Origin of the sequence: Pseudoalteromonas sp. NZS127_1, assembly GCF_015864295.1 — a bacterium.
Lineage (GTDB): Bacteria > Pseudomonadota > Gammaproteobacteria > Enterobacterales > Alteromonadaceae > Pseudoalteromonas > Pseudoalteromonas arctica.
Map to the genome: position 1 here is coordinate 1 of NZ_JADYXO010000028.1, position 44,063 is coordinate 44,063.

Sequence of the window (44,063 nt, forward strand, 5' to 3'; positions counted from 1 at the left end):
CTCCTCTTTTGCTTCTCTTTGTGCAATAAGGTTTTAAGTAATTTATTCACAAAGAGGTTAAGAGGGCGCTGCGCTTTAGAGAAGCCATAAGTAGGTAAGCTATTAGTAATAAATATTAAAAACTGCGCTTTTCGCGTGAGCAAGCTTTACGCCTACCGGTAAAGTTTGACGCCGTGGTTAAAACGCGTAGCTTGCTGGCGTGACGAGCTAAGCTCGTAATTTATGTGCTTTAGTCTCTTCTCATTTACTCCTCTTTTGCTTCTCTTTGTGCAATAAGGTTTTAAGTAATTTATTCACAAAGAGGTTAAGAGGGCGCTTCGCTTTAGATAAGGCAAAAGTAGTTAAGCTATTAAGTATAAATATTAAAAGCTGCGCTTTTCGCGTGAGCAAGCTTCACGCCTACCGGTGAGGTTTTACATCTCACTTTTAAAGTCCTGATAAATAAAAACCCCGATGGTACATAGTACCATCGGGGTTTTTTAATCGTTTTAGTAAACCTAAACTTTAAATTCGTCTACCGACAAGCGAAGCTCTTCGGCAAGTTTTGCTACTTCTGAACTTGAGATATTAGTTTGGTTTGCGCCTTCGGCTGTTTGCTCTGCGATGGCTACAATCGACTCAAGGCGTTCGCTAATTTCTTGTGCTACTTGTTGTTGCTCAAGTGCGGCAGTCGAAATCTCTTCACTTACGTCGTGAGCTTGCGAAACCGCAAATGTAATTGAATCAAGTGCGCTACTTGCTAGGTCTGTTTGCTCAACACACGATACCGCACGTTGCTTACCTTTGCTCATTGCCGTTACTGCAGCCTCAGCACCTGTTTGTAGCGATTCAATCATTGATTGTATCTCTTGGGTCGACTCTTGAGTTTTACTCGCTAGAGAGCGTACTTCGTCTGCTACAACAGCAAAGCCTCGGCCATATTCACCAGCACGTGCAGCTTCAATTGCGGCATTTAGTGCAAGTAGGTTAGTTTGATCCGCTATGCCGCGTATTACATCTAAAATGCTGCCTATTGATGCACTATCTTGATGCAGCTTATTAATAACTTGTGAGGCGTCGTCTACTTCACGTGCTAGCTGTTCAATCGTGGCTTTATTGTTATTCGAAATACCTTTAACGCGCTCAGCTTCTTTATCAGCATTTTTAATTTCGCTAAGTGCTTGTTGAGCGCTGTTGCTAACCGTTTGCGATGTACTGCTCATTTCGGTTGTTGCGGTTGCGGCTTGTTCAACTTGTGCTTGCTGGTTACGAATTGCTTGGCTTGATTCTGCGGTAATTGCAGATGTTTGTTCTGATGCTGCAGCTAGCTGAGTAGAGCGCGAAATAATGCCTTTAATTAGGCTGCGTAAGTTATCAATTAAGGTGTTACAACTTTTAGATAGTTCGCCAAATTCGTCTTTAGCGCTGTCGTCTAAACGTTGTGTCATGTCGCCACTGGCAACAATATCTAAAATTCGGTTAACTTCAGCCAGTGGTTTAGTAATACGGCTAACAGTAATAATAGCAATCGCTATAGCTAAAAGGGTGGCTATAATCATACCAACCCAAGTCCATAAGTTTGCTGAGTCTACGTCGCTGCGTACGCCTTGCTGTAATTTAAAGGCAACGTCACTTGCTTGATTAACTAGCTCATCAATTTGGTTAAGTGCCATTTTGGTGGCTTGCTCTGACTGGGCAAGCTCTGACTCTGTTAGGGTAATCGAATCAATTAATCGTTTTTTGTTTGCGGCTAAACCACTACTACCTTTTATATTGTTTTCTAAAGTATCAACATTTTCTTTTAAGCTTGAGTATAAATCGCTGTGAGTTTGCTCAATAGCCGGTTTAATTAAGGCAATGGTACGCGTTACTTCTTCTAGGTAATAGGTTTGCTCGTTTTTAACAATATCGAGTGTATTAAGCGTTTTAACGGTTAGCATATCAGTGCTGTTACTTACCACTGACATAAAGTTATTTTCTAAATTGTTTGCAGCTTGATAAGCACGAGGGTGGTTTTGCTCAAAGCCATCAATGTCAATAATATCGAGTACAACAGAATTGGCATCTTCTGCACTTAGCTCTATATTTTCTAATTGTGCTTTTAATGTTTTGTTTAATGCTAGCTGTTTGCTTTTATCTTCTAACAAGCTTTCAACTGTGCTTAAAAAGCTTAAGTAGGTTTTTTCTACATTTTGGCTACTTTGATTAAGCGTTGCATCATTTTTAACTACGTCTTGAAGTTCGCGATGAAGGGTATTGAATAACTGCTTTTGCTCAAGAACTTGTTTTTTAATGGGGGCTAGTTCATTTGCAGAAGTAGTGTAAAAGCTCGCTTGAGCGGCTTTACTCATTAAAATAAACTCGGCTTGTAGTTCTGAGCTTTTATTTAGTGCTGGAAGTGATAGTTGGTTCACTTTTTGAGTGGAGCGGTCAATATTTGCAATTTTTATTAAGGAGTTACCACCAATTATTAATAATAATAGTGTGATAAATATAAAACCACCCCAAATACGCTGGCTTACTGTCAGGTTCATAATATTTCCACTCAAAAGTACTTCAATTAAGACTTATCGGCGTTTGTACCAATAAGTTAAGTAATTAAAATCAATTACTTTAACTAATTTTAACTATTAATTGATAAATCTAACAGATGTACTGTTTTTTTTCAGTTTATTTAGACGAAAGGTGGGATTTTTCTACAATTACTTTTTTAGTACTTAGCTCCATTAGGGTCATGGTGTTACCCCATACACAGCCTGTATCTAAGGCGTGAACCCGTGGATTACCTGTTCTACCTTCAAGCGCGGCCCAGTGGCCAAAAATAATATCGTGTTTAGTTTTAGCTATATTAGGATGGTTAAACCAAGGGGTTAGTGTTTGACTATTGGTTATTGCACCCTTTGCATTAAGCTCGAGTTTGTTATCACTTGTTAAAAAGCGCATACGGGTAAAGTAGTTAACTATGTATCTAAATTTTTCAAAGTCATCAAGATTGCTTGACCACTCAATAGGGTGAGGCTGATACATGTGTTCAAAAAATGCTTTAGCATTGTTTGATTGATAACAGCTTTGTGCAAATTGCGCGTGCTTTAGAGCATAGTCAATAGACCAGTCGGGGTTTAATCCGGCATGAGATATAAAGCAGTTATGTTTTATAAGCTCTAAGGCCAATGGTTGGGTTTGTAAAAAGGCGATGTAACGCGCTAATTTTGGGCTTTCAAATATTGGGTTTAGTTTATCTTTTGGATTGGTAGGTTTGTTAAGGAAGTAGCAGGCAACCATGTGAAGGTCGTGATTGCCTAAAGTGATGGTCATGCTATTTTGATGTTGGTAAATATAGTCTAAGCAGGCTAGGGAGTCTGGCCCGCGGGCAACTATGTCGCCAACTAAATAAAGGTGATCTTTGCTTGGGTTAAAATCAACACGTTGCAAAAGGGTGTTAAATTCACTAAAACACCCTTGTAAATCACCTATCGCATAATCTGCCATCAGTGGTTACTACTTAATGCAAAATGTTAGGACAAGCCAAACGAAACACATTAATAGGCGCCTGAAACTCAGAGCCAAACTCGTTGCGTAACGTGTAATGGCCTTGCATTGTGCCTACAGGTGTATCTAAAATTGCACCGCTGGTGTATTTATAGCTTTCGCCTGGACCAATGTCTGGCATTTCGCCAACAACGCCTTCACCTTCTACTACTACTTCTTTGCCATTTGCATCGGTAATTAACCAATAGCGGCTCAGTAATTTTGCACTACATAAACTATGGTTTTTAATCGTTACTGAGTAAGCAAATACGTATTTTTCAAGCTCAGGTTGAGATTGACCTTCTACGTAAAATGTTTCTACAGATACCTTTACAGGCGATCCAATATTACTGCTTGTTGTCATAAATCCAGTTAGCTATATCAATAAATTGTTGTAAAGATAAGCGCTCAGCACGCAGCGTTATATCAATGCCAATGCTAGTAAGCTCTTCTGCAGTTAGTAAATTACCTAAACTGTTACGCAGTGTTTTACGGCGTTGATTAAAGGCTTCTAAACACACTGTGTTTAATATTTTAACGCTTTTTGCTGTACGTTGCTCTGGCTTTTTAGGTATTAAACGTATAACCGCAGAGTCAACTTTTGGCGCTGGTTTAAAGCATTCAGGTGGTACTTCAACAACCGGCATTGCGTTACAGTAGTATTGAGTCATTACGCTTAAACGGCCAAATGTTTTACTACCTGGGCCTGCTACCATGCGTTTTACTACTTCTTTTTGAAGCATAAAGTGCATGTGCTCAATATGATCTGAAAATTCAAAAAGATGAAACAATAACGGTGTCGAAATATTGTAAGGTAGATTACCAAACACTTTTAATTTTTTGTCATCGCGAACCAAGCTTGCAAAGTCAAACGTCATTGCATCGCCTTGGTTAACGGTTAATTTAGGACCCAAAAATGGGTGTTCAATTAATCGTTGCGCTAAATCTTTATCTAATTCAACAACCGTTAAGTGGCCGCTTAATTCGGCTACTGGCTCAGTAATTGCGCCAAGGCCGGGGCCAATTTCTACTAGGTTGTCTTCTGGTTTAGGATCGATCGCAGAGACTATTTTATCGATAATAGATTCATCAAATAAAAAGTTTTGCCCAAAACGCTTACGAGCGCGGTGTCCTAAATGTACTTTATCGGTCATTGATTTTGTGCTTTTTCTTGGGCGAGCTTAATTGCTTCGCGGATCGCTAATTCAAAACTGCCAACGTCAGCTGTACCAGTCCCTGCTAAATCGAGTGCAGTACCGTGGTCAACTGATGTGCGGATAAATGGTAAGCCAAGGGTAATATTTACCGATTTACCAAATCCCTTGTATTTTAGCACAGGTAATCCCTGATCGTGATACATAGCAAGCACTGCATCTGCTTCAGATAGGTATTTATCTTGAAATAAGGTATCGGCCGGTAGTGGGCCAATTAAATTCATACCTTCGCTTCTAAGTATCTCAAGCGTTGGCGTGATTGTTTCTATTTCTTCACGACCTAAATGGCCATCTTCACCGGCATGCGGATTTAAACCACACACTAAAATACGTGGTTTTTCTATACCAAACTTAGTTTGTAAGTCGTGATTTAAAATACCCGCTACTTTAGTTAAACGCTCTGGTGTAATGGCACGCGATACATACGCCAGTGGAATATGCGTGGTTACAAGTGCAACGCGTAAGCCCTCTGTTGCAAGCATCATAACTACATCAGCAGTATTTGATTGCTGCGCAAAATACTCAGTGTGCCCACTAAACGAAATACCTGCTTTGTTAATTATGCCTTTGTGAACCGGGCCCGTAACGACTGCATCGAAGGTGCCATCCATGTTTTTTTCGCTTGCTATACGCAAGGTATCTAACACGTATTGTCCGTTACCGTCGTTTAGTACGCCAAGTTCTACATCAACCCCTAAATCAACTTGATGAATATACAAGCTGCCAGCAGGTGCTGCGATGGCGGGGGCATTATCATCAAATTTAATTAAGTTTATTGTTAAGCCTAAATGTTTTGCACGCTCTTTTAATAGTTTGCCATCGGCAATCGCTATAAGTTGAACATCCCACGCTTGCTGAGCAAGCGTGAGTAGCAAATCTGGGCCAATACCGGCGGGTTCACCCGGTGTAATAGCAATTCTTAAGGTCATATTTATTGGTCTGCTGTGAAAATTTCAACGTGAGCTTGCTCGCGCATTTCTTGCTGCCAGTTAAAACTTTCTTCCTTAAATTTACGGTTAAACAACATACCGTGAGCACGGTTACGTTTAGCTAGCTCAGTTTTATCAGCTACACGTTTACCAAGTAACTGCACAATGTGCCAACCAAACTGTGTTCTAAACGGTTCGCTTATTTCGTCTTGCTTAAGAGAAAGCAATGTATCTTTAAACGCAGGTACGTAGGTAGTTGGATCTGTCCAATCGTACTCGCCACCTTTAAGTGCAGAGCCTGGATCTTCTGAGTACTCTTTAGCTAACTTTCCAAAGTCGGCAGTTCCTGCGCGTAAGTCTTTTGCAAAGCCTGCAAGCATAGAGCGTGCTTTTTCTTCACTTAAAATAATTGAAGGTTTAATTAGTATATGGCGTGAGCGCACTTCTGTTGTTTCTACAACTTGTAGACCACGAACGTCTTGTACTTTAATGATATGAAAACCAGCACCAGAGCGAAGAGGGCCAACAATAGCGCCTTTCTTTTGGCCTTTTACTGCTTCAGCAAAAAGCGATGGCATTTCGTTAATACCCATGTAACCAAGCTGTCCACCTTCAAGTGCTTTAGAGCCGCTTGACGATGAAATAGCAATACGCTTAAATTCTTGGCCATCGTTTAATAGCTCAATAACTTTATCTGCGCGTGTTTTTGCGCCAGCAATTTCGTCAGCGTTCGCATCGTTAGGGATATCTATTAAAATATGACCAATGTCGTACTCTTCAGCACTTTGACCTTGGGTTTCCATAATTTTTAAAAGGTTATCAACTTCTTGTTCGCTAATATAAATACGGCGATCGACGCTTGCACGTGTTACTTGCTGCGTTGTAATTTCTTTACGAATTTCTTCACGGTAAGCTTGAAAGCTTTCGCCCGAACCTTCAATAGTACGACGTAAATCGGCAATTGTACCGCCTTGCTCTTGTGCCATGCTTGCAAGAGTTTGATCGAGTTGGCTGTCTGAGATTTGTAACCCCATACGTTCAGCCATTTGTATCATAAGGGCTTGATTAACTAAACGCTCAACAGCTTGTACACGAAGAGTTTCATCTTTTGGTAATTGCTGGTTTTGTTCTTCGGCTTGCTTTTTAACACGATTAATAATGGTGTCTACTTCGCTTTTTAAAATTACGCCTTGGTTTACAACGCCAATAACTTTATCTATTTCTACTGGTGCGGCCATTGCACTTTGACAAAGGCTGGCACTTAAAACTGCTGATGTTAATAATTTTTTTAAATTCATATTCTTTTTACTACTCTTGCTGATAGTACTCTAGTTACTAAGAAAATACGGTCTACGATAGCCAAAAATACCTTGTTGTAATAATTTTTGTGCATCATAACGGCTTTTACTGCCAAGTCCTTTTAATACAAAATTCAAACTAATACCTGAATCAAAAGTTGCTTGTTCTTGGCCTATTGATTGATTTAAATCTGTTTCAATTTGGCGGTGCCCAGTAATTTGGATAGCCCAACAGCATGATTCATACTGTAATCCGCTCAATACTTCGATACTTCTGTTGTTTTCAAGATCTCGATGATAGCTTGCAATAAATTGCCATTCGTCGCTAATAGGAATACTTGTAAATACACCTGCTTGCTCGATTGTATTTCCTGAGACATCATTTGCATAGCGATGGTTCAATTGTACTAGCTGATTATTATCACCTTTATAATCAAGTGTTACATTTGACTGTACCATTTGCTTGCCATCTGTATCGTATTGAATACCTCCAGCGAGGTACCAACGGCGGTGCCAATGTAACATGGTTTGAGCTGCAAATAGTGCATTATAATTAGTGTCTGAGTTCAATCCTTGCTCTGTTGGCTTGGCGTCATCACTTAAATAAAATATTTGGCCGGCACTAAAATTAAATACTTCTTCTTGTTTTTTATCAAATAGGCGCGTTGTAGCACCTAAAGTAAACTGATTCGCTGCTGCTATGCGGTCAACACCTGAAAAGCGCACGTCTCTAAATAAACCATAATAATCGTCTTGTAGCTTGGTTGTATCAAACAAGCCAATGTCTGACTGGTCTTTATTAGGTGTATATAAATATTGAATTTGCGGCTCTAGCGTTTGTATAGCATCTTCAAAAAAGTAAGATGCGTCACGCTCAAAATTAAGCTGAGAATACAAACGTACTTTAGGAATAGTACGCGATACGGTATCGCTGTATTGCGTGCCTGTTAAGTTTCCGTTTTGCTTATAATTAGTTTGCAATAAGCTCACTTCAGATAAAAATGACCACGCATGCGTTGCGTAGTTGTAGCGGGCTTTTGGCTCTACGTGTACACGAGTTGCGCTGTCTATGGCCACTTCTGATGAATCATTAGTAAAATGGCTAATCTCCCCAGACACACTAAAATCAAAATTATCAAAACGCCAAGGCGCAGTTTGCGTAAAATTAACTTGTGGTATTGCAGTGTATGACTCTAAGTGATCGCCCAGTACTTCAAAGTTTTGTACTTTAATATCGGTGCGCCATGTATCACCCAAATGAGTAAGTGAGCCAGTACGATACAGCTGTGTATCGGTTTTACTTGCGTAATTTGAGCTTAAATCGGTGATGTAGTTATCATCGCTTACATTGGTTACATCAACGTTTGCGCGCCAGTTTTCACCCAGATAACTTTGCTGTTGCCAATGAAACATGTAGCGTTCATTCAAATCTGGCTCAGAATCATCACTATCTAAATATTCAATTCCTACTAAGCCTTCGTGTTGCTCTGTTAGGTATCTAAATTCGGTTTGTAATTGCAGCCCTTTGTTAGACATATAACGAGGCGTAATAGTGGCATCAAAATTAGGTGCAATATTTAAATAGTACGGCGTAATTGTTTCAAGGCCGTATTTATCAGAGCTTGAAATAGTCGGGGTAAGTAAACCCGATTTACGGCGCTCATCCAGCGGGAATGTAAAATAAGGTAAATATAAAACCGGTGTATCGAGAATGCGTAATACGGCGTTATATGTTTCGCCCCAACCTTCTTCGCGCGAAAGGTTTATTTCGTCAGCTTCGATTTCCCATACTGGGGTGTCACTCGGGCAAGTAGTAAAGCTTGCATTCATGAGTAATAGGCCAGACTGATTAACAGTAAGCTTTTCAGCGCCGCCTTTACCTTGTTGTTCGGTTAGGCTGTAGTCGGCGCCTAACAAACTGACTTCTGAATTATTTAAATCGGCATTTAATCCGGTGCTGTTTACTTTACTTACGTAATCTTGATAAGTAATAGGCCCCGTTGCATTTAATAAACCACGCTGTTTGTCTATCAACGCAGTTTGTGCGGACAAACTCATCTTAAGGGTGTTAATATCAACATTGCCGGTAAATTCAGCGCTTTGAGTGCCAAGTAGCTCAACATCATCAGCTTGAATATCAACTTCACCAAGGTTAAGGCCTTCAAGTGGTTGCCAAGCTCTGGTTTGCATTGAAATGCCACAAAGGTTGTGTGCCAGTTCAGTTTCGGCAAGCGATGGTGCGCTAACTACGCTTAGCATCAATATGCCCCAGGTTTTGCTCATTTATCGACCTTAATACTGTGTGTTTAATATAATATACACATAATAAAGGAAAATAATGGCAATTACAGTAATTGACCTAATTAACTTAGTGAAAAATAGATATCTTATAAAATGACACGCTTTGAGAATTTACAACAATTTATAAACTCACACCTTAATGCTAAGTCGCATACTTTAAACGCGATCACGGGTGATGCGAGTTTTCGCCGTTATTACCGTTTAAATCACGATAATAAGCATTTAATAGTGATGGATTCTGATCCAAAAAAAGTGAATAACGACCCTTATATTTCGCTAAATAAGGTATTTACTGAACAAGGTTTTTTACTTCCTACTATTATTGCAAGTGATGAAAAACAAGGGTTTTTTATTCTCAGCGATTTAGGCTGTACACACCTAGCCGACATGCTCGATGATGCAAACCGCACCGAGCACTATCAAGCATTAATTAGTTTAAGTGCTCAGTGGGCAAAAACGCCGCCAGCTTTTGCTATGCAAGCGTATAACGAAGACTTTATAAAGCTAGAACTTGATATATTTAACCAGTGGTTAGTGAATGATTTTATTAATGAGTCACTCAGCGCAGAGCAAAACGTAATGTGGCAAACAAGTTCAGCGCTATTAATAAAGGCCATGCTTGAGCAACCCACTGTTACCGTTCATCGCGATTACCATAGCCGTAATATTATGAATAGTAACGGCCAGTGGGCAATTATCGATTATCAAGATGCTGTACGCGGGCCGCTTTGCTACGATTTAGTATCGCTACTACGCGATTGCTACTTTAAACTGCCTCAAAAAGAGTTAACAAGCTTGCTTGATTTTGCTTATCAAGAATTTACAGCTCAAAACTTAATGGTTAACACTTCATTTGATGAATTTAAATATTGGTTTGATTTAACAGGCTTACAGCGCCATTTAAAAGCGGCAGGAATATTTTGTCGATTATATTTACGTGATGATAAAACAGGTTATTTAGACAATATTTTACCGACGCTTGATTATATTATTGAAGTAGCGGCAAACTATCCAGAGCTTAAAGCATTAAGTGAGTGGACTAAAAATACCATAGTGCCAAAAGTGACTGAAAAGTTAGCAAAGGAGCGCTCATGAAAGCGATGATTTTAGCTGCAGGGCGCGGACAACGTATGATGCCGCTAACGCAAAATATGCCAAAGCCAATGTTAAAAGTGGCAGAAAAACCACTTATTGAGCACCATATAAATAACCTCAAAGCTGCCGGAATTACCGATATTGTAATAAACCTTGCGTGGCAAGGTGATAAAATAAAAGACTACTTTAACGATGGCAGTCAGTTTGGCGTAAACATACTTTACAGCCAAGAAGTAGAAGGTGGCCTTGAAACGGCTGGCGGTATAATTGAAGCGTTACCACTGCTAGGCGACTCGTTCATTGTTATAAATGGTGATGTATACACCGATTATGATGTAAGTGCGCTTATGCAACTTCATTTACAACCCGGTGAGGCGCACATAGTGCTGATAGAAAACCCGCCACACAATCCAGATGGCGACTTTGCATTGAGCCATTTATCGGCCGAGAGCCAAAAATATACATTTTCAGGGATTGGCCGGTATCAGGCTGATTTTTTTAAAGGATTAACGCAAGGTATTCGCCCTTTAGGGCCTATTTTACGTGAAAAGCTAAATAAACATTTAGTCTCTACTGAGCTCTATATAGGGCAGTGGGATGATATTGGTACACCAGATCGTTTAAACCAATTAAACACGCGCCTTGAGGCGTAATAACTCAATTTTTAAAAAGGCAGTATTATAGATGTGGGGAAAAATTCTCGGTTTTTGTTTTGGCTTTATGTTTGGCAAAATATTTGGTGCCATTTTAGGTTTATACCTAGGTCATTTATTTGATAAAAGCTTAAAAAATAACTTTGATAAAGCAGGCGGCTTTTCTAGCTTATTTAGTGGTGACGATGTTCACGAGCGCCAAGCTTTATTCTTTTCAAGCTGCTTTGCTGTCATGGGGCACATTGCTAAATCGAATGGTCGAGTTAGCGAAGTACATATAAAAGCGGCTAACTTGTTTATGGATGAAATGGGCTTAAAAGGCGAAGAACGCCGTGAAGCACAGCATGCATTTCAATCAGGTAAAGAGAGTGACTTTTCACTTAAAGAAACAGTACACGATTTTAAAGAACGCTTTGCTAAACGAAACGATTTAATACAGTTATTTTTAGAAATACAAATTCAGATGGCATTTTCTGATGGCGTGCTAGCCGAGCAAGAAAAGCAACTATTAGCAGAAGTAAGTAAACAGCTAGGCATTTCTAAAACACACTTTGCATTTGTATTAAAACGTTACCAAGCTGAGTTTAACTTTAGAAAGCAACAACAGCGCTTTAATCAGCAGCAACAAAACCAAGGTCAAAGTAGTAGTTACCGTGAAGGTTCTGGCCACCATGTACCGCCAAATAATAATATGAACCGTGCGCAAGCATTGGCGTTATTAGGCTTAAGTAGCGATGCAACGCAGCGTGATATAAAAGTAGCGTACCGTAAACTTATGTCGCAACATCATCCAGATAAATTAGTATCGCAAGGTTTACCAAAACACATGATGGAACTGGCTGTTAAAAAGAGCCAAGATATTCAAGCTGCTTATGAGTATTTAAAAAAGTCGGCGTAAAAAACCGTCTATTTCTTTTGTTAGGCGTGCGTGTTGATCTGGTTGATCGCGCAGGCCAAACAACTGGCGTTGGCGGTAATCAAACTTTGCATTTCGGTTAACCCAGCGCTGACGATTTTTAAGACTCATTAAGATGTCTGTGCTGTCATTTGCATAGTAAATATCAAGCAAGGCAGGTGTAACAAGTGAAGCCGTTTGGCTCAAGCTTTCGTTACGCTTTGTGTTAGGCAGGTAACTACTTAAACTTATAAACGCCTCAACTCTCTCGTCCGGAAAATCTGCATAGTACTCCAACAACACACCCGCACTCGTACCTTGTGCAATAACCACTATATTACTCGAGTCTTCCATTGCAGTTTGATACAGCGCATTAAAACGAGAAATGAGATTTATTTTGTAGTTATCGAGCACGTCATCAGTTACTTTTTCAATTGCATTAACGTAATGAGGTTCTTCTTTTATTTTTGCAGGCTGTGATTGTGCGCTTGTTGCTGTGTCGGGTGATGCAGGTTCATCGGCTTTACTAGGCGCAGCTTCGGCTTCGCTGGGCATTGCTTCGGCCATTTTACTTGCTTGCCAGTCAATGTCGGGTACTGTCATTGCGTAGGTGCTGTAACCTAAATTATTAAGCTCTTTGCGCAAGTAGCTCATACCTGAATTATTGGTAGGTGAAGAATGCCAGTCGGGTATAAGTATTACGATACCTCTAAAATTACTACTCATATACTCGCTGTAAAGGCTTAAAAATTCTGTTTCACCCGCCAATATAGGCTTTATTTCATCGCTTGGAAGTAGTCGCTCAATATCGCTATTTTCAATACTTGATAGGCTAGGTGGAGCAATATGTTCAGCTGCGCTGATGGGGTTAGCTAAAAGTAGGGCACAGCTGAGCTGTATATAAAAAGCCCCTTTTAAAAACCGTGGAAATAGCATAACGCACCTAACTAATGACAATTAGTTAGGTATCGGCAAGGTTATCTAAAAGTTTAATGTATAGAGCGAATTAGCTAGTAAATTTGAACCTGCTAAAACTCTAATTCGGCTTCAAAAGTAAGTACTTGCTCAGTTACAGGGTGCTTTAATTGCAGCATTTGTGCATGTAATTGTAAGCGAGGAGCGGCAGCAAGTGCCTCTTTGTGGGCGTAAAGTCTATCACCTAAAATAGGATGACCAAGGCTTAACATATGCACACGTAGTTGATGCGAGCGACCAGTGATTGGGGTTAGCTCTACACGGGTTGCATTTTCTTCACGCTCAAGTATTTTGAAATGCGTAAGCGAAGGTTTACCTCTGTCGTGATCAACCATTTGTTTTGGGCGATTAGGCCAATCACAAATAAGGGGTAAATCTACTGATCCTGTTTCAGCTTCAAGTTGTCCGTATACACGTGCTATGTAACGTTTAGCTGTTTCGCGCTCTTGAAACTGCATACTTAAATGTCTGTGCGCTGCTTTATTCATGGCAAGGCACAGTATGCCAGAAGTCGCCATATCTAAGCGGTGCACTATTCTTGCTGTTGGAAAAACACGATTAACACGATTAATTAAGCTGTCGGCATGTTTAGGATCTTTACCTGGGACAGTTAATAACTCACTTGGTTTATTAACTATCAGTAAGTCGTCATCCTGAAAAAGTATCGTTAAATACGGACTCATAGGGGGATTGTAATTAACTAACACGGCCGACCTTAGTAAATTTTGAAGGTCGCTATTTTAGTAGAGCAGGCCAACAGGCTCAAGTAAAAGTTTGGCTATATTGTTTTAACTAATAATCCAAGCCTTAGCTCCTTTAAAGCACTTTTATAACTTAATTTCTTGCGCTGTTAATAGTCGATATTCACCACTGGCCAAGTTTTCATCTAGGGTAATTCCCGCAATCTGCTCGCGATGCAGCTCAACTACTTTGTTATCTACCGCGTAAAGCATACGCTTAACTTGATGATACTTACCTTCACTTATTGATAAACGCAGGCCGTAATTAGCAAGTCTCTCTGCTATAGCTGGGCGGGTTAAATCTTTTTCGTTATGCAGCATGACACCTGTTCGTAATTGCTCAAGGGCTTCATCGGTAATCGGCTCTTGGGTTTCGACGAGGTAGGTTTTAAATTTATTGCTTTTAGGTGACGTAATTTTATGTGACCAATCGCCATCATTAGTAATAATAACTAACCCTGTGGTATCTATATCAAGACGACCTGCTACATGAAAGTCACTCATATTTGGCTCATCAAGTAAGTCAAAAACAGTTTTATGTAGCTCGTCGCTGTTAGCACATACATAGCCAACAGGTTTATTTAGCATGTAATAGCGCTTACCTAAAAATACCAAAGGCGCACCTTGGTGCAGTACTTCGTCTTGCTGGGCTAGCTGAAAATTATGTGAGGTAATTATTTCGCCATTAACGCTTACTTCTTTTCGCTTAATACTCGCGCGAGCTTGAGTGCGCGGTATTTCGGCTAAGTGGCTAATAAATTTATCTAAGCGGCAAGGGAATTTCATTTTGGTTCACATTTTTAGTCGGCTACAATGGGCGCGATTATAGCCGATAGTGAAATACCATGACAGTGCACAGCACACAAATTTTAAGCCTTTACCAAGCAAAAATAGACACAGGTGAACTGTGTTTTGATGATGCGCAGCAAAATGCAGTGGAGGCTTTAAATACATTAAGCGAGCAACTTCAAGCTCACACATCATGGTGGCAAAAAGCGACTTTAATAAAAGGTGTTTATTTATACGGACCCGTAGGGCGTGGTAAATCCATGTTAATGGATTTATTTTATAAAAACCTACCTATTGATCAAAAGCAGCGGCTGCATTTTCATCATTTTATAGCACAAGTGCATGCCCAACTTTCGCAGCTACAAGGTCAAAAAAATCCACTCATTTTGATTGCAAAACAGTGGGCTAAAAATATTCGAGTACTATGTTTTGACGAGTTTTTTGTAAGCGACATTGGCGATGCCATGATTATGGCCAGATTGTTCAATGCCTTGTTTGAACAAGGTGTTGTGCTGGTGGCCACATCGAACGCAAAGCCAGAGCAACTTTATTACAACGGCCTGCAACGGGCGCGATTTTTACCTACTATCGATTTAATTAATAACTATTGCCATATAATTAACGTGGCAGGGGAGGACGATCACCGTTTTAGATATGGTAAAAACAGTCGTCACTATTTTATTAATTTATCAAATCACGATTTTGAAAGTAAGTTTTTAGCTTCGTATCCGGCTGTAACATGCAGCAACACAGTTAGTGTGCATGGGCGCAATTTACCTTATTTATTAAGAGCCGATAATGCCTTGATGATTGATTTTATGGCGCTATGTTCAGGCCCACGCAGTGCTAACGACTATATGTTTTTAGCAACGCAATTTGATGTGTTATATGTATCGAACGTGCCGCAAATGGGTGCTAAAACAACGGGTAAAGTTATTGTGCATGGCATTGAAGATAGCTACCAACGCGAAAAACAAATGCTTGATGAGCATACTTTTGACGACGAAGCACGGCGCTTTATTGCCTTAGTAGATGAGTTTTACGATTGCCATAAATTGCTAGTGATAAATGCGCAAACCGACATTGAACATTTGTATAAAGGTAAAAAGTTGAGCTTTGAATATGCGCGCACGCAATCACGCATAGTCGAAATGCAAAATTGGTAACGCTTTAAAATATATTGTAAACGAGCTTGCTCACGTGAGAAGCGCTGATTGCTATTCATTGCCTTACTAAAGCGTAATGCCTCTTAAAATCCTTGCGAATAAATCACTTAAAAACTTATTGCACAAAGAGAAGTAAAAGAGGAGTAAATGAGAAGACATAAAACATAGTAATTATTTATTTTTACTTCTCTAAAGCGCAGCGCCCTCTTAGCCTCTTTGTGAATAAATCACTTAAAATCTTATTGCACAAAGAGAAGCAAAAGAGGAGTAAATGAGAAGACATTAAAACAATAGTAATTATGTATTTTTACTTTTCTAAAGCGAAGCGCCCTCTAAACCTCTTTGTGAATAAATCAGTTAAGATCTTATTTCACAAAGAGGAGTAAATGAGAAAACATTAAAGCATAGAAATTACGAGCTTTGCCCATCACGCCAGCAATCTGTGCGACTACAAGTAAATTTAACCACAGCGTTAAACTTACCCCTCTTGGCGCACTATATTCTCAAGGGCGCGAATATTAGCAATTAAGTCCTGGCGTTGTGGGTTAGCTTGTAATGCTTTTCTAAGATGCTTTAGCGCGCTCGGGTAGTCTTTAGAATCAATCGCTATTTGCGATAATCCAAGCCACGCCGATAGTTGGTAATCAGGTAGGGCTTGTGCACGAACGTACATAAGTTTTGCTTGGGTAAGTTGGCTTTTACTGCGATATATACTCGCTAAACTAAGTAGGGCATCACCTAAATTCGGGTTTATTTTAAGTGCGTTATTTAAGCTTTTAAGAGCACGTTTAGTATTACCTTGCTGCATAGCAATTTGTGCGCTGTATACAGAAAACTGGGCTTGTTCATCACGGGGTAGTTGCTTAGTTAATCTTTTTGCGCTGCCTATTAGATCTTTAGCTGAATCCCATTTTTGTTGAGATACAAGCCAGCCTAAAGTTTGCATCGTGGTATTAATAACCTCAACTTGCTGCTGTTTAGTGGCGTGTTTTAAACCTTGCTTTAATAAGCTAACAGCGCGTTCACTGCTACCTTCACTTAAGTGCAACTGAGCGGCTAAAAGCTGGTTGCTGGTATCTTTAGGGTTGAGTTTTAAGGCCACTTCAATAGCAGCAAGCGCTTGCTTTTTTTGATCAAGTTGTAACGCTATTTTTGCACGTTGCAGCCAAAGTTCAGCTTTATTAGGGGTTTTATTGAGTAACTCTTTTAATAATGCATTTGCCTGGCTTAAATCACCCGATTCAATTAACGCAAACAATAGCCCTTGTTGATATTGGCTTGTTTCTGGCGCTAGCATGAGCGCCTGGCGGTACGCCGCTACTGCGCTCCAAGGCTGGCTGTGCTGCACGTGTATATAAGCAAGTTGCGCATAACTTTGTGCGTCAGCTTGGCCAAGCTCAATACTATGAACTAAGTGTGTTTGCGCTTTATCATACTTTGCTTGTTGCATGTATAAAAGGCTCAAACCTTGGTGTGCTTTTACTAAATCAGGTGAGGCTTTTAAACACGCTAAGTAAGCTAGTTCAGCGTTATTAAAGTCTGTTGTTGAAAGCAAAACTTGTGCACGTAATAAGTTTAAAGCAGTGCTGTCTTGGCTTATATCACGGCCTTTAAATAGCGCCGCGACTTCACTGTAATTACCGGCTTGTAGGAGTGGCTGCACTTGACGAGCAAAGCCGCGCTCGGTCGGCTCAATAAGAACCTCTGTAGGGCCTAATAATTTATTATTTATAGCCAACTGCCATGTTGGATCGCTAGGCGATAACGTTACTTTTAGTGGCGCATTAGTATCACTAGCAGCGCTTGCATGTACGCTACTTGCACCTAATAAAGGTAATGAGCACATTAAAGTAGTGATAACTGCGCGAGTTAATGGTTTTAGCGTTTTAATTACATTCATGTTTTTCATTTTAATAGGCTTAAGGTTTAAATTCGATTGGCCAAATAAAGCGAGCGCGTACGGTTTCACCTTCTTTTTTAGGTGCACTAAAGCGGCTTTGTTTAATAATTTTGTCGATAGCTGGTTTAAGTTCAGGGTATGGATTTTGTACTACCTCAATTAAACTTACCTTGCCAGTTTCATCAATAAATACATCGAGTTTTACAGTAAATACATCAACACCTCGGCGGGTTAAGCTTTTTGGTAAAACGGCTTTAACAGGTGTAAGTAAAGTGGGGAGACCATCGAGTTGATTTAAGCTAAATGCATCCCAATTTACACTCATTGATTGCCATTGTGGCGCGCTTACTTTTACGTTAGGTGTATCGGGTTTTACAATACTTAAATTGCTGTTGATCTTAATTTTTACGGCTTGAATAGACGCGCCTGCACCTTCTACCGCTAAGCTTTGCATTGGCTCACTTGTTTGCTGTTGCGATATTGATGGCGGAGGAGGAGGTGGCAGTGCCACCATGGCAATCTCACGTACAACCACTTTGTCTTGTATATGGTGTTCGGCAAGTTGTCCAAGCCATAAAAGTAGTAATGCAGCACTAAGTACAATGAGGCTAAGGCCAAATGCAAAAAGTGGATGGCGATTGTTTTTCGTTTTTTGAGGCGAGTCAATCGTGTGCATATTATTGCTTCGTAGCTAAGTTAACTTGCGCCGCGCCTGCCAGCTTTGCTTCGTCAATTACTTGAACAAGTAACTCTGTAGGTACTGTTTTATCAGCTTGAATAACCACAGGGCGTTGTTGCTGTTTGAGCATTTGCTCGACACTACTACGCACGCCAGCAACACCAATTTGGCTACCATCAAAAAATACTTGTTGAGAGTCGGTTATTGCTAAAAATATAACTTGCTGCTCAAGGCGACTGGCCGATACGGCTTGTGGTTTATCAACTTCAACGCCGCTTTCGCGTACAAATACGGTTGTAACAATAAAAAATATTAGCAATATAAATACCACATCAAGTAGTGGCGACATATCGATATGTTGCCCCGCTTCTTGATCTAGTTTGTGCTTTAATCGTGATTGCATAGTGTTACCCTAACTGTTTACTTAACGTATGTAATTTAGGGTTACGCTGCGAATACGCTAAGTAAGCTTGCATTAACCATGCAGGAATAGCGCACACAAGGCCCAATTGAGTTGTTAGTAATGCATCACCAATGGCGTCACTCATTAACTCGTTATGGCCCAGCGCCATTACTTTAAATGTATCAAGCAAACCAACAATGGTACCTAATAAACCAAGTAGCGGAAGAGCAGCCGTTAAAATAGAGCTAACCTCTTGCCAGTAGCCTTTGCGCTGCGCTTGGTATTGTTTAAGGTGCAGTAAGTCATGAAAAATCAGTTGGTATACAAATAAAGCGAGTAAAAGAATACACCAGCAAATAGGGTTACTAACGATTTTTTCAAACATTGGTTTCTCCTTTTTCTAGTTGGCTTAGCTGTAATGCAAAGCCTTCTAGTTGGCTGTAATACGCTTTTGCTTTACGCGATAACAGTGCATTTAATACCAGAGCTGGTATGGCAACGACTAAACCTAATTCAGTTGTTATAAGTGCTTGTGCAATACCGCCCGATACAACTTCTGGGTCACCTGAGCCAAATAAAGTCATCATTTTAAATGTTTCGATCATGCCGCTAACAGTACCTAACAAGCCAAGTAGTGGAGCTACTGCAGCTGTAACGGCAATAGCGCCAATAAAGTTATCGAGTTTATGCTTATCGTGAATTAACTGATTAAATAATTGATCGTCTCGTACTTGGCCTTTTTCGCTTTGCAGCGTTAAGTTGAACAACTGCTGCTGCATGCCTGCAAATTCATTGCTATTTTCAGCTTTAAAAAATTGCTGTAATTGCATTTGAGAGTGCATTTTAATTTTACTTAAACGCAGTAATTGCGCGGCTTTTAATAGCGCAATGGTTAGTGCAAAGCAGGCAAATAAAATAATAGGGATAGCCCATAAACCGCCTTTTTCTAAGTGTTCAAGCGGACTTTCTTGTTGGGCTTGGCTAGTCACTAAGTGCGTTAAACTAGGATCAAAAGTAAGTAATGTAGAGCCTACACCGTTTTGCTTTAAAGTATTATCGAGTGGGTTATCGTCACTTGTTGATTGTACTAACGCTACCTTTAATGCATTAGACTCATCATCCAAATTTAATAAACCCATAAGTTTAGGTGTTTGCGTACTAAACCATGCAACAGGCCCTACTTGAAGGGTACTAGCTTGGCTTAATTCGCCATTACTTAGCACAACCGATTGTTTTTTAAACTGTGGATAAAGTGCCTGTTCTTGATTATTAATTTGCGATATAACGCGGCTTAATAACTCGTTTTGGTTATTAGTCGACTCGTTACTGCTAGCACTATTGCTGGTATTTTGGCGCACAAAACGGCTAAGTAAGTTTAATTGATATTGCTGTTGTTGTTGCCAAGTGTCTAATCGGGTTTGTAACTGATCAAGGCTTAATGTGTTTTCGTCAGCTAGGCGGCGATTAACGGCTGCTTGTTCGCGCAATTTACTGAGCGATTGCTGCTTGGTAAAAATTTGCTTTGCAAGAGTAGCTTGCTCTTTTGAAATACTATTTTGAGTTTTATTTAGAGTGCGTTGCGCTGTTTTAATATCACTTAAAATACTTTGTTTAGCATCATCACTGCTGGCTGCAAAAGAAATGTTTGCGCTAAAAAGTAAAACCGTGGCGCTAAATACTGCAATTATGCTGTTAGTAGCCATTATTTAGCCCCTTGCTGGTTTTTATTTACATAACTTAATATTGGGAGTGTTACCCAATCAGCAGCGCGCTTTTTTTGCTGTACAGCAATACCCAGTGCAACTTGTTCAGCATTAATGCTTGGGTCAAATTCCCACTGCCAACCTAAGTCACTTGGAAAACCAATACCTACATAACTTAAATCTTCGCTTACAAACCATGCTTGAGCTGCACCTAAGTAAAGCTGCTTTACCCATACTTCTTGCCCATCAGGATGCTTAATAGCCATTTCGTGAATAGAAATACGTTGTTGAAAATCATTAAGTAGAGTCAGCATTTTTAGTGCTGTTTGTAATTTATCAGTTGTACTGAGTTTTGAATCGCTTAAATCACCGGTGTTTTTCCAACTACTTAAAAGTGGCGGGGGGAGTTGCACTTGTAATGAAAGTAATTGCTGAGAAATACGCGCTAGTTGATCATTTAATTGCTGTTGATCATTTTCAAGCTCTGATTGCTTGGTAACAAGCTGTTCGCGTTTTTGGGCAAGCTCACTGGTGTTTTTTTTTCTACGCTGATTAAGCTCGCTAAGTTGCTGCTGCTCAGCATTTAGAAGCGTTAAGGTTTGCTCCATGCTGCTTTTTTGTTCAAGCCAATGAGTATTTAATTCTGTGTTTTGATTTTCTATTTGTAGCCATTTATTAACGAGTTGTTCTAGCTCACTAACAGTGTCGGCTTTTACTGCCATAGTGCTACAAAGCGCGATAACTACGCTAATTGGTTTAATTAAGCTTCGCATTACTTAACAACAATCCTGAAAGTTACTACAAGCAATTACAAGGACGTAATTACTGTTAATTTTTGAGTGTGTATACAATATAGGAATTTACATAACAATGCAATTGATAACAGTTATCGTTTACATTGCGTTGTTTGGGTGGTAGGATTTCGCCGAAATTAAATATGTACCTTAAATTAACAATAGTTAAGTGCTTAATAAAAACTACGGAGTAACCATGAGTAAGCCATCGAATAAAGGGAATGCCTACATAAAGCCAATTGCAGCGGTTGTTACGGCAACGCTTTCAACTTGGGCAAGTGCACAGGATGTTCAAGAACTATCGGTAACTAAAGCAGAAACTAAAACTGAGTCTAGCTATGTTGTTGAAAAATCAACGTCTCATAAATACACTCAACCGCTACTCGATACAGCTAAAACTGTAACGGTAATTAACCAAGCGGTAATGAAAGATAGAAACGTAGATAGCTTACGTGATGCTTTACGCAATGTGTCTGGTATTTCTTTAGCAGCAGGTGAGGGGGGCTCACCTACTGGCGATAGCATGTCGATTCGTGGTTTTAGTGCAACAAATGATATTTTTGTTGATGGTATTCGTGATGTTGCAGGTTACACACGTGATATTTACAACATTGAAGCCGTTGAAGTTGCAAAAGGCCCAGGCTCTGCAGTTTCTGGTCGTGGCGCAACAGGTGGTAGTGTTAATTTAGAAAGTAAAAAGGCGAAGTTAGACAACTTTAACGACGTTTCGCTACGTTTAGGCACAGAAAACGATTACCGTGGTCGTTTTGATACCAATATTCAAGTAAACGACACAAGCGCACTACGTATAAACCTTCTTACTGATAAAGGTGATGTTGCAGGTCGTGACCATGTTGAAAACGAAACAAATGCTGTTGCGTTTGCATTTGCAACAGGGCTTGGTACAAACAGCCGTTTTGATTTAAACCTAGAGTATCAGCGCCAAGACAATTTACCAGATTACGGTATTCCTTGGGTTTACAGCGATACGCCAGTAGCTGAACTTGCAGATAGCGCGCGCTCACCTTCTCCTGTCGATTTTGATAATTTTTACGGTAATATTTATCGTGATTACGAAGATATTGAAGCTTACTCAACAACAGCTCGTTATGAGTATGATTTTTCTCAAAATACTACGTTACGTGTTCAAGGTCGTTTAGGTAAAGTTAAGCGTGAGTCAGTAACAACTGCACCGCGTTATTTCTCGGTTACAACAGATACTGACATTACCTTTGCAGATGAAAAAACACGTGATACAGAAAATTCACTTGCTGCACTTCAAGTTGATTTAATTGGTAACTATGAATTTGCTGGCTTTACTCACGATGTTGTAGTGGGTGTTGAACTTGCAAACGAAACGTTTACACGTCATAACTTTGTTGCAACTACACCTGATAACCTAATTGAAGATGGAATACGCAACGACTTATACAATCCTGATGCAACAATTGCATTTACGGGTGTGTATGGCCGTGACGGTACAAGCATTGAAGCTAAAGCTAAAAACCAAGCTATTTATGCATTTGATACAGTGACACTTAACAAGCAGTGGGAAGTTACAGGCGGAATTCGCTTTGATAGCTTCACTACGGATTATCACAACGATTACAATGACCCAAGCGCTTTAATTTCTACAAGTGACGACTTATTTAGCTGGAATGCAGCTGTAGTTTATAAACCTACAGAGAACGGCAGTGTATATTTAGGCGCAGGTAATTCATTCAATCCATCAGCGGAAAGCCTAACGGTATCTACGCGTTCAAATGCAGCTGATTTAGACGCAGAAGAAAGCCGCAGCTACGAGCTAGGAACTAAGTGGAGCTTAATGGATGGGCGCCTGCAAACTAATGCGGCACTATTTCGCACTGAAAAAACTAATGCCCGTACTGATGACCCATTTGCAGATAGTTCAAGTGACGAAATACTCGGTGGTGAACAGCGCGTACAAGGTTTAGAGCTTTCAGCGACAGGCTTAATTACTAAAGAGTGGACTGTAATTGCTTCATACACTTACCAAGATAGCGAAGTAACTAAAGCCTTAGGTGATGACGTATCGCAAATTGGTAACGAGCTTGCACGTACGCCTAAAAACAGCGCGAGTGTTTGGACTACGTACGATATGTCGGATAAATTATCGTTTGGTTTAGGTGCACAATATGTAGGTGAGCGCTACAACGGCACTACGTCTACACGTTCTCGTGCACCGGGTTATACTATTTTTGACCTGATGGTTGCGTACGACATATCAAAAGATTTGAGCCTGCAGTTTAACGGTGAAAACTTAGGTGATAAAGATTACGTTGATCAGTTAGGTGGTGGACACTTTGTACCAGGTGATGGTCGTAAGTTTAGCTTAACAGCGAGCTACTCTTTCTAAGAGTAAAATAAGTACGGCATAAAAGGGCAGAGTTAACTCTGCCCTTAATTATTTGATGAAAATGTGAGAGGGCGCACATGCTAGTTAAAATTCCAGAGCTATTAACAAAAGAAGAAGTGGCTTATTGTCATGAGGTTTTGCTTAAAGCGCAGTGGGCCGATGGCAGTATTACCGCAGGGCATCAATCAACCAAAGCAAAAAATAACTTACAGCTACCTGAAAATAGCCCTGAATGCCAAGAGCTTGGCGATATTATTATGGCAGCACTTGCGCGCAGTAATTTGTTTATGTCGGCTGCACTTCCTGCAAAAATTTTTCCTCCGTTATTTAATTGTTACCAAGGCGGGCAATCGTTTGGTGTGCATGTAGATAATGCAATCAGGCAAGTGCCGGGTACGCCTGTGAAAATTCGTACAGATGTATCAATGACGTTATTTATTAATGACCCCGAAGACTATGAGGGCGGTGAACTTGTTATTGAAGACACTTATGGCTCACATAGCGTAAAGCTGCCAGCAGGCAGTATGGTGTTGTACCCTTCAACGAGCTTACATCGTGTAATGCCAGTAACGAGTGGGCGCAGATTAGCCTCATTCTTTTGGTTACAGAGCATGGTAAACAGCGACGAAAAACGTGGTTTACTCTTTGATTTAGATATGTCGATTCAAAGTTTGCGCAGCAAAGTAGAAGATAGCCCAGAGATTATTCAATTGACGGGGGTTTATCATAACTTGCTAAGACAGTGGGCGCAGACATAACGAAGATACTCGTTATTAAATATTGGATATAAGTAATTAAAAGCTGCGCTTTTCGCGTGAGCAAGCTCTACGCCTACAGCCAAAACTTAACGCTGTGCTGAAATTACTTGTAGACGCGCTGCTTGCTGGCGTGACGAGTGAAGCTCGTAATTTCTGGGTTTTGGTCTCTTCTCATTTGTTCCTCTTTTACTTCTCTTTGTGCAATAAGATTTTAAGTGGTTTATTCACAAAGAGGTTAAGAGGGCGCTGCGCTTTAGAGAAGCCAAGAGTAAGTAACAATCAGTTATAAATATTAAAAGCTGCGCTTTTCGCGTGAGCAAGCTAAACGCCTACAGCCAAAATTTACGCTGTGGTTAAATTACTTGTAGACGCGCTGCTTGCTTGCTGGCGTGACGAGCGAAGCTCGTAATTTATATGCTTTGGTGTCTTATCATTTACTCCTCTTTTACTTCTCTTTGTGCAAAAAGATTTTAAGTGATTTATTCACAAAGAGGCTAAGAGGGCGCTGCGCTTTAGAGAAGCCAAAAGTAAGTAACAATCAGTTTTAAATATTAAAAGCTGCGCTCTACGCCTACAACACAGCTATAAAATTGAACTCGGTATTTAAAGTACTCTGTAGGCGCGGTTTTATACCGCGCACTTACTTTAAGTTTGAAGCTTGCTTTACTTAACCCTTATAACCCTTATAACCGTTAGGGTTATTTGACTGCCAACGCCATGTATCTTGCATCATTTCATCAATACCGCGCACTGCTTCCCAGCCAAGTTCATTAAGTGCTTTTTCTGGCGCTGCATAACATGCTGCAATATCACCAGGGCGACGAGGTGAAACCTGATAGGGTACAGCTTGATCGCTTGCTTTAATAAATGCATTAACCATTTGTAGTACAGAGTAACCATTACCAGTACCTAGGTTATAAACTAATGCACCCGTACTGCTGGCAATTTTATCAAGCGCTTTTAAGTGGCCAATAGCTAAATCTACAACGTGTATATAGTCGCGTACACCTGTGCCATCAATGGTATCGTAGTCATCACCAAATACAGCGAGCTGCTTTAATTTACCTACCGCTACTTGTGCAATAAACGGCAGTAAGTTATTTGGAATACCGTTAGGATCTTCACCAATTAAGCCCGACTCATGTGCACCTACTGGATTAAAGTAACGCAAAATAGCAAACGCAAAGCGCTCATCTGATTTAGCGATATCTTGTAGCATCATTTCAACCATCAACTTAGATGTACCGTAAGGGTTAGTAGTACCGCCTACAGGGAAGTCTTCTTTAATTGGTAAGCTTGCAGGGTCGCCGTATACCGTGGCTGACGAGCTAAATACTAATTTAAATACACCTGCGTCTCGCATTGCATCAACAAGCGTAAGTGTACCCTGTACATTGTTTTGATAGTACTCAATGGGCTTTGCAACCGACTCGCCCACTGATTTTAAGCCCGCAAAATGTATAACACTATCAACCGTGTGTTTTGCAAATACTGAATCTAAAAAGAATTTATCGAGAATATCGCCTTGGTAAAAAGTAGCTTCTTTACCTGTAATTTTTTTTACGCGCGCAAGTGATTCTTGTGATGAGTTACTTAAATTATCAATAACAACAACATCGTTACCTTGCTGTAAAAGTTCTAAAACAGTGTGCGAGCCAATATAGCCAGCGCCACCGGTTACTAAAATAGTCATGAAAGCTCCGTGGGTACCTTTTATCAATTGAGTTAATTTCACCATAAATAGAGGTGATTTACATGCTTTATCTGTAATTTCTATAGTTTAAATAACATCTTTTTTTAATAACGGTAAATTAAGTACTTTTGATTACATTTTACTCAGTACAAGTAACACTTTATACGTAAGATTAAGTTATAGTTAATAAACAAGTGCTAAAATGAGCCTAGTAATAGCTAATGCTAGGTTTACTCCAATCTACACTTTTGTGATTGGTCTACCTCTTTGGAGAAAGATATGAATTTAGTTAAAAAAATAGCAACAACAATGTGTATCGCATTACCTGCACTTGCCCATGCGGGTGAGTCTGTTGTTAAATGGCATGACTTTAATGATTATCGTGATGTGCGAGCGTCAAACCAAACTAAGAGCTCATATCACAAAAATATTGCGGCAAGTTTTGAAAAACATATGGCTAAATTAGCTGAGCAATTGCCAAAAGATTATAAATTAAATGTAGAGTTTACTGATTTAGATTTAGCAGGTGATGTGCGTTATGGTGGTATGGACGAAATTCGTGTAGTAAAACCGATTTACTTTCCACGCATTAAGTTAAATTATTCGTTAACCGATAACGACGGTACAGTATTAAGTAAAGGTAGTGACGTAGAGCTTAAAGACATGGGCTTTATGGATAAAATAAAAATGGGCCGCGATGAATCATTTTATTACGAAAAACGCTTACTAACAGAATGGTTTGGTGAGCAAATATTACCAAGTTTAGATTAACTTATAATAATGCCGCTAAATAGCGGCATTTTCGTTTTTAAGCTTTACTTAAAAGTAGCTAACAACGTGAGTATTTGCTGTAACTTAATAACGGTCGTTTTAAGTTTTTCTTCATCAAAACCATCGTTAGATAAGCTTTCAACATCAGCGGCTACATCAAGAACATAAGGCTTAAAACGTTTAGCTTCAAAGCTAAAACCAGCATCTTGTGCAAATAAGGCTTTAAATTTGCCATGGCCTTGTTGTTGTAATTCGTCTAATTTTTTATCGGCATCAAGTGCCTGACGATAAACAATTTTTAAGTTAGTGTTGAGTTGTTCAATTATAGAATCCATGGTTTTCCTAAAGCTTTGTGCTGCATGGCCGACATAATACGTGGATTACATTTAAAAGTCAGGTTGATTAAGGCTTATAATTATGAATATATCAGGTGGAAATTTACCAGCTATGTCTGGTTCAGGCCAAGGCAGCGAGCTTTACACTGCTGCTTTGTCTAAAAAACAGCAATTAGCTGATGGCGCTGCAGCGCTTGCACTTATTGAAGGTGCAGCGCAATCGTCAAGTGCGCAAACGCCGGCTAAATCGGCGACTGCATCACTGGGTAATAACGTAAATATATATGTTTAAATGAGCTTAAGGTCGATAGGTGTTTTACTTTTTTGACCACCGATCTCTCTTACTAATTTAGGCACTAAAAATCCGGGCAGGGCTTTTAATAGCTCTGCCATTATTTTTATTGCTTGCTCCTCGTTAATATCAAAGTGGCTCGCCCCTTCAACTTTATCTAGCAAATACAAATAATACGGCAATACGTCGGCATCAAATAACGCTTCGCTTAAGTTTATTTGCGCATCAACCGTATCGTTCACATCTTTTAAAATTACAGCTTGGTTTAGAAGCGTTACGTTTGCTTGTTTAAGCTTTTGCATGGCAGCTTTAAAATCAGCGTCTATTTCGTTTGCGTGGTTTATGTGATTAATAAAAATGATTTTTAATGGCGATTTTGCTAATCGTTCACATAACTCATCGGTCACTCGCGCAGGTATAACTACTGGCAAACGGCTATGTATTCGCATTCGTTTAATTTGTGGTAATTGCTCAAGCTCATCTAAAAACCAGCTTATTGCATCGTCTTTGGCCATTAGCGGGTCGCCACCACTTAAAATCACTTCGTTTATATTGGCATCTGATTTTATGTAGCTTAGTGTTTCAAGCAAACTTTTTTTATTAAGCTGATTTTCTTGATACGGAAAATGCCTTCTAAAGCAGTAACGACAATTTACCGCACAGCCGGTTTTAAACATCACTAAAACACGCGATTTATACTTGTGTAACAGGCCTGGTTGGTCGTTATCTTGCTCGAGTAGGGGATCTTTATTAAAACCTGATTTAGTTAAAAATTCTTGATGGCGTGGCATAACTTGTAGCAGTAACGGATCGTTTGCGTCACCTTTACGAATTTTTTTTATAAAAGGGATAGGCACCCGTACCGGAAATAAACTGCGGGCTTTTAGGTCGTTTTCATGGACTTGGCTCGATAAACCGACCATTTTAAGCAAGGTTTTTGGGCAGGTAACTACATTTGCTAATTCTTTTTGCCAGTTTTTATGCAAATTTGCTTCATTTCTTTGTATCATTGGCATGTAGATTACTCGAAAAAATATAAATAGAGGAAACGATGGCGAATTATAGCACCAACGAGTTCAAGGGCGGCCTAAAAATTATGATGGACGGCGAGCCTTGCAGTATCTTAGAAAATGAAATGGTAAAACCTGGTAAAGGTCAGGCGTTTAACCGTGTTCGTATCCGTAAACTTATCTCTGGTAAGGTGCTTGAAAAAACCTTTAAATCGGGTGAATCAGTTGAAGGTGCTGATGTAATGGATACAGATTTAGCGTATCTATACACAGACGGCGAATTTTGGCATTTCATGAACAACGAAACATTTGAGCAAATTGCTGCTGACGAAAAAGCACTAGGCGATGCAGTTAAATGGTTAGTTGAAAATGACTTATGTACAATTACATTATGGAACGGCAGCCCTATTGCTGTTACACCACCTAACTTTGTTGAGCTTGAGATCACTGAAACAGATCCTGGCCTTAAAGGTGATACAGCGGGTACTGGTGGTAAACCAGCAACGCTTAGCACAGGCGCTGTGGTACGAGTTCCATTATTCGTACAAATTGGCGAAGTAATTAAAGTAGACACTCGTAACGGTGAATACGTAAGCCGTGTTAAGTAAGCTTTAACATTGTTTATAAAATCCCAGCTTACGCTGGGATTTTTTTTTGGAGAAAATATGTCAGCAGATCTTTGGGCCCCAAGCGCAAGCATTGAAACACTAAAACAACGCGCATCGATATTACGTCGCATCCGTGAATTTTTTTATGTACGTGATGTTTTAGAAGTAGAAACGCCAAGCTTAAGTGCTGCCAGTGTAACCGATGTGCACTTAGCTAGTTTTAATACCAAATTTGTAGGTCCAGGGCATGCTGGTGGGCTTCCTCTGTTTTTACAAACATCTCCAGAGTTTGCCATGAAACGCTTGTTAGCAGCAGGCTCAGGCGCTATTTTTCAGCTTTGTAAAGCATTTAGAAATGAAGAAGCGGGTAGCCATCATAATCCTGAATTTACTATGCTGGAATGGTATCGCCCAGGCTTTGATGAATTTACACTTATGGATGAAATGGATGAGTTAATGCAACTTGTTTTAGGTGTCGAGCCTGCAACTAGACTTACTTATCAGCAAGCGTTTGAACAAGTACTCGGCCTCGATCCTTTAACAGCAAGCATAGAGCAATTAAAGCAACTAGCGTGTAAGCAGGGGTTTGCTGATATAGCCAAAAATGAAACGCATAAAGATACTTTACTGCAATTATTATTTTGTATGAAAGTGGAGCCAACAATAGGACAAGAAAAACCGTGTTTTGTTTATCATTTTCCAGCTTCTCAAGCGGCCCTTGCACAAATTTGTGAACATGATGCACGCGTAGCAGGGCGCTTTGAGCTTTATTACAAAAATATGGAATTGGCTAACGGCTTTAACGAATTAACAAATGCTAGTGAGCAAGCTAAACGATTTAATGATGATAACACATACCGCGCTAACAACGGTTTAAAGCAAGTACCAATGGATACGCGTTTAATTAAAGCGCTGGAGCATGGATTACCACAATGCGCAGGGGTTGCTTTGGGGATTGATAGGTTGGTAATGCTCGCAACAAATAAAGAGAAAATTAAAGACGTAATAGCGTTTGATGTTCAAAGAGCGTGATGCTTAGCCTGTAGGCGTAGGTAGAATATTTGTAGGTGCGAATTTATTTCGCGCTCGTGTAATTTAACTTTATAAAAAAGCGAGGTATAAAACCTCACCTACAAATAAACATCAACCCCAACAACATACGGCAAACCTGTAGGTGCGAATTTATTTCGCGCTCATGTAATTTAACTTTATAAAAAAGCGAGGTATAAAACCTCACCTACAATAAACATCAAACCCAACAACATACGCTAAACCTGTAGGTGCGAATTTATTTCGCGCTCATGTAATTTAACTTTATAAAAAGCGAGGTATAAAACCTCACCTACAATAAACATCAACCCCAACAACATACGCTAAACCTGTAGGTGCGAATTTATTTCGTGCTTGTGTAATTTAACTTTATAAAAAGCGAGGTATAAAACCTCACCTACAAATAAAAACACCGCGTTTAAATTAAACGCGGTGTTTTTATTTGCTTGCTGTAGCTTTTAGTTGAAAGCCAGCTGTTATGCCTTAAAGATTAAGCGTAAACGTAACACCTGCTACACGAGGCTCACCTAATTGTGTGTAGGTATGCGTTGTGTAACCATCTTGTGGATCGTTACCAAACTCAAAACCACGTGTAGGGACTGTCTCATCAAACACGTTACGAGCCCATGCGCGAACTGCCCACATGTCTGCTTCGTAGCCAAAGCTTAAGTTAACTAAGTTGCTGCTTGGTGCCTGTGAGTTATGACTATCTGAGAAGTAGTAGTCGTCCTTACCTTCAACACCAATCATACCGTAAAGCTCACTTGTAAAGTTATAGCGAGCAGTAAACGCATACTGGTATTTAGGTGACTGTGCTTGCTCACGACCGTCTTGGTTTAAGCCAGACTGCGTTACAAAGTCATCTATTTCAGTGTTTAAGTAACCAGCACTACCCGTTAAAAATAGATTATCAGTTAGTTGGTAACTACCTTCAACTTCTAATCCGTAGTTGCTACCAGAACTTGCGTTATCAACATAACCGGTAAATTGCTGACCTTCTACTTGCCATGCTTTTAACTGAATATCGTCGCGGTGCATGTAAAATGCAGCTAAGCGAAGCGTAAATTTGTCATCAAGCGATGAGCCTTTAACACCAAATTCGCCACTCCATAAATATTCAGGGTCGAAACTGGTGTGTTGCTGGAAAAAATCAGCGCTTAGGTTTAAGCCTTCATCTTTGGCTTTAGCAAGCGCTTCTGAGTTAATACCGCCAGCTTTGTAGCCACGCGTAATGCTGGTGTAGATCATAGTGCGATCAATCACTTGATATTCAAGTGCTATTTTACCGCCAACCATTACGTCGTCGGTGTCTTGTATAAAGCCATTGCTATCGGTGTAGTCACCTTGGTATTGCTCTACACGTAAACCTGTAATTAATGTTGTTTTAGGGCCAATTGGAGTCGCTACTTGACCATATACTGCAACGTTACTGGTTTCGTAAGTTGAAGAAAATGGGCTTGCTAACCATGTGTATTGGCGCTCTAAATCAACGTCACGGTTTTGGTAATAAATACCCGCAACCCAGTTACCCGTTTTAGAATTAAACTGTAAATCTACAGACTGATCGTCGCGATCGCGGCTGTAAAGATCGGTTGAGCTGTATCCATCTGGATGTAAGCCAGCAGCACATAACTTTGGCTCATTTGTATCGTTACATACCCAGTCTTCGTCAAAGCTGTAAAGTAATTCGGTATCAATAGCCGATAGGTTTAGATTTACATCAAAAGCGTCAAACCCCGTATAAGTATTATTAACACCTATAGCGTAGCTTTCTTGATTATCTTGGCCTGGTTCATCGGCAACACTATTGCGGCTGTTATCAAGCGTAAACGCATCGTAACCATTGTTTATGTCAATATAGTGAAGGTTTAACTCAGTATTCAAATGCTTTGTAAGCTGACTGTTTATTTTAAAGCGGGCTACTTGTTCGTCTTGATTTTGAGTTTCGTCATTTAAGTACAAGTTATCTACGTAACCGTCTGACTTTCTGCGAAAGTAGCTAACGCGTGCGCTAGTGTCATCTGTTAAGCCTGTGCTTGCTGCAATGCCTGCTTCGCGGGTGTTGTATGTGCCAGCACCTACTTGTAATTTTAAACTTGGATCGCTCGTGGCTTTAGCTGAACCCATTTGGATCATACCGGCCATACCGTCTGCGCCAAAGCGTGTACCTTGTGGCCCTCGGTAAATTTCTACTTGGTCTATATCAAATAATAATGAACTGCCACCAAGGCCAGAATAGTTAATACCATCAATTACTAAGCCTACAGATGGATTAATAGGATCTACAAATTGTGAGCGAAGCCCCACGCCACGAATTTGAATATAACGACCACGCGACGCACCAGATGCAAAATTTACATTGGCGGTGCTGCCTAACATTTCGTCTAAGTAACTTGCCCCACGTTGATTAATTTCATCTTCGCTGAATAAGCTCGCACTCGCGCTTAAAGTCTGAATACTTTCGCGCTGAAAATCGCCGGTTACAACAATTCTTTCCAGATCGCTGTCATCAGCATGAGCTACAAGTGGTGCACCAATCAGCGGTAAAAGTGCGGCAGTAATTAAAGACAAACGTAAGTTCATTGGGTTACTTAACTCCATTTTAGGGACTCGTATGGTAGCAATTATTTAAACACATGTGCTATAAACGCGGCAATTATACGTTAAATAATCAGGATTACTAATATGACCTTTAAAGTTGACTTCAAAGTACGTGATTACGAGTGTGACTTACAAGGTATCGTAAACAACAGTGTTTATTTTAATTATTTAGAGCATGCACGCCATGAGTTTTTGTACGCACACGGTATTGATTTTGCTCAGTTAGCGAAAGATAAAATTAACCTAGTCGTGATGCGCAGCGAAATGGACTATAAACATTCACTATTACCAGGTGATGAATTTTATGTGGCTGTAGAGCCGCAGCGTATTAGTCGTTTAAAGTTTGCGTTTAAGCAAACGGTTATTCGCAAAAGCGATGAAAAAGTGATGCTAAACGCACTGGTTATAGGTACTTCTGTTAATGAAAAAGGTAGGCCATTTTTACCAGAGCAAATAGATAACCTATTCAAAACTACAACCTAGTACTTAATAGAACAACTTTTAGACTATCATAGAACAAAAATTTACATTTAAAACATGCATTTTTAACGGATAAAGGGCATAAATATTGTTACAATTACATTAATTAGACAATTAGTTAGTAGTAGCATGAAATTAGCAGCAATACCGATGCTTATAGTCGGTTTATGTGTTGGTTGCGCATCAACAGGGACGGTTACCAGTGAGCAGCTTAAATACACCCAATGGCAATTATCACGTGTTGATGGTTTAGCAATTCCACCTTCGTTTAATGCATCAATGAGCTTTATTGAAGCACTGCAAGTAAACGGTTTTGCTGGCTGTAACAAATTTTTTGGTGAAGGCTCGCTTGAAGAAAGTAACCTTACCGTAAGTAAATTAGGAATGACGCGCAAGTCGTGCGGCGAAGACCTTGATGAGTTTGAGCAGCAGTTATTACAAGCCTTAAAGCAAGGTGCAGAGCTTAAAATGCAAGACCAGCAATTAGTCATGCAAGGCGAGCAAACATTTGTGTTTATCCCTAAATAATTTTAAGTTTTTGAAAAACAGCCCCTTGCGGGCAGTTTTTAACTGACGTACACTCAGCGCAGATTTGATGGATAACACCTTCAAATTAACGAACAGAATTTATATATCAATACTTGTCGGAGTGCCAAAGCTAAGTAATTAGTTTGTGGCTGAGATCGCGAAAGCGGGATCCGTGAACCTGATCAGGTTAATACCTGCGTAGGGAACAAGCTGCCTAAAATGGGACGCTTGTGCGTCTTTTTTTATGCGCACAATAAAGTGATTTTGTTTATTTTAGGCTGCAAAGTAGCATGTACGCTACTTTACGATCTTTCTCTATTCCTCGGAATATCTGACAAGACAACCCTTAAGCAATGAGGCAAGTCATGTCAAATACTACAAATAAAGCGTCACGCCGAGAAACTCGTGCTGCCGCGTCTGAATATATTTATAACTTAACGGGTCAACCGTTTCCAAATTCTCATAAAGTATACGTTGAAGGCACTCAACCTGGTGTGCGCGTTGGTATGCGTGAAATCACATTAAGTGATACGTTTATTGGCGGTACAGATGAAAACCCTGTTTATGAGTCAAACGATCCGCTTCGTGTTTACGATACGTCGGGCCCGTATACCGATCCTAATTTTGAACTTGATGTACGCAAAGGCTTACCAAAATTTCGTGAACAATGGATTGAAAGCCGTGGCGACACCGAGGTTTTAGAATCAGTGACGTCGCAGTTCTCGCAGCAACGCATGGCAGATGAAGGGTTAGATCATATTCGCTTTGATCACCTTCCAAAAATTCGCCGTGGTGTCGCTGGTAAAAACGTAACGCAAATGCACTACGCACGCCAAGGGATTATTACCCCTGAAATGGAATACGTAGCTGTTCGTGAAAATATGGGACGTGCAGAAATTCGTAAAGAATTACTTGCCGCGCAGCATAAAGGCGAGTCGTTTGGTGCGAGTATTCCTGAATTTATTACCCCAGAATTTGTACGCGACGAAATAGCCCGTGGTCGCGCTATTTTACCAAATAATATAAACCATCCAGAAACAGAGCCTATGATTGTAGGTCGTAACTTTTTAGTAAAAGTTAATGCCAACATTGGTAATTCATCGGTTAGCTCATCTATTGAAGAAGAAGTAGAAAAAATGGTGTGGTCTACCCGCTGGGGCGCAGACACCGTGATGGACTTATCAACGGGACGTTACATTCACGAAACGCGTGAATGGGTTGTACGTAACTCGCCTGTACCTATTGGCACAGTACCGATTTATCAAGCGCTTGAAAAAGTAAATGGTGTGGCTGAGGATTTAACGTGGGAAATTTTCCGCGATACGCTTATTGAACAAGCCGAGCAGGGTGTTGATTACTTTACTATTCATGCCGGTGTACTGCTTCGCTATGTACCAATGACCGCTAAACGTGTAACCGGTATTGTGTCGCGCGGTGGCTCAATTATGGCTAAGTGGTGTTTAGCGCATCATAAAGAAAACTTTTTATACACGCACTTTGAAGACATTTGCGAAATTTTAAAACAATACGATGTGTGTTTTTCACTCGGTGATGGACTTCGCCCTGGTTCGATTGCTGACGCCAACGATGAAGCACAGTTTAGTGAGCTGCGCACATTAGGTGAACTGACTAAAATTGCGTGGAAGCACGACGTACAAGTATTTATTGAAGGTCCGGGACATGTGCCAATGCACATGATTAAAGCCAATATGGACGAGCAATTAAAACATTGTGACGAAGCGCCATTTTATACTTTAGGCCCGTTAACGACCGATATTGCACCAGGGTATGACCATATTACTTCTGGTATTGGGGCGGCTCAAATAGCATGGTACGGCTGTGCAATGCTTTGCTATGTAACACCTAAAGAGCATTTAGGTCTGCCAAATAAAGAAGATGTTAAAGAAGGCTTAATTACCTACAAAATAGCTGCACATGCCGCCGATTTAGCAAAAGGGCATCCTGGCGCGCAAGAGCGCGATAACGCCTTATCAAAAGCACGCTTTGAGTTTAGATGGCATGACCAATTTAATATTGGTTTAGATCCAGACCGAGCTCGCGAGTATCACGACGAAACCCTGCCGCAAGAATCAGGCAAAGTGGCTCACTTTTGCTCTATGTGTGGTCCTAAATTTTGCTCTATGAAAATTAGCCAAGAAGTACGCGATTACGCTAAAGATTTAGAAACACGTGGTATTGATCCTAATAACGCTGGCGACGCTATTGAAATAAAAATGGTTGATGTAGAAGCCGAAATGAAAGCTAAGTCAGCTGAGTTTAAGCAAACAGGCTCAGAGATTTACCACAAAGCGGTATAGCAAGAATTTAGATGCAGATGTAGGTGAGGTTTTATACCTCGCTTCTTTAAATATTGGAGAAGTGCGAGTGAATTTGCACTTACTAATAACTGCTTTGGAGGTTTTATGTTTTATAACATTGCTGTGGTGGGTTTTGGTTTAGCAGGGCGCTTAGCTGCCCTTGAGTTAAGTAAGTTGCATCATGTAACGGTGTTTGAAGCAGACGATGAGCAAACCCCAAATAGCGCAGGTAAAGTGGCTGCAGCAATGCTGGCACCGCTGGCTGAGTCGGTGTTATGCGAGGCTGATTTAGCTTTAATGGGGCTTGATTCAATGAAGCGCTGGCCCAGCATTATTGCAGAACTTGAAAGTGAGGTTTTTTTTCAGCAGCAAGGTACTTTGGTCATTGCGCACCAGCAGGACAAAGGCGATTTACAAAGCTTTGCACAGCGTATAAAACCGCTAGCTGATCACACTGCCGAGCATATAAATGCTCAACAAATTACAATGCTTGAACCTGAACTTGCAGGGCGTTTTAACCAAGGTCTATTTTTACCCTGCGAGGGGCAAATAGATAACCAAGCATTTTATAAAGCCAGCTTTGCACAGCTCAACAAACGCAAAGTAAAGTTTGTATTTAATCAGCGCGTAACCATTGGCGACAACAAAATAAACAATCGACCCTTCGATTACATTATTGATTGCCGTGGGCTTGGTGCTAAAAATACTCAAGATGATAAACCGCTTAGAGGTGTGCGCGGCGAAGTAGCAAGGTTATACGCACCAGAGGTAAGTTTAATCAGGCCTGTGCGTTTAATGCACCCGCGTTATCCAATTTATATAGCGCCTAAACCTAACAGTGAATATGTAATTGGTGCGACTGAAATAGAGTCACAAGACAATGGTGCCGCAACCGTACGCTCAACTCTTGAATTACTTTCAGCGGCTTATACCGTACACAGCGGGTTTGCCGAAGCACGACTACTTAGTATTCAAACCGGATTACGCCCTGCATTTAGCGATAACCGCCCAGAAGTATCACAAGTTGGTAATGTAATTAGCATTAACGGTTTGTATCGACATGGTTATATGTTGGCGCCGGCATTAGTGGCGCAAGCAGTTTCACGAATAGAGTGAGAGTAGAATGAATATTACAATTAATGGCGAGCTACTTAATGTTAATAGTAAAGCACTCGTTGAGGTACTTCAAAGTTTTGGTGCAGTCGCGCCTTTTGCTGTGGCTGTTAATGGCGAATTTATTCCACAAAGTCGGCACAGTAACTATGTACTTAATGAAGGCGACAGTGTTGAGTTGCTGTCACCCATTCAAGGCGGATAAAGCTCATGCAAACTAAAGACTGTTTAACTATTTATGGAGAGCAAATAAAGAGTCGTTTATTAATAGGCTCTGCACTTTATCCGTCGCCCGACATTATGACCCAATCGATAGTCGCCTCTGGCGCTGAAATTGTAACCGTGTCGCTTAGGCGCCAACAAAGTGCAGCGGCAGGTGATGATTTTTGGCAGTTAATAAAAAATACCGGTTTAAAAATACTCCCTAATACTGCAGGGTGCCACAGTGTTAAAGAAGCGATAACGCTTGCAAAAATGTGCCGAGAGGTATTTGCCACCGACTGGATTAAGCTAGAGCTGATTGGCGATGATTACAATTTACAGCCTGACCCTTTTGCGCTACTTGAAGCCACAAAAATATTAATTAATGATGGCTTTAAAGTATTGCCTTATTGCACCGATGACTTAGTACTTTGCCAGCGCTTAAATGAGCTAGGGTGTGAGGTGCTTATGCCGTGGGGGGCGCCAATAGGCACCGGTAAAGGCTTGTTAAATAGCTATAATTTAAAAACTATTCGAGAGCGCTTACCCGATACCACATTAATAGTAGATGCCGGTTTAGGTTTGCCATCGCATGCCTGCCAAGCACTCGAAATGGGGTATGATGCGGTATTATTAAATTCAGCCATTGCAGGGGCGGGTTGCCCAATTACTATGAGCCGCGCATTTAAAGCCGCAGTTGAAGCAGGGCGCTTTGCATATCAAGCAAAAGCAATGCCTGAAAAAGACGTTGCAGCCCCATCAACCCCAACAATGGGTATGCCATTTTGGCATCAGCAGTAAGGAAAGAATATGAATAACGTAGTATGGACAATTGCCGGTTCTGATTCTGGCGGCGGTGCAGGTATTCAAGCAGATATAAAAGCAATGCAAAGTTTTGGTGTACATGGCTGCACGGCAATTACGGCGCTTACTGCACAAAATAGTTTAGGCGTAGAGGCTATTAATGCAGTGTCTACCGATATTATTGAATCGCAGTTACTAGCGCTTGAAAAAGATATGAAAGCCAAAGTGATAAAAATTGGCATGTTAGCCAATGTGCAGCAAATTCAGTTGATCAGCGAACATATAAGTCATTATAAAACTAAGTGGCCTGTACCTCCCGTTATTGTATATGACCCTGTCGCTATTGCCTCAAGCGGTGACTTACTAACAGAAGAAGATACCGTCAGCGCAATAAAAGAGTGCTTACTGCCGCTGGTGGATGTAATAACTCCAAATACACACGAAACACAGTTATTAACCGGTGTGTATTTAATTGGTCCAGCTGCAATAAAAGAAGCGGCTAATAAGCTATTAAGTTGGGGCGCTAAAGCCGTTGTTATTAAAGGCGGACATTGGGATTACCCAAGTGGCTACTGCATTGATTATTGTATTGATAGTAATACGCAAAGTGGTGAAGAATATTGGTTAGGCAATCAAAAAATACAAACACCGCATAACCACGGCACCGGGTGTAGCATGGCTTCGGTAATTGCTGCGTGTTTAGCTAAAGACTACCCATTAAAAGATGCCTTTATTTTAGCTAAGGCATATATAAACCAAGGGCTAAAACAGTCTGTTCGATACGGCGAGGGGATTGGACCGGTTGCTCATACATCGTTCCCCACTAATTTAGCTGACTACCCACAAGTAATTGAGCCCGGTAGCTGGCTGGGCGATGAACTAGATTTTGATGTGCCGCTTGATTTTAATATGGCTGCTGATTTTGCACCTTGTGAAAGTAAATCGCTGGGCTTATATGCGGTTGTTGATAGCACCGATTGGTTAGAAAAATGCTTACAACAAGGCATTAAAACAGCGCAGTTACGCGTTAAAAATAAAACGCAAGACGAGCTGGATGAGCTCATTAAGCTAGCTGTTGAGCTGGGCAAGCAATACAATGCACAGGTATTTATAAACGATTACTGGCAGCTAGCTATTAAGCATGGTGCGTATGGTGTGCATTTAGGGCAAGAGGATTTAGACATTGCTAGTTTAGCCGCTATTAAAGACGCTGGGCTAAGGCTTGGGCTTTCTACTCATGGCTTTTATGAAATGCTGCGTGCGCATAATTATCGCCCTAGTTACATGGCATTTGGTGCTATTTACCCAACCACAACAAAAGACATGACAGGGCAAATACAAGGTCTTGAAAAGCTGATTAAATTTGTACCGCTTATGCAAAGCTATCCAACAGTGGCAATAGGCGGTATTGACTTAAGCCGTGCTGAGCAGGTAGCGAAAACCGGCGTAGGCAGTGTTGCCGTAGTGCGTGCGATTACCGAGGCTGATAATTACGTAGAGGCTATAAGTGCTCTGCAAGTAGCCATAAGCAGTGCAAATTAATACTAACAAGGCTGGTAAACGTGAATGAGCTAAGCGAAAAAGAAACCCTTCGTTATAGCCGCCATTTGTTGCTTGAAGAAGTTGGGCTTGAAGGGCAGTTAGCACTTAAATCCTCAACGGTTGCAGTAGTGGGGGCTGGTGGTTTAGGTAGCCCAGCACTTTTGTATTTAGCTGCGGCGGGCATTGGAACGCTTATTTTAATTGACGATGACGAAGTTGAACTTTCAAATTTACAGCGCCAAGTGCTTTATAAAATAAACCACTTAGGGCAAAACAAGGTCGCTGCGGCGGGTAAAGTATTAGCGAGTCTTAATAATCAAATAGAAATAGTAACGCATTGCCAAAAGTTAGATGAGAATAATGCAGCTAACATGCTAAAAGGTGCCGACATCGTACTTGATTGCTCTGATAACTTTAGTACTCGCTATAGTATTAATCGTTATTGTATTGCTAATAAAACACCGTTAATTTCTGGTGCTGCATTGGTAACTAAAGGTCAGTTAATGGGCTTTGATTTTAGGCAAAGTGATAGCCCGTGCTATGGCTGTGTTTTTCCACAAAGCGAAGCTACACCGGTTATAAATTGCAGTAACGCAGGAGTAATTAGCCCGCTACTTGGTGTAATAGGCTCTATGCAGGCGCAACTTACGCTCAACTTATTAATGGGGCATGCAGAGGGATGTGTATTTATAACGTTTGATGCGCTTACTTTAAAGCAGCAGCACTTTAAAGTGATTAAAGATTCAGAGTGTAAAGAGTGTGGTAAATAGGTTTTTGAGGGGCTTGTGCCTGTTATTACATGTGGCGTTAAAGAATTAAAAGCTGCGCTTTTCGCGTGAGCAAGCTTCACGCCTACAGTACATCAAAATTCTTACACCAAACTTGTAGATGCACAGCTTGCTGGCGTGACGAGCAAAGCTCGTAATTTCTATGCCAGATGTCTTCTCATTTACATCTCTTTTGCTTCTCTTAGTGCAATAAGATTTTAAGTGATTTATTCACAAAGAGGTTTAGAGGGCGCTGCGCTTTAGAGAAGCCAATAAGTAAGTAAAGTATCAGTTATAAATATTAAAAGCGGCGCTTTACGCGTAAGCAGGCTTTACGCCTACAAAAATAAAAAAACCGCGTTTAAATAAACGCGGTTTTTTTATTTCTAATTAACGATTTATTTTAATCGTTAATTTTTGCAAACGCAGTACCTAAGCGAGTAACCACTTCTGGTAGTTGGTCATCCAGTATTTCAGCTTTATCAGCACCCCATGCTAGTACCACAGTAGAGCCTAATTTAAAGCGACCCATTTCTTCACCCTTTTTAAGCGTGATAGCGTTATCGCCAGTGGTTGGGTATTTCCAACTAAATACATCGCTACCTGCTGGTGGCGTGACAGTGCCTGCCCAAATAGTTTCTATGCTGGCTACAATTGTTGCGCCAACAAGTACCATTGCAAGCGGACCAATCTCAGTTTCAAAAATTGCTACCACACGTTCGTTACGTGCAAACAAGTTAGGCACGTTTTGCGCTGTAAGTGGGTTTACTGAAAATAAATCACCTGGCACGTAAATCATTTTGCTTAGTGTGCCATCAATTGGCATATGAATACGGTGGTAATCTTTAGGCGCTAAATAAATAGTGGCAAACTTACCGCCTAAAAATGGTGTTGTATCATCTTGTGAGCCGCCTAGTAGCGCTTGTAAGCTGTAATCGTGGCCTTTAGCTTGTATTAGCTGTCCGTCAACAATATCGCCTAGCTGGCTGATTGCGCCATCCACTGGATGAATGATGATATTGCTATCTTCTACCATTGGGCGCATGCCGTCTTTTAAAGGGCGAGTAAAAAATTCATTAAAGCTTTTATAATGAGCCGGATCTGGGTATTGGGCTTCGCTCATATCTACTTTATATTGCTTAATAAATAGTTTAATTAAAGTCGTTGTTAAAGCACCCGCTTTTGCAGCAGCTAATTTGCCGACTACGCGTGAAATAAAATGTTTTGGCATTGCGTACTGCATTGCGATTTTAAATTTTTCTAAACTCACAGTATTTTTCCTAAATTATACGCGAGGCGCACGGGCGCCTGCACGGCCATCGGCCATTGTTTCTAAAATTCGGTGGTAGCTGTCAAAGCGCAATTGAGAAATTCTTCCATCGGCTACTGCTTCTTTAACGATGCAACCCGGATCGTTTAAATGTTTACAGTCTCTAAAGCGGCACCCGCCTATAAATTCTCTAAACTCTTTAAAGCACCACGTTACACGCTCAACATCTAAATGCCATAAACCAAACTCACGAATACCTGGCGAGTCGATTAGGTTACCGCCACTTGGTAAATGGTGAAGTCGCGAAACAGTTGTTGTGTGCTGGCCTAAGCCGCTGTTTTCAGATACTTCTTTAGTTAATATTTCAGCGTTAGGCAATACAGTATTAACGAGGGTTGATTTCCCCACACCACTTTGGCCAACAAAAATATTATTTTTATCAACAAGTACTTCTTTTAATTTATCAATACCATCGCCTGATATATTACTAACAAGGAGTACTTGGTAATCAAGTTTACGATAGATATCGAGAACTTTTTGTATTTCGTTAAGGCCTGCTTCGTCAATTAAATCGGTTTTATTGAGCACTAAAATTGGCTCAATGCCCATATCTTCACAGGCTATTAAATAACGGTCGATAATACTGGGTGTAAACTCGGGTAATACAGCCGATACCATGAGTATTTGGTCAATGTTGGCTGCAATAACTTTAACACCGTCGTAAAAGTCAGGGCGGGTAAGTTGCGAGCGACGCTCTTGCGTGGCTTCAATTACACCGGCTAAATCACCCTCACTTACTTTGGCACGGCGAAATAATACTTCATCACCACATACTAAATTAGACACAGTACGGCGTATATTACAGCGAAGTACATCGCCATTTTCAGTTTCGACATCGGCGTGTTGGCCAAAACGACTGATCACAATTGCGCTCTCGACCTGACCTAAGTTATCGGTTTGCCATTCTTGCGCCCCTTTTTTAGCCGGTCTTGAGTCTGCGCTATTAATGCGCTTTTGGTGATTGGCCTTGATCTGACGCGATTGGCCTTTACTTAATTTTTTTTGTTTTGCCACTGGAGGCCTATAACCTTAGTTAAATGTCGCTTTTCCTAAAAAAAGCTTTAGCTCGACGGTTGATGCTAATATGATATATCGAAATGCGTTGGATCTAAAGGAAAGCACCGCTTAGGTAATTATGACTATTAATAAATCAAATTTAATTTGGCTCGATCTTGAAATGACAGGGCTCGAACCAGAGACCGATAAAATACTCGAAATTGCGACGGTTGTCACTGACGCAGACCTGAATATATTAGCCGAAGGGCCAACTATAGCTATTCATCAAAGTGATGAATTACTAAATGGCATGGACGAGTGGTGTACTACTCAACATGGTAAGTCGGGTTTAACAGCTCGCTGCAAAGCAAGTACCTTTGATGAAGCCTATGCTGTAGAGCAAACTTTAGCGTTTTTAAAGCAGTGGGTACCAGCAGGCACTTCGCCAATGTGTGGTAATTCAATTGGTCAAGACCGCCGCTTTATGAATAAATATATGCGCGAGCTTGAAGACTTCTTTCATTACAGAAATCTTGATGTGAGTACTATTAAAGAATTAGCACGTCGCTGGAAACCAGAAGTGCTTGCAAAAGTGAACAAAAAAGGCTCACACCTTGCTTTGGATGACATTAAAGATTCGATTATGGAATTAAAAGTCTATAGAGAAAATTTCTTTAATTTGTAAAAAACACTTGCAAACAGACTGTATTATTGTAGAATCCTGCCCCGCTCAAGACGATAACCCACGCGGGGTTAGTGTGTTTGAGTGATTGAATTACCATCAATAAATGCGGTACTAGCTCAGTTGCTAGAATGTTGAACGCGACCTGTCGCGCACCAACGTAAAATAACTGAAGAAATAAAAAATGCGGTACTAGCTCAGTTGGTAGAGCGCGACCTTGCCAAGGTCGAGGTCACGAGTTCGAGCCTCGTGTACCGCTCCAATTTCTAACCAAAAGAAATTGAAGTGTTGAATGAAAATATAATGCGGTACTAGCTCAGTTGCTAGAATGTTGAACGCGACCCGTCGCGCACCAACGTAAAATAACTGAAGAAATAAAAAATGCGGTACTAGCTCAGTTGCTAGAATGTTGAACGCGACCCGTCGCGCACCAACGTAAAATAACTGAAGAAATAAAAAATGCGGTACTAGCTCAGTTGCTAGAATGTTGAACGCGACCCGTCGCGCACCAACGTAAAATAACTGAAGAAATAAAAAATGCGGTACTAGCTCAGTTGCTAGAATGTTGAACGCGACCCGTCGCGCACCAACGTAAAATAACTGAAGAAATAAAAAATGCGGTACTAGCTCAGTTGCTAGAATGTTGAACGCGACCTGTCGCGCACCAACGTAAAATAACTGAAGAAGTGAAAATGCGGTACTAGCTCAGTTGGTAGAGCGCGACCTTGCCAAGGTCGAGGTCACGAGTTCGAGCCTCGTGTACCGC

41 protein-coding genes, 2 tRNA genes and 1 riboswitch are annotated in these 44,063 nt (G+C 40.6%); of the genes, 21 read left to right on the forward strand and 22 right to left on the reverse strand.

Annotated features, from left to right (window positions below; all coding sequences use genetic code 11):
- Positions 1–497: 497 nt before the first annotated feature.
- The 7 genes from I6F50_RS18200 to lptD form a co-directional block, all read right to left on the reverse strand.
- A complete protein-coding gene (locus I6F50_RS18200; protein WP_197159574.1) occupies positions 498–2,513 on the reverse strand; it encodes a methyl-accepting chemotaxis protein in 2,016 nt (671 codons plus the stop codon).
- 136 nt (positions 2,514–2,649) lie between these two features.
- Positions 2,650–3,468, reverse strand: coding sequence for a symmetrical bis(5'-nucleosyl)-tetraphosphatase (locus tag I6F50_RS18205; protein WP_197176937.1), 819 nt, complete (start codon positions 3,466–3,468; stop codon positions 2,650–2,652).
- Between the two features lie 13 nt (positions 3,469–3,481).
- On the reverse strand, positions 3,482–3,871 hold the full coding sequence (gene apaG, locus I6F50_RS18210; RefSeq protein WP_007585091.1) for a Co2+/Mg2+ efflux protein ApaG: 390 nt from the start codon (positions 3,869–3,871) through the stop codon (positions 3,482–3,484).
- Positions 3,855–4,661 carry a 16S rRNA (adenine(1518)-N(6)/adenine(1519)-N(6))-dimethyltransferase RsmA gene (gene rsmA, locus I6F50_RS18215; RefSeq protein ID WP_007585090.1) on the reverse strand — a complete coding sequence of 269 codons (807 nt, stop codon included), beginning with the start codon at positions 4,659–4,661 and terminating at the stop codon, positions 3,855–3,857. Before rsmA ends, apaG begins: the two co-directional genes overlap by 17 nt.
- Positions 4,658–5,650 carry a 4-hydroxythreonine-4-phosphate dehydrogenase PdxA gene (pdxA, locus tag I6F50_RS18220; RefSeq protein WP_007585088.1) on the reverse strand — a complete coding sequence of 331 codons (993 nt, stop codon included), beginning with the start codon at positions 5,648–5,650 and terminating at the stop codon, positions 4,658–4,660. Before pdxA ends, rsmA begins: the two co-directional genes overlap by 4 nt.
- A gap of 2 nt (positions 5,651–5,652) precedes the next feature.
- Complete coding sequence (gene surA, locus I6F50_RS18225) at positions 5,653–6,948, reverse strand: peptidylprolyl isomerase SurA (protein WP_007585086.1); 1,296 nt, start codon at positions 6,946–6,948, stop codon at positions 5,653–5,655.
- Positions 6,949–6,978: 30 nt separating this feature from the next.
- Positions 6,979–9,231 carry an LPS assembly protein LptD gene (gene lptD / locus I6F50_RS18230; protein WP_197120188.1) on the reverse strand — a complete coding sequence of 751 codons (2,253 nt, stop codon included), beginning with the start codon at positions 9,229–9,231 and terminating at the stop codon, positions 6,979–6,981.
- A gap of 111 nt (positions 9,232–9,342) precedes the next feature.
- On the opposite strand from lptD, the gene I6F50_RS18235 reads away from it, so the two are divergent.
- From I6F50_RS18235 to djlA, 3 genes are read left to right on the forward strand one after another with little or no spacing between them, the layout of a single operon-like run.
- On the forward strand, positions 9,343–10,344 hold the full coding sequence (locus I6F50_RS18235; RefSeq protein ID WP_197120187.1) for an aminoglycoside phosphotransferase family protein: 1,002 nt from the start codon (positions 9,343–9,345) through the stop codon (positions 10,342–10,344).
- Complete coding sequence (gene murU / locus I6F50_RS18240) at positions 10,341–10,997, forward strand: N-acetylmuramate alpha-1-phosphate uridylyltransferase MurU (protein WP_197176938.1); 657 nt, start codon at positions 10,341–10,343, stop codon at positions 10,995–10,997. The genes I6F50_RS18235 and murU overlap by 4 nt, the downstream gene beginning before the upstream one ends.
- Before the next feature lie 31 nt (positions 10,998–11,028).
- Positions 11,029–11,895 (forward strand): co-chaperone DjlA, encoded by an 867-nt coding sequence (djlA, locus tag I6F50_RS18245; RefSeq protein WP_007585079.1) that lies wholly within the window; start codon positions 11,029–11,031, stop codon positions 11,893–11,895.
- On the opposite strand, the gene I6F50_RS18250 is transcribed toward djlA, so the two are convergent.
- The 3 genes from I6F50_RS18250 to rsuA all read right to left on the reverse strand — a co-directional run bounded on the left by I6F50_RS18250 (position 11,878) and on the right by rsuA (position 14,393).
- Positions 11,878–12,828: a DUF3530 family protein gene (locus I6F50_RS18250; protein ID WP_165729247.1), complete on the reverse strand. Its 951-nt coding sequence runs from the start codon at positions 12,826–12,828 to the stop codon at positions 11,878–11,880. The two genes, djlA and I6F50_RS18250, sit on opposite strands and share 18 nt — an antisense overlap.
- Before the next feature lie 92 nt (positions 12,829–12,920).
- Positions 12,921–13,574 carry a bifunctional tRNA pseudouridine(32) synthase/23S rRNA pseudouridine(746) synthase RluA gene (rluA, locus tag I6F50_RS18255; RefSeq protein WP_024589793.1) on the reverse strand — a complete coding sequence of 218 codons (654 nt, stop codon included), beginning with the start codon at positions 13,572–13,574 and terminating at the stop codon, positions 12,921–12,923.
- Positions 13,575–13,694: 120 nt separating this feature from the next.
- Entirely contained in the window at positions 13,695–14,393 is a 699-nt protein-coding gene (rsuA, locus tag I6F50_RS18260) for a 16S rRNA pseudouridine(516) synthase RsuA (protein WP_197176939.1), read from the reverse strand.
- A 59-nt stretch (positions 14,394–14,452) separates the two neighbouring features.
- On the opposite strand from rsuA, the gene zapE reads away from it, so the two are divergent.
- Positions 14,453–15,562, forward strand: a complete 1,110-nt coding sequence (zapE, locus tag I6F50_RS18265; RefSeq protein ID WP_197176940.1) for a cell division protein ZapE — start codon at positions 14,453–14,455, stop codon at positions 15,560–15,562.
- A 478-nt stretch (positions 15,563–16,040) separates the two neighbouring features.
- Here zapE and I6F50_RS18270 read toward each other — a convergent pair whose 3' ends face one another.
- The 6 genes from I6F50_RS18270 to I6F50_RS18295 are packed head-to-tail and all read right to left on the reverse strand — an operon-like array spanning position 16,041 to position 21,020.
- Complete coding sequence (locus tag I6F50_RS18270) at positions 16,041–17,462, reverse strand: lipopolysaccharide assembly protein LapB (RefSeq protein ID WP_197176951.1); 1,422 nt, start codon at positions 17,460–17,462, stop codon at positions 16,041–16,043.
- A 19-nt stretch (positions 17,463–17,481) separates the two neighbouring features.
- A complete protein-coding gene (locus I6F50_RS18275) occupies positions 17,482–18,138 on the reverse strand; it encodes an energy transducer TonB (protein ID WP_197176941.1) in 657 nt (218 codons plus the stop codon).
- A 1-nt stretch (position 18,139) separates the two neighbouring features.
- Complete coding sequence (locus tag I6F50_RS18280) at positions 18,140–18,544, reverse strand: biopolymer transporter ExbD (RefSeq protein ID WP_165729239.1); 405 nt, start codon at positions 18,542–18,544, stop codon at positions 18,140–18,142.
- Between the two features lie 4 nt (positions 18,545–18,548).
- The gene (locus I6F50_RS18285; protein WP_002960812.1) at positions 18,549–18,929 is read right to left on the reverse strand and encodes a MotA/TolQ/ExbB proton channel family protein; all 381 of its coding nucleotides are present in this window, start codon (positions 18,927–18,929) and stop codon (positions 18,549–18,551) included.
- Entirely contained in the window at positions 18,922–20,247 is a 1,326-nt protein-coding gene (locus I6F50_RS18290; RefSeq protein WP_165729237.1) for a MotA/TolQ/ExbB proton channel family protein, read from the reverse strand. Before I6F50_RS18290 ends, I6F50_RS18285 begins: the two co-directional genes overlap by 8 nt.
- On the reverse strand, positions 20,247–21,020 hold the full coding sequence (locus I6F50_RS18295; RefSeq protein ID WP_197118534.1) for a DUF3450 family protein: 774 nt from the start codon (positions 21,018–21,020) through the stop codon (positions 20,247–20,249). The genes I6F50_RS18290 and I6F50_RS18295 overlap by 1 nt, the downstream gene beginning before the upstream one ends.
- A gap of 217 nt (positions 21,021–21,237) precedes the next feature.
- Here I6F50_RS18295 and I6F50_RS18300 point away from each other — a divergent pair, with 217 nt between their 5' ends.
- Entirely contained in the window at positions 21,238–23,418 is a 2,181-nt protein-coding gene (locus tag I6F50_RS18300) for a TonB-dependent siderophore receptor (RefSeq protein WP_197176942.1), read from the forward strand.
- A 77-nt stretch (positions 23,419–23,495) separates the two neighbouring features.
- Positions 23,496–24,176 carry a Fe2+-dependent dioxygenase gene (locus tag I6F50_RS18305; protein ID WP_007585050.1) on the forward strand — a complete coding sequence of 227 codons (681 nt, stop codon included), beginning with the start codon at positions 23,496–23,498 and terminating at the stop codon, positions 24,174–24,176.
- Positions 24,177–24,843: 667 nt separating this feature from the next.
- Here the strand turns inward: I6F50_RS18305 and galE are convergent.
- Positions 24,844–25,869, reverse strand: coding sequence for a UDP-glucose 4-epimerase GalE (gene galE / locus I6F50_RS18310; protein ID WP_197176943.1), 1,026 nt, complete (start codon positions 25,867–25,869; stop codon positions 24,844–24,846).
- A gap of 279 nt (positions 25,870–26,148) precedes the next feature.
- Here galE and I6F50_RS18315 point away from each other — a divergent pair, with 279 nt between their 5' ends.
- On the forward strand, positions 26,149–26,640 hold the full coding sequence (locus I6F50_RS18315; protein WP_197176944.1) for a DUF3016 domain-containing protein: 492 nt from the start codon (positions 26,149–26,151) through the stop codon (positions 26,638–26,640).
- A 44-nt stretch (positions 26,641–26,684) separates the two neighbouring features.
- Here the strand turns inward: I6F50_RS18315 and I6F50_RS18320 are convergent, their stop codons facing one another.
- Positions 26,685–26,975 carry a hypothetical protein gene (locus I6F50_RS18320; RefSeq protein ID WP_002960798.1) on the reverse strand — a complete coding sequence of 97 codons (291 nt, stop codon included), beginning with the start codon at positions 26,973–26,975 and terminating at the stop codon, positions 26,685–26,687.
- An 82-nt stretch (positions 26,976–27,057) separates the two neighbouring features.
- On the opposite strand from I6F50_RS18320, the gene I6F50_RS18325 reads away from it, so the two are divergent.
- Positions 27,058–27,267, forward strand: a complete 210-nt coding sequence (locus I6F50_RS18325; protein ID WP_024600329.1) for a hypothetical protein — start codon at positions 27,058–27,060, stop codon at positions 27,265–27,267.
- Here the strand turns inward: I6F50_RS18325 and epmB are convergent.
- Positions 27,264–28,277 (reverse strand): EF-P beta-lysylation protein EpmB, encoded by a 1,014-nt coding sequence (gene epmB / locus I6F50_RS18330; protein WP_197176952.1) that lies wholly within the window; start codon positions 28,275–28,277, stop codon positions 27,264–27,266. The genes I6F50_RS18325 and epmB overlap by 4 nt on opposite strands.
- Positions 28,278–28,318: 41 nt before the next feature.
- On the opposite strand from epmB, the gene efp reads away from it, so the two are divergent.
- On the forward strand, positions 28,319–28,885 hold the full coding sequence (gene efp, locus I6F50_RS18335) for an elongation factor P (RefSeq protein WP_024596699.1): 567 nt from the start codon (positions 28,319–28,321) through the stop codon (positions 28,883–28,885).
- Between the two features lie 57 nt (positions 28,886–28,942).
- Positions 28,943–29,917: an elongation factor P--(R)-beta-lysine ligase gene (gene epmA / locus I6F50_RS18340; RefSeq protein WP_197140353.1), complete on the forward strand. Its 975-nt coding sequence runs from the start codon at positions 28,943–28,945 to the stop codon at positions 29,915–29,917.
- Positions 29,918–30,418: 501 nt separating this feature from the next.
- On the opposite strand, the gene I6F50_RS18345 is transcribed toward epmA, so the two are convergent.
- A complete protein-coding gene (locus tag I6F50_RS18345) occupies positions 30,419–32,536 on the reverse strand; it encodes a TonB-dependent receptor (RefSeq protein ID WP_197176946.1) in 2,118 nt (705 codons plus the stop codon).
- Positions 32,537–32,620: 84 nt separating this feature from the next.
- On the opposite strand from I6F50_RS18345, the gene I6F50_RS18350 reads away from it, so the two are divergent.
- The 8 genes from I6F50_RS18350 to I6F50_RS18385 all read left to right on the forward strand — a co-directional run bounded on the left by I6F50_RS18350 (position 32,621) and on the right by I6F50_RS18385 (position 40,292).
- The gene (locus I6F50_RS18350) at positions 32,621–33,019 is read left to right on the forward strand and encodes a thioesterase family protein (RefSeq protein WP_197120372.1); all 399 of its coding nucleotides are present in this window, start codon (positions 32,621–32,623) and stop codon (positions 33,017–33,019) included.
- A gap of 126 nt (positions 33,020–33,145) precedes the next feature.
- The gene (locus tag I6F50_RS18355) at positions 33,146–33,544 is read left to right on the forward strand and encodes an META domain-containing protein (protein ID WP_010555269.1); all 399 of its coding nucleotides are present in this window, start codon (positions 33,146–33,148) and stop codon (positions 33,542–33,544) included.
- A 107-nt stretch (positions 33,545–33,651) separates the two neighbouring features.
- A riboswitch (TPP riboswitch) is annotated at positions 33,652–33,766 on the forward strand.
- A 143-nt stretch (positions 33,767–33,909) separates the two neighbouring features.
- A complete protein-coding gene (gene thiC, locus I6F50_RS18360) occupies positions 33,910–35,862 on the forward strand; it encodes a phosphomethylpyrimidine synthase ThiC (protein WP_165740921.1) in 1,953 nt (650 codons plus the stop codon).
- A gap of 105 nt (positions 35,863–35,967) precedes the next feature.
- Positions 35,968–36,978: an FAD-dependent oxidoreductase gene (locus tag I6F50_RS18365; protein WP_165740920.1), complete on the forward strand. Its 1,011-nt coding sequence runs from the start codon at positions 35,968–35,970 to the stop codon at positions 36,976–36,978.
- Between the two features lie 7 nt (positions 36,979–36,985).
- Positions 36,986–37,180 carry a sulfur carrier protein ThiS gene (gene thiS, locus I6F50_RS18370; RefSeq protein WP_002960781.1) on the forward strand — a complete coding sequence of 65 codons (195 nt, stop codon included), beginning with the start codon at positions 36,986–36,988 and terminating at the stop codon, positions 37,178–37,180.
- Positions 37,181–37,185: 5 nt separating this feature from the next.
- Positions 37,186–37,977: a thiazole synthase gene (locus I6F50_RS18375; RefSeq protein WP_024592345.1), complete on the forward strand. Its 792-nt coding sequence runs from the start codon at positions 37,186–37,188 to the stop codon at positions 37,975–37,977.
- Positions 37,978–37,986: 9 nt separating this feature from the next.
- Positions 37,987–39,522, forward strand: a complete 1,536-nt coding sequence (gene thiE / locus I6F50_RS18380; protein ID WP_024592346.1) for a thiamine phosphate synthase — start codon at positions 37,987–37,989, stop codon at positions 39,520–39,522.
- Positions 39,523–39,542: 20 nt separating this feature from the next.
- Positions 39,543–40,292 (forward strand): ThiF family adenylyltransferase, encoded by a 750-nt coding sequence (locus I6F50_RS18385; protein WP_165729218.1) that lies wholly within the window; start codon positions 39,543–39,545, stop codon positions 40,290–40,292.
- 400 nt (positions 40,293–40,692) lie between these two features.
- Here I6F50_RS18385 and asd read toward each other — a convergent pair whose 3' ends face one another.
- Together asd and rsgA are read right to left on the reverse strand one after the other, a co-directional pair.
- A complete protein-coding gene (asd, locus tag I6F50_RS18390; protein WP_197176948.1) occupies positions 40,693–41,559 on the reverse strand; it encodes an archaetidylserine decarboxylase in 867 nt (288 codons plus the stop codon).
- 15 nt (positions 41,560–41,574) lie between these two features.
- Positions 41,575–42,633: a small ribosomal subunit biogenesis GTPase RsgA gene (gene rsgA, locus I6F50_RS18395; protein WP_010554253.1), complete on the reverse strand. Its 1,059-nt coding sequence runs from the start codon at positions 42,631–42,633 to the stop codon at positions 41,575–41,577.
- 121 nt (positions 42,634–42,754) lie between these two features.
- On the opposite strand from rsgA, the gene orn reads away from it, so the two are divergent.
- The 3 genes from orn to I6F50_RS18410 all read left to right on the forward strand — a co-directional run bounded on the left by orn (position 42,755) and on the right by I6F50_RS18410 (position 44,063).
- Complete coding sequence (gene orn, locus I6F50_RS18400; protein ID WP_007585019.1) at positions 42,755–43,300, forward strand: oligoribonuclease; 546 nt, start codon at positions 42,755–42,757, stop codon at positions 43,298–43,300.
- 183 nt (positions 43,301–43,483) lie between these two features.
- Positions 43,484–43,559, forward strand: a tRNA-Gly gene (locus I6F50_RS18405).
- Positions 43,560–43,991: 432 nt separating this feature from the next.
- Positions 43,992–44,063, forward strand: a tRNA-Gly gene (locus I6F50_RS18410).

Coding starts and splice junctions, on each gene's coding strand:
- I6F50_RS18200 (WP_197159574.1), bottom strand. CDS start 2,513: ATGAACCTGACAGTAAGCCAGCGTATTTGGGGTGGTTTTATATTTATC.
- efp (WP_024596699.1), top strand. CDS start 28,319: ATGGCGAATTATAGCACCAACGAGTTCAAGGGCGGCCTAAAAATTATG.
- I6F50_RS18315 (WP_197176944.1), top strand. CDS start 26,149: ATGAATTTAGTTAAAAAAATAGCAACAACAATGTGTATCGCATTACCT.
- I6F50_RS18300 (WP_197176942.1), top strand. CDS start 21,238: ATGAGTAAGCCATCGAATAAAGGGAATGCCTACATAAAGCCAATTGCA.
- I6F50_RS18305 (WP_007585050.1), top strand. CDS start 23,496: ATGCTAGTTAAAATTCCAGAGCTATTAACAAAAGAAGAAGTGGCTTAT.
- I6F50_RS18365 (WP_165740920.1), top strand. CDS start 35,968: ATGTTTTATAACATTGCTGTGGTGGGTTTTGGTTTAGCAGGGCGCTTA.
- I6F50_RS18280 (WP_165729239.1), bottom strand. CDS start 18,544: ATGCAATCACGATTAAAGCACAAACTAGATCAAGAAGCGGGGCAACAT.
- thiE (WP_024592346.1), top strand. CDS start 37,987: ATGAATAACGTAGTATGGACAATTGCCGGTTCTGATTCTGGCGGCGGT.
- I6F50_RS18235 (WP_197120187.1), top strand. CDS start 9,343: ATGACACGCTTTGAGAATTTACAACAATTTATAAACTCACACCTTAAT.
- epmB (WP_197176952.1), bottom strand. CDS start 28,277: ATGATACAAAGAAATGAAGCAAATTTGCATAAAAACTGGCAAAAAGAA.
- pdxA (WP_007585088.1), bottom strand. CDS start 5,650: ATGACCTTAAGAATTGCTATTACACCGGGTGAACCCGCCGGTATTGGC.
- thiS (WP_002960781.1), top strand. CDS start 36,986: ATGAATATTACAATTAATGGCGAGCTACTTAATGTTAATAGTAAAGCA.
- I6F50_RS18375 (WP_024592345.1), top strand. CDS start 37,186: ATGCAAACTAAAGACTGTTTAACTATTTATGGAGAGCAAATAAAGAGT.
- rsuA (WP_197176939.1), bottom strand. CDS start 14,393: ATGAAATTCCCTTGCCGCTTAGATAAATTTATTAGCCACTTAGCCGAA.
- I6F50_RS18345 (WP_197176946.1), bottom strand. CDS start 32,536: ATGGAGTTAAGTAACCCAATGAACTTACGTTTGTCTTTAATTACTGCC.
- I6F50_RS18320 (WP_002960798.1), bottom strand. CDS start 26,975: ATGGATTCTATAATTGAACAACTCAACACTAACTTAAAAATTGTTTAT.
- I6F50_RS18295 (WP_197118534.1), bottom strand. CDS start 21,020: ATGCGAAGCTTAATTAAACCAATTAGCGTAGTTATCGCGCTTTGTAGC.
- I6F50_RS18205 (WP_197176937.1), bottom strand. CDS start 3,468: ATGGCAGATTATGCGATAGGTGATTTACAAGGGTGTTTTAGTGAATTT.
- I6F50_RS18270 (WP_197176951.1), bottom strand. CDS start 17,462: ATGAATGTAATTAAAACGCTAAAACCATTAACTCGCGCAGTTATCACT.
- I6F50_RS18290 (WP_165729237.1), bottom strand. CDS start 20,247: ATGGCTACTAACAGCATAATTGCAGTATTTAGCGCCACGGTTTTACTT.
- orn (WP_007585019.1), top strand. CDS start 42,755: ATGACTATTAATAAATCAAATTTAATTTGGCTCGATCTTGAAATGACA.
- epmA (WP_197140353.1), top strand. CDS start 28,943: ATGTCAGCAGATCTTTGGGCCCCAAGCGCAAGCATTGAAACACTAAAA.
- I6F50_RS18355 (WP_010555269.1), top strand. CDS start 33,146: ATGAAATTAGCAGCAATACCGATGCTTATAGTCGGTTTATGTGTTGGT.
- apaG (WP_007585091.1), bottom strand. CDS start 3,871: ATGACAACAAGCAGTAATATTGGATCGCCTGTAAAGGTATCTGTAGAA.
- I6F50_RS18250 (WP_165729247.1), bottom strand. CDS start 12,828: ATGCTATTTCCACGGTTTTTAAAAGGGGCTTTTTATATACAGCTCAGC.
- surA (WP_007585086.1), bottom strand. CDS start 6,948: ATGAATTTAAAAAAATTATTAACATCAGCAGTTTTAAGTGCCAGCCTT.
- I6F50_RS18275 (WP_197176941.1), bottom strand. CDS start 18,138: ATGCACACGATTGACTCGCCTCAAAAAACGAAAAACAATCGCCATCCA.
- rsmA (WP_007585090.1), bottom strand. CDS start 4,661: ATGACCGATAAAGTACATTTAGGACACCGCGCTCGTAAGCGTTTTGGG.
- galE (WP_197176943.1), bottom strand. CDS start 25,869: ATGACTATTTTAGTAACCGGTGGCGCTGGCTATATTGGCTCGCACACT.
- djlA (WP_007585079.1), top strand. CDS start 11,029: ATGTGGGGAAAAATTCTCGGTTTTTGTTTTGGCTTTATGTTTGGCAAA.
- I6F50_RS18325 (WP_024600329.1), top strand. CDS start 27,058: ATGAATATATCAGGTGGAAATTTACCAGCTATGTCTGGTTCAGGCCAA.
- I6F50_RS18350 (WP_197120372.1), top strand. CDS start 32,621: ATGACCTTTAAAGTTGACTTCAAAGTACGTGATTACGAGTGTGACTTA.
- thiC (WP_165740921.1), top strand. CDS start 33,910: ATGTCAAATACTACAAATAAAGCGTCACGCCGAGAAACTCGTGCTGCC.
- zapE (WP_197176940.1), top strand. CDS start 14,453: ATGACAGTGCACAGCACACAAATTTTAAGCCTTTACCAAGCAAAAATA.
- I6F50_RS18285 (WP_002960812.1), bottom strand. CDS start 18,929: ATGTTTGAAAAAATCGTTAGTAACCCTATTTGCTGGTGTATTCTTTTA.
- murU (WP_197176938.1), top strand. CDS start 10,341: ATGAAAGCGATGATTTTAGCTGCAGGGCGCGGACAACGTATGATGCCG.
- lptD (WP_197120188.1), bottom strand. CDS start 9,231: ATGAGCAAAACCTGGGGCATATTGATGCTAAGCGTAGTTAGCGCACCA.